Annotated in this window: 60 protein-coding genes (2 of these 60 only partly in view); 42 read left to right on the top strand and 18 right to left on the bottom strand. The window is 66.0% G+C overall.

Annotated features, from left to right (window positions below; translation table 11 throughout):
• A protein-coding gene (locus HAV18_RS07810) for a diguanylate cyclase (RefSeq protein WP_166954461.1) crosses the window boundary here: on the bottom strand, positions 1-1,387 show its 5' portion. 146 nt of this gene lie to the left of the window's left edge; only the first 1,387 of its 1,533 coding nucleotides appear in the window; the start codon lies at positions 1,385-1,387; the stop codon falls past the left edge of the window.
• 591 nt (positions 1,388-1,978) lie between these two features.
• On the opposite strand from HAV18_RS07810, the gene HAV18_RS07805 reads away from it, so the two are divergent.
• From HAV18_RS07805 to HAV18_RS07790, 4 genes are all read left to right on the top strand, one after another.
• Positions 1,979-3,514 (top strand): amino acid permease, encoded by a 1,536-nt coding sequence (locus HAV18_RS07805; RefSeq protein ID WP_166954459.1) that lies wholly within the window; start codon positions 1,979-1,981, stop codon positions 3,512-3,514.
• Between the two features lie 264 nt (positions 3,515-3,778).
• A complete protein-coding gene (locus tag HAV18_RS07800; RefSeq protein ID WP_043178075.1) occupies positions 3,779-4,024 on the top strand; it encodes a DUF3717 domain-containing protein in 246 nt (81 codons plus the stop codon).
• 185 nt (positions 4,025-4,209) lie between these two features.
• Entirely contained in the window at positions 4,210-5,127 is a 918-nt protein-coding gene (locus HAV18_RS07795) for a LysR family transcriptional regulator (protein ID WP_166954457.1), read from the top strand.
• Positions 5,128-5,236: 109 nt separating this feature from the next.
• On the top strand, positions 5,237-6,067 hold the full coding sequence (locus HAV18_RS07790; protein WP_166954455.1) for an alpha/beta fold hydrolase: 831 nt from the start codon (positions 5,237-5,239) through the stop codon (positions 6,065-6,067).
• Positions 6,068-6,104: 37 nt separating this feature from the next.
• Here HAV18_RS07790 and HAV18_RS07785 read toward each other — a convergent pair whose 3' ends face one another.
• From HAV18_RS07785 to HAV18_RS07775, 3 genes are all read right to left on the bottom strand, one after another.
• Positions 6,105-6,458 (bottom strand): hypothetical protein, encoded by a 354-nt coding sequence (locus HAV18_RS07785; RefSeq protein WP_059521580.1) that lies wholly within the window; start codon positions 6,456-6,458, stop codon positions 6,105-6,107.
• A gap of 181 nt (positions 6,459-6,639) precedes the next feature.
• Entirely contained in the window at positions 6,640-8,229 is a 1,590-nt protein-coding gene (locus HAV18_RS07780) for an MlaD family protein (RefSeq protein WP_347814739.1), read from the bottom strand.
• 38 nt (positions 8,230-8,267) lie between these two features.
• Positions 8,268-8,930 (bottom strand): DUF3313 domain-containing protein, encoded by a 663-nt coding sequence (locus tag HAV18_RS07775; protein WP_166954453.1) that lies wholly within the window; start codon positions 8,928-8,930, stop codon positions 8,268-8,270.
• Positions 8,931-9,317: 387 nt separating this feature from the next.
• Between HAV18_RS07775 and HAV18_RS07770 the strand changes: the two genes are divergently transcribed.
• Positions 9,318-9,920: a TetR/AcrR family transcriptional regulator gene (locus tag HAV18_RS07770; protein ID WP_166954451.1), complete on the top strand. Its 603-nt coding sequence runs from the start codon at positions 9,318-9,320 to the stop codon at positions 9,918-9,920.
• Between the two features lie 113 nt (positions 9,921-10,033).
• On the opposite strand, the gene HAV18_RS07765 is transcribed toward HAV18_RS07770, so the two are convergent.
• Positions 10,034-10,654 (bottom strand): TetR/AcrR family transcriptional regulator, encoded by a 621-nt coding sequence (locus HAV18_RS07765; protein WP_166954449.1) that lies wholly within the window; start codon positions 10,652-10,654, stop codon positions 10,034-10,036.
• A gap of 104 nt (positions 10,655-10,758) precedes the next feature.
• Between HAV18_RS07765 and HAV18_RS07760 the strand changes: the two genes are divergently transcribed.
• The gene (locus HAV18_RS07760) at positions 10,759-12,000 is read left to right on the top strand and encodes a glycosyltransferase (protein WP_166954447.1); all 1,242 of its coding nucleotides are present in this window, start codon (positions 10,759-10,761) and stop codon (positions 11,998-12,000) included.
• Positions 12,001-12,015: 15 nt separating this feature from the next.
• Here the strand turns inward: HAV18_RS07760 and hutC are convergent, their stop codons facing one another.
• From hutC to HAV18_RS07745, 3 genes are all read right to left on the bottom strand, one after another.
• Entirely contained in the window at positions 12,016-12,711 is a 696-nt protein-coding gene (gene hutC / locus HAV18_RS07755; protein ID WP_069750460.1) for a histidine utilization repressor, read from the bottom strand.
• 182 nt (positions 12,712-12,893) lie between these two features.
• Positions 12,894-14,021, bottom strand: coding sequence for a porin (locus HAV18_RS07750; protein ID WP_166954445.1), 1,128 nt, complete (start codon positions 14,019-14,021; stop codon positions 12,894-12,896).
• Between the two features lie 179 nt (positions 14,022-14,200).
• On the bottom strand, positions 14,201-14,515 hold the full coding sequence (locus HAV18_RS07745) for a hypothetical protein (RefSeq protein ID WP_166954443.1): 315 nt from the start codon (positions 14,513-14,515) through the stop codon (positions 14,201-14,203).
• A gap of 335 nt (positions 14,516-14,850) precedes the next feature.
• Between HAV18_RS07745 and kdpF the strand changes: the two genes are divergently transcribed.
• The 13 genes from kdpF (at position 14,851) to HAV18_RS07680 (ending at position 27,199) form a co-directional block, all read left to right on the top strand.
• Positions 14,851-14,931, top strand: coding sequence for a K(+)-transporting ATPase subunit F (gene kdpF / locus HAV18_RS40345; RefSeq protein ID WP_063623159.1), 81 nt, complete (start codon positions 14,851-14,853; stop codon positions 14,929-14,931).
• A gap of 138 nt (positions 14,932-15,069) precedes the next feature.
• Entirely contained in the window at positions 15,070-16,773 is a 1,704-nt protein-coding gene (kdpA, locus tag HAV18_RS07735) for a potassium-transporting ATPase subunit KdpA (RefSeq protein ID WP_166954441.1), read from the top strand.
• Positions 16,774-16,783: 10 nt separating this feature from the next.
• A complete protein-coding gene (gene kdpC / locus HAV18_RS07730; protein WP_208101863.1) occupies positions 16,784-17,482 on the top strand; it encodes a potassium-transporting ATPase subunit KdpC in 699 nt (232 codons plus the stop codon).
• Positions 17,483-17,565: 83 nt separating this feature from the next.
• Positions 17,566-19,590, top strand: coding sequence for a potassium-transporting ATPase subunit KdpB (gene kdpB / locus HAV18_RS07725; protein WP_166956647.1), 2,025 nt, complete (start codon positions 17,566-17,568; stop codon positions 19,588-19,590).
• Positions 19,591-19,670: 80 nt separating this feature from the next.
• Positions 19,671-21,377 (top strand): DUF4118 domain-containing protein, encoded by a 1,707-nt coding sequence (locus tag HAV18_RS07720; protein WP_166954439.1) that lies wholly within the window; start codon positions 19,671-19,673, stop codon positions 21,375-21,377.
• Positions 21,374-22,126 (top strand): response regulator, encoded by a 753-nt coding sequence (locus HAV18_RS07715; protein WP_166954437.1) that lies wholly within the window; start codon positions 21,374-21,376, stop codon positions 22,124-22,126. Before HAV18_RS07720 ends, HAV18_RS07715 begins: the two co-directional genes overlap by 4 nt.
• 284 nt (positions 22,127-22,410) lie before the next feature.
• Positions 22,411-23,184 carry an ABC transporter substrate-binding protein gene (locus tag HAV18_RS07710; RefSeq protein WP_166954435.1) on the top strand — a complete coding sequence of 258 codons (774 nt, stop codon included), beginning with the start codon at positions 22,411-22,413 and terminating at the stop codon, positions 23,182-23,184.
• A 174-nt stretch (positions 23,185-23,358) separates the two neighbouring features.
• Positions 23,359-24,048, top strand: coding sequence for an ABC transporter permease (locus tag HAV18_RS07705; protein ID WP_014900182.1), 690 nt, complete (start codon positions 23,359-23,361; stop codon positions 24,046-24,048).
• Positions 24,045-24,758 (top strand): ABC transporter permease, encoded by a 714-nt coding sequence (locus HAV18_RS07700; protein WP_166954433.1) that lies wholly within the window; start codon positions 24,045-24,047, stop codon positions 24,756-24,758. The genes HAV18_RS07705 and HAV18_RS07700 overlap by 4 nt, the downstream gene beginning before the upstream one ends.
• A gap of 33 nt (positions 24,759-24,791) precedes the next feature.
• A complete protein-coding gene (locus HAV18_RS07695) occupies positions 24,792-25,559 on the top strand; it encodes an ABC transporter ATP-binding protein (RefSeq protein ID WP_166954431.1) in 768 nt (255 codons plus the stop codon).
• A gap of 209 nt (positions 25,560-25,768) precedes the next feature.
• A complete protein-coding gene (locus HAV18_RS07690; protein ID WP_166954429.1) occupies positions 25,769-26,203 on the top strand; it encodes a cupin domain-containing protein in 435 nt (144 codons plus the stop codon).
• A 329-nt stretch (positions 26,204-26,532) separates the two neighbouring features.
• Positions 26,533-26,670 (top strand): HHHH-motif protein, encoded by a 138-nt coding sequence (locus HAV18_RS07685; protein ID WP_166954427.1) that lies wholly within the window; start codon positions 26,533-26,535, stop codon positions 26,668-26,670.
• Positions 26,671-26,731: 61 nt separating this feature from the next.
• Positions 26,732-27,199, top strand: coding sequence for a hypothetical protein (locus tag HAV18_RS07680; protein WP_166954425.1), 468 nt, complete (start codon positions 26,732-26,734; stop codon positions 27,197-27,199).
• 106 nt (positions 27,200-27,305) lie between these two features.
• Here HAV18_RS07680 and HAV18_RS07675 read toward each other — a convergent pair whose 3' ends face one another.
• The gene (locus tag HAV18_RS07675; protein WP_166954423.1) at positions 27,306-28,661 is read right to left on the bottom strand and encodes a polyhydroxyalkanoate depolymerase; all 1,356 of its coding nucleotides are present in this window, start codon (positions 28,659-28,661) and stop codon (positions 27,306-27,308) included.
• Positions 28,662-28,950: 289 nt separating this feature from the next.
• On the opposite strand from HAV18_RS07675, the gene HAV18_RS07670 reads away from it, so the two are divergent.
• From HAV18_RS07670 to HAV18_RS07595, 16 genes are all read left to right on the top strand, one after another.
• Positions 28,951-29,613, top strand: coding sequence for a glutathione S-transferase family protein (locus HAV18_RS07670; RefSeq protein ID WP_166954421.1), 663 nt, complete (start codon positions 28,951-28,953; stop codon positions 29,611-29,613).
• A 200-nt stretch (positions 29,614-29,813) separates the two neighbouring features.
• The gene (locus HAV18_RS07665; RefSeq protein ID WP_347814738.1) at positions 29,814-30,206 is read left to right on the top strand and encodes a hypothetical protein; all 393 of its coding nucleotides are present in this window, start codon (positions 29,814-29,816) and stop codon (positions 30,204-30,206) included.
• 14 nt (positions 30,207-30,220) lie between these two features.
• Positions 30,221-30,607 carry a hypothetical protein gene (locus HAV18_RS07660; RefSeq protein WP_166954419.1) on the top strand — a complete coding sequence of 129 codons (387 nt, stop codon included), beginning with the start codon at positions 30,221-30,223 and terminating at the stop codon, positions 30,605-30,607.
• Positions 30,608-30,696: 89 nt separating this feature from the next.
• Positions 30,697-31,125 (top strand): lytic transglycosylase domain-containing protein, encoded by a 429-nt coding sequence (locus tag HAV18_RS07655; RefSeq protein WP_407062419.1) that lies wholly within the window; start codon positions 30,697-30,699, stop codon positions 31,123-31,125.
• A gap of 273 nt (positions 31,126-31,398) precedes the next feature.
• On the top strand, positions 31,399-32,643 hold the full coding sequence (locus HAV18_RS07650) for a Crp/Fnr family transcriptional regulator (protein WP_166954416.1): 1,245 nt from the start codon (positions 31,399-31,401) through the stop codon (positions 32,641-32,643).
• A 14-nt stretch (positions 32,644-32,657) separates the two neighbouring features.
• The gene (locus HAV18_RS07645; RefSeq protein WP_166954414.1) at positions 32,658-33,422 is read left to right on the top strand and encodes a flagellar motor protein; all 765 of its coding nucleotides are present in this window, start codon (positions 32,658-32,660) and stop codon (positions 33,420-33,422) included.
• A 39-nt stretch (positions 33,423-33,461) separates the two neighbouring features.
• The gene (locus HAV18_RS07640) at positions 33,462-34,130 is read left to right on the top strand and encodes an OmpA family protein (RefSeq protein ID WP_166954413.1); all 669 of its coding nucleotides are present in this window, start codon (positions 33,462-33,464) and stop codon (positions 34,128-34,130) included.
• Positions 34,131-34,288: 158 nt separating this feature from the next.
• The gene (locus HAV18_RS07635; RefSeq protein ID WP_166954411.1) at positions 34,289-36,151 is read left to right on the top strand and encodes a methyl-accepting chemotaxis protein; all 1,863 of its coding nucleotides are present in this window, start codon (positions 34,289-34,291) and stop codon (positions 36,149-36,151) included.
• 104 nt (positions 36,152-36,255) lie between these two features.
• Complete coding sequence (locus HAV18_RS07630; RefSeq protein ID WP_166954410.1) at positions 36,256-37,044, top strand: hypothetical protein; 789 nt, start codon at positions 36,256-36,258, stop codon at positions 37,042-37,044.
• Positions 37,045-37,241: 197 nt separating this feature from the next.
• Complete coding sequence (locus HAV18_RS07625; protein WP_166954408.1) at positions 37,242-37,697, top strand: GNAT family N-acetyltransferase; 456 nt, start codon at positions 37,242-37,244, stop codon at positions 37,695-37,697.
• Positions 37,698-37,956: 259 nt separating this feature from the next.
• Positions 37,957-39,219 carry a serine hydrolase gene (locus HAV18_RS07620; RefSeq protein WP_166954407.1) on the top strand — a complete coding sequence of 421 codons (1,263 nt, stop codon included), beginning with the start codon at positions 37,957-37,959 and terminating at the stop codon, positions 39,217-39,219.
• Between the two features lie 320 nt (positions 39,220-39,539).
• Positions 39,540-39,743 carry a cold-shock protein gene (locus HAV18_RS07615; protein WP_166954405.1) on the top strand — a complete coding sequence of 68 codons (204 nt, stop codon included), beginning with the start codon at positions 39,540-39,542 and terminating at the stop codon, positions 39,741-39,743.
• 279 nt (positions 39,744-40,022) lie between these two features.
• Entirely contained in the window at positions 40,023-40,247 is a 225-nt protein-coding gene (locus HAV18_RS07610) for a hypothetical protein (protein WP_166954404.1), read from the top strand.
• A gap of 526 nt (positions 40,248-40,773) precedes the next feature.
• A complete protein-coding gene (locus HAV18_RS07605; RefSeq protein WP_155627214.1) occupies positions 40,774-41,034 on the top strand; it encodes a hypothetical protein in 261 nt (86 codons plus the stop codon).
• Between the two features lie 43 nt (positions 41,035-41,077).
• Entirely contained in the window at positions 41,078-41,305 is a 228-nt protein-coding gene (locus HAV18_RS07600; RefSeq protein ID WP_166954403.1) for a hypothetical protein, read from the top strand.
• Positions 41,306-41,495: 190 nt separating this feature from the next.
• A complete protein-coding gene (locus tag HAV18_RS07595; protein WP_166954401.1) occupies positions 41,496-42,398 on the top strand; it encodes a LysR family transcriptional regulator in 903 nt (300 codons plus the stop codon).
• Here the strand turns inward: HAV18_RS07595 and HAV18_RS07590 are convergent.
• A complete protein-coding gene (locus HAV18_RS07590; RefSeq protein ID WP_166954400.1) occupies positions 42,349-42,804 on the bottom strand; it encodes a carboxymuconolactone decarboxylase family protein in 456 nt (151 codons plus the stop codon). The genes HAV18_RS07595 and HAV18_RS07590 overlap by 50 nt on opposite strands.
• A gap of 270 nt (positions 42,805-43,074) precedes the next feature.
• On the opposite strand from HAV18_RS07590, the gene HAV18_RS07585 reads away from it, so the two are divergent.
• The 4 genes from HAV18_RS07585 to HAV18_RS07570 all read left to right on the top strand — a co-directional run bounded on the left by HAV18_RS07585 (position 43,075) and on the right by HAV18_RS07570 (position 45,645).
• Positions 43,075-43,485 carry a TIGR02594 family protein gene (locus HAV18_RS07585; RefSeq protein WP_166956643.1) on the top strand — a complete coding sequence of 137 codons (411 nt, stop codon included), beginning with the start codon at positions 43,075-43,077 and terminating at the stop codon, positions 43,483-43,485.
• A 145-nt stretch (positions 43,486-43,630) separates the two neighbouring features.
• Complete coding sequence (gene yfcF, locus HAV18_RS07580; protein ID WP_166954398.1) at positions 43,631-44,263, top strand: glutathione transferase; 633 nt, start codon at positions 43,631-43,633, stop codon at positions 44,261-44,263.
• Positions 44,264-44,408: 145 nt separating this feature from the next.
• Positions 44,409-45,032 (top strand): LysE family transporter, encoded by a 624-nt coding sequence (locus tag HAV18_RS07575; protein ID WP_166954397.1) that lies wholly within the window; start codon positions 44,409-44,411, stop codon positions 45,030-45,032.
• Positions 45,033-45,057: 25 nt separating this feature from the next.
• A complete protein-coding gene (locus HAV18_RS07570; RefSeq protein ID WP_166954396.1) occupies positions 45,058-45,645 on the top strand; it encodes a hypothetical protein in 588 nt (195 codons plus the stop codon).
• Positions 45,646-45,734: 89 nt separating this feature from the next.
• On the opposite strand, the gene HAV18_RS07565 is transcribed toward HAV18_RS07570, so the two are convergent.
• The 6 genes from HAV18_RS07565 to HAV18_RS07540 form a co-directional block, all read right to left on the bottom strand.
• Positions 45,735-46,208, bottom strand: coding sequence for an AAA family ATPase (locus tag HAV18_RS07565; RefSeq protein WP_166954394.1), 474 nt, complete (start codon positions 46,206-46,208; stop codon positions 45,735-45,737).
• Between the two features lie 105 nt (positions 46,209-46,313).
• Complete coding sequence (locus HAV18_RS07560) at positions 46,314-47,750, bottom strand: efflux transporter outer membrane subunit (RefSeq protein WP_166954393.1); 1,437 nt, start codon at positions 47,748-47,750, stop codon at positions 46,314-46,316.
• A gap of 19 nt (positions 47,751-47,769) precedes the next feature.
• The gene (locus HAV18_RS07555) at positions 47,770-49,344 is read right to left on the bottom strand and encodes a DHA2 family efflux MFS transporter permease subunit (protein ID WP_166954391.1); all 1,575 of its coding nucleotides are present in this window, start codon (positions 49,342-49,344) and stop codon (positions 47,770-47,772) included.
• Between the two features lie 13 nt (positions 49,345-49,357).
• Positions 49,358-50,452, bottom strand: a complete 1,095-nt coding sequence (locus tag HAV18_RS07550; RefSeq protein WP_166954390.1) for an HlyD family secretion protein — start codon at positions 50,450-50,452, stop codon at positions 49,358-49,360.
• Between the two features lie 64 nt (positions 50,453-50,516).
• Positions 50,517-50,948, bottom strand: a complete 432-nt coding sequence (locus HAV18_RS07545) for a MarR family winged helix-turn-helix transcriptional regulator (RefSeq protein WP_166954389.1) — start codon at positions 50,946-50,948, stop codon at positions 50,517-50,519.
• A gap of 81 nt (positions 50,949-51,029) precedes the next feature.
• Complete coding sequence (locus tag HAV18_RS07540; protein ID WP_166954387.1) at positions 51,030-51,950, bottom strand: LysR family transcriptional regulator; 921 nt, start codon at positions 51,948-51,950, stop codon at positions 51,030-51,032.
• Positions 51,951-52,041: 91 nt separating this feature from the next.
• Here HAV18_RS07540 and HAV18_RS07535 point away from each other — a divergent pair, with 91 nt between their 5' ends.
• From HAV18_RS07535 to HAV18_RS07525, 3 genes are all read left to right on the top strand, one after another.
• Positions 52,042-52,470: a MarR family winged helix-turn-helix transcriptional regulator gene (locus HAV18_RS07535; protein ID WP_166954385.1), complete on the top strand. Its 429-nt coding sequence runs from the start codon at positions 52,042-52,044 to the stop codon at positions 52,468-52,470.
• 185 nt (positions 52,471-52,655) lie between these two features.
• Complete coding sequence (locus HAV18_RS07530; RefSeq protein WP_166954384.1) at positions 52,656-53,903, top strand: aconitase X; 1,248 nt, start codon at positions 52,656-52,658, stop codon at positions 53,901-53,903.
• The gene (locus HAV18_RS07525; RefSeq protein WP_166954382.1) at positions 53,896-54,375 is read left to right on the top strand and encodes an aconitase X swivel domain-containing protein; all 480 of its coding nucleotides are present in this window, start codon (positions 53,896-53,898) and stop codon (positions 54,373-54,375) included. Before HAV18_RS07530 ends, HAV18_RS07525 begins: the two co-directional genes overlap by 8 nt.
• 97 nt (positions 54,376-54,472) lie before the next feature.
• Here HAV18_RS07525 and HAV18_RS07520 read toward each other — a convergent pair whose 3' ends face one another.
• Both HAV18_RS07520 and HAV18_RS07515 read right to left on the bottom strand, forming a co-directional pair.
• Positions 54,473-55,075: a hypothetical protein gene (locus tag HAV18_RS07520; RefSeq protein WP_166954380.1), complete on the bottom strand. Its 603-nt coding sequence runs from the start codon at positions 55,073-55,075 to the stop codon at positions 54,473-54,475.
• On the bottom strand, positions 55,072-55,539 hold the 3' portion of the coding sequence (locus tag HAV18_RS07515) for a hypothetical protein (RefSeq protein WP_347814737.1). It continues 60 nt past the right edge of the window; 468 of the gene's 528 nt are visible here — the last part of the coding sequence; its start codon lies off the right edge, out of view; its stop codon occupies positions 55,072-55,074. The genes HAV18_RS07520 and HAV18_RS07515 overlap by 4 nt, the downstream gene beginning before the upstream one ends.

Raw genomic sequence — 55,539 nt, 5'->3', positions numbered from 1 at the left:
TGACACGCCCGTACGGGCTTTTCGCGTGCTCGATGCCGAGTTCCGCGATCGCGCGCCGGATGCTCTCGGCGACGGTCACCGCGCCTTGCGCATCGGTGTCGGGCAGCGTCACGACGAATTCCTCGCCGCCGTAGCGCGCGACGTGATCGCCGTCGCGGCGCAGGCAGCTCGACGCGGTCTGCGCGACGCGCCGCAACACGTGGTCGCCGGCCGGGTGGCCGTAGTAGTCGTTGAACGCCTTGAAGTGATCGACGTCGACGAACAGCACCGACAGCGGGCGGCCGCTGCGTGACGCACGCTGCGCCTCTTTCGCGAGCACCGTGTCGAACCTGCCGCGGTTGTCGAGGCCCGTCAGCGCATCGGTGTGCGCGAGCCGGTACAGCTTCGATTCGGCGACCTGCCGGCGCTTCAGTTCGCGCGACAGCGCCAGCGACCCCCACGCGATGAACCCGGTGAACAGGCACATCAGCACGACGGTCCAGATCGCGCGGTGGTGCCATGACGCGTAGACGTCGACCTCGGCCGGCGCGACGTCGACGATCAGCGGCAGGCCGGGGAGATGCTTGTATACATAGATGCGCCGCACGCCGTCGATGCTGCCGATGCCCGACAGCACGCCTTCGCGGCTGCGCAGCGCCTCGATGAACAGCGGCGAATCGCGCAGGTCGATGCCGACCACGCGCGCGTCGTAAGGCAGGCGGCTCACGAGCATCCCGTTGAGCTCGGCGATTGCCGCGCTGCCGTGCTTGCCGACTGCGAGGCCGTCGAGCAGCGCGCGGAAGTAGTCGATGCTGAGCGTGCCGACGACGACACCGCCGAACGAGCCGTCGGGCAGCGTGATCCGGCGGCTGAGCGCGATCGTCAGCGCGCCGCCGCGCAGCCGGGACGCGTACGGCCGGCTGAGATAGAGGCCCTGAGCGATATTGTTGCGGTGCACGGTGAAATAGTCGCGATCCGCAAAGTTGCCTTGCCGCGCGGGCGACGCGCTCGAATCGATCACGATATTGCCGTGCGCATCCATCACGAACAGCGACCCGAGATATTCGCCGGTGGCGGCGCGGTCGAACAGCAGCCGGTGGCGCTGGCGCGGCGGCAAGGTCATCAGTTCCGGATCGGCCACGCCGTCGACGACGTTCTGCAGCGACAAATCGTAGAGTTCGATATTGCGCGCGATATCGCGTTCGATCAGCAGCATCAGGTTGCGTGCATTTTCGACCGCATGGTCATAGGCATCGCGCCGCGCCTCGATTAAAAGCGACGTGGAAAGCCCCCAGCTGAACATCAGCAGCACGATCCCCGCAACGAGTACGCCGCGGGGCGACAGAATGCGTGCCACGATCGACGCCGTATGGCGGCGCAGCGCGGCGGGCAGCGTGAATGACTTCATCCTCGAGGGGCTGGCGGGCGGCGGATTTCGCGTCGTTGGCGATTCCGCTCGCTGTTTATTTCGAATCGGGCCGCATTATCTCGCGAATTCCCGACATTCGCGTGCACATGCAAAACATGCATGCGGATACGGCGATTCGAAACGATTACGCATCATTACCGCTTTACGTACGGGTGATTTGATTTGAATCAATTGCCGATATCGGTTGTATTGTCTGAATAATCCCGTGATTACCCGGCGATTTTGTATGTCGGTGCGGTATCGGGAGGAGGGCGACAGGACGGCGGAGAAACACCGGGGGGATCGGAAAACCGGATAACCACCCGGCGCATGTGGTTTTACGCCGGCATGCGGCCACGGCCCGCTCAGGACGCGGCCAACTCCTTGATTCTGCGAAATCTCCGCGGCGGTGGCGGGCGGCGGCACCTGAGCTGCCCCCGTGACGAATCAGGTAGAATCCGCGCTTCGCCGCAGGCGCCCACCGCGCAACGCGTATCGGGGCCGCATCGAATGCATCGCAGGACGCGCACCGCGCTCCGATTCCGCATGCGCCGGCTACGGATGCCGGCCCGCTCAACGTTCGTCTCGTTTATGTCCGCAACTCCGAAATCCGACCAACCCGGTTCGTCTTCGAACCCACCCAAGCTTCATCGCGCGCTGAAAGCGCGCCACCTGACGATGATCGCCATCGGCGGCTCGATCGGCACGGGCCTGTTCGTCGCGTCCGGCGCGTCGATCTCGCAGGCCGGCCCCGGCGGCGCGATGGTCGCGTACATGCTGATCGGCCTGATGGTCTACTTCCTGATGACGAGCCTCGGTGAAATGGCCGCGTTCATGCCGGTGTCGGGCTCGTTCGCGACCTACGGCGCGAAATACGTGGACGAAGGTTTCGGCTTCGCGCTCGGCTGGAACTACTGGTACAACTGGGCCGTGACGATCGCGGTGGAGCTGGTTGCCGCGCAGCTCGTGATGCATTACTGGTTTCCGGACGTGCCGGGCGTGTGGTGGAGCGCGGCGTTCCTCGGCGTGATGTTCCTGCTCAACGCGCTGACCGTGCGCGGCTTCGGCGAAGCCGAATACTGGTTCGCGCTGATCAAGGTTGTCACCGTGGTCGCGTTCATCGGCGTCGGCCTGCTGATGATCTTCGGCATTCTGAAGGGCGCGCCGAGCAACGGCTGGGGCAACCTGACGATCGGCGACGCGCCGTTCGCGGGCGGCCTGCCGGCGCTGATGGGCGTCGCGATGATCGCCGGCTTCTCGTTCCAGGGCACCGAGCTGATCGGCGTCGCGGCCGGCGAATCGGAAAACCCGCGCACGACAATCCCGCGCGCGGTGCGCCAGGTGTTCTGGCGGATCCTGCTGTTCTACGTGTTCGCGATCTTCGTGATCGGCGTGCTGATTCCCTATACCGACCCGAACCTGCTGAAGACGGACGTGACCGACATCGGCGTGAGCCCGTTCACGCTCGTGTTCCGCCACGCGGGCCTCGCGTTCGCGGCCGGCGTGATGAACGCGGTGATCCTGACGGCCGTGCTGTCGGCCGGCAACTCGGGCATGTATGCGTCCACGCGGATGCTCTACACCCTCGCGACCGAAGGCCGTGCGCCGAAGATCTTCGCGAAGCTGTCGCGCGGCGGCGTGCCGCGCAACGCGCTGTACGCGACGACGGCCGTCGGCGCACTGTGCTTCTTCACGTCGCTGTACGGCGACAAGACCGTGTACCTGTGGCTGCTGAACACGTCGGGGATGACGGGCTTCATCGCGTGGCTCGGCATTGCCGTCAGCCATTACCGGTTCCGCAAGGGTTACGTGAAGCAGGGCTACGCGCTCGACCAGCTGCCGTACCAGTCGAAGTGGTTCCCGTTCGGCCCGCTGTTCGCGTTCGTGCTGTGCCTCGTGATCGCGCTCGGGCAGGACTATCAGGCGTTCCTCGCGAACAAGATCGACTGGGCCGGCGTGACCGCGACCTATGTCGGCATTCCGCTGTTCCTCGTCGTGTGGCTCGGCTTCCGGTTCCTGAAAAAGAGCCGTTTCGTGCGCTACGAAGACATGGAAATCGCGCCGTGGATTGCAGCGAACCGTGGCGCGCAGGCGCAGCCGGTGGCGAACCGCGAAACCGCGGGCTGACGCGGGCGCGGCACGCGGCCGCGCGACATGCGATGAAACGGGAAGCCAGGCGCTTCCCGTTTTTTTTGCCCGGCTTTTGCCTGCACGGGGTCAAAGCCGGTTATATTGCCCGACCCTACCGGGCCTCGGCCCGGCCGGCGCGAGGCGCGCAGCGCGGATCGGCATCCGGCGCGCGCGGTGTGCGGCGGCCGGCAAAATGCCCGGCGTTTTCATCGTTCCATCCGGGCCGATACGGCCCGCGGAGCGCGCAACCCAGAGGAATCCATGAGCGCATCACCCGCCGAGCGGAAGGCCGGACCCGTTTCCATCGTGCGACTCGAAGCCGCGATCAACGCGTGGCGCGAAGTGTACCCGCCGGCGCCGGACGGCGAGGACGGCTACGCGCTCGACGCCGGCAGCAATTGCCTCGCGGAACTGTACGGCACGATGATCTGCTACCAGTTGCCGGACGTGCCGCTCGACTCGCTGAGCGACGCGCAGCGCGACGCGCTCTACGCGACCGAGGTGTGACGGCCGGCGCGTGACGCCGCCATGCCGCGGCGTCGATGAAGCAACGGGAAGCTCGCGGGCTTCCCGTTTTGCTTTGGGCAGCACGCGGCCGGGGGTCGCGCGTGGCGGTTTGCGCCGCCTGCGGTATCGTGATGACATCATCCGGCCGGGTTGAACGCCGGATCGCTGTCCGGGAGGCATCGAACATGGAGTTGAGACACCTCCGCTACTTCGTCGCGGTTGCCGAAGAGCGGAATTTCACGCGGGCGGCCGAACGGCTGCATATCGCGCAGCCGCCGCTGAGCCGGCAGATCCAGCAGCTCGAGGAAGCGCTCGGCGTGCCGCTGTTCGAGCGCAACGCGCGGCCGCTGAAGCTGACCGACGCGGGGCGCTTCTTCTATTCGCACGCGGTACAGCTGCTCGCGCAGACGACCGAGCTCGAATCGATGACGAAGCGGGTCGGCAAGATCGAGCGCAGCATGTCGGTCGGTTTCGTCGGCTCGACGCTGTACGGGATGCTGCCGAAGATCATCCGGCGCTTTCGCAGCGAGTATCCGGCCGTCGAGCTGAGCCTGCACGAGATGTCGACGATGGACCAGATCAAGGCGCTGAAGGAAGGGCGCATCGACGTCGGGTTCGGGCGCATCCGCCACGAGGATCCGAGCGTGCGGCGCGTCGTGCTGCGCGAGGAGCGGATGATCGTCGCGCTGCCGGTCGGCCACGTGCTCGACAGCGCGAAGCCCGTGCTGTCGCTGCACGATCTCGTGAACGATACGCTGATCATCTTTCCGAAGGCGCCGCGCCCGAGCTATGCGGACCAGGTGCTCGCGGCCTTCCACGATCGCGCGTTGCAGCCGCGCAAGATCTACGAGACGCGCGAACTGCAGATCGCACTCGGCCTCGTCGCGATGGGCGAGGGCGTGTCGGTCGTGCCGCACAGCGTGTACGGGCTGAAGCGCGACGACATCAGCTACAAGCCGCTCGACGATCCGAACCTCGTGTCGCCGATCATCATGAGCATGCGGATGCTCGACGAATCGGAGGACATCCGCGCGATTCAGGCGCTGATCTACCGGCTGTACGACGAGGCGCAGATGGAGTACCTGCCGCCGCAGCCCGAATGAACGCGCGGGCGGTGGGGGCTTGCTTGACGCTGCGCGCACGCGCGGGCCAACATCGCAGGATCCGATGCGGCCGCCGAGGTGCGGCCGCTTTCATGCAGACGACACACACATGACCGACATCCCGATCGAGGAGACAACCGTCGAGACGCCGCAAGGGCGCCTCTTCGCGAAACGCTGGCGCGGTGGTCCGGCGCAACAGGCAGCGGGTGCGCCTGGGGCGGCCGCGCCTGAGCCGGCCGCACCGATCGTGTTGCTGCACGATTCGCTCGGCTGCGTCGACCTGTGGCGCGACTTCCCCGCGCAGCTCGCGAGCGCCACGCAGCGCGACGTGATCGCCTACGACCGCCTCGGTTTCGGGCGCTCGGATCGTCATCCGGGGGCGCTCGGCACGACGTTCGTGCGCGACGAGGCCGATCATGCGTTCGCGGCATTGCTCGAACGACTCGACGTCGATGCGTTCGTCGCGTTCGGGCACAGCGTCGGCGGCGGGATGGCGGTCGGGTGTGCCGCCGCGCATCCGGAGCGTTGCCGTGCGCTCGTGACGATCGCCGCGCAGGCGTTCGTCGAGGATCGCACGCTGGCCGGCATTCGCGACGCGGGGCAGCAGTTCGACGCACCGGGCCAGCTCGACCGGCTCGCGCGCTATCACGGCGACAAGGCGGAATGGGTGCTGCGCGCGTGGGTCGACACGTGGCTGTCGCCGGCCTTTCGCGACTGGAATCTCGACGACGAACTGCCGCGCGTGCAATGCGCGACGCTCGCGATTCACGGCGAAGACGACGAATACGGGTCCGACGTGCATCCGAAGCGGATCGCCGCGCGAGTCGCGGGGCCGTCGTCGTATCTGTTGCTCGGCCAATGCGGGCACATGCCGCACCGCGAGCGGACCGACGACGTGCTGGCTGCCGTCGCGACATTCCTGCGCGGCGCGCTCGCCTGAGCGCGGCTGCCACCGGCGGGCATGCGCCCGCCGGCCATCAGAACGCGAGCTGGATCGCGAGGTCGATCGCGAGCAGCGCGATCGAACAGCCGATACCGAGGATCACGTTCGGCAGCCGGTGCTCGAAGTCGCGATTGTCGCGGCGCATCGCGGCGCCGAGCAGGAAGATCGCCTCGACGACGATCTGCAACCCGACGAACAGCAGCATCAGCAGATACTCGTAACCCATCTGCTTGAACGCGGCGAATTGCATCCCGTGATCGCGGATCCATTGGCCGACGCGCAGCAGTTCGTACACGAACAGCAGGGCGGGGAACAGGTAGCTGATGAAATAGGTCGGCGCGGTGGCGTGCCGTAGTTCGAGGTGGAAGTGCTGATGCGTGGTTGCCATCACGAATCCCTCCTTGCAACGCATGATTGCGGTCGCGACGGCGGCGCGACAACGTGCAAATGCCGGGATTACCCGAGGCGTCGTGCGCGGCCGTACGACATCAGCATACTGCTGCGCGGGAAATTTGGCATGCGGTGTGTGCGATCGTCGTAAAAGGGCGCGTGTGCGCCGCGCGACGCGTCTATTGCGCCATGTTCGCCGGATGCGCGTCACTGGCCGGTTCTGCGGCGCTCGATGCATTCGGCAGCAACCACTCCGGATGCCGCTCCAGATCATCGCTCAATGCACGCAGCGCGCTTGCGGTTCGCGCGAATGGCATCAGCGTGCGGCGGACGTTCGATGTATCGGCACCTTGTTGCACGAGCATCGCCTGTGCGGCCGTGAACGATTGCCGCGCGGTGCCCAGCGCGGCGCGTGCCTGCGGTGCGAGTTCGGCATCGAGTTGCTCGAACAGCGCAGCGGTATTCCCGAGCGCTGCGGTCAGATCCGTACCCATGCGATCGAGCGGCAACCGCGAAAGCGTGCCGGCGATATCGGTCATCCGTACGCGCAGCACGTCGAGCGTGCCGGGCACGGTCGGCAACGCGATCGGCTCGCGATTTGTGTCGACCGATGCGGGCGGTGCATTCGGGAACATGTCGAGCGCGACATACGAGCGGTTCGCAATCGGATTGCCGATGCGCAACTGGCCGCGCAAACCGCGCGCGACGAGCGTGCGCAGCAGCGCCTTGCCGGCTTCGGTCGCGCCGTTGCCGAGCGCGTCGCGGTAGCGCTGCCCGAGGCGATCGGGGTAGAGCGCCATCGTCACGCGCATCGTGACGTCGCCGCGTGCCGCATCGTATTCGGTGCCGACGGCCGTCACGTTGCCGAGTTCGATACCGCGAAAATCCACCGGCGCGCCGACCTCGAGGCCGCGCAGCGAACGATCGAAACGCATCACGACGGGTGCGGCCGGCGCGTTCGGCGTGCGCATCGCGTCGATTTCGTCGTCGGCCACGCGAAAGCGCGCACCGTCGAGCGCCGCGCCGCCCGGTGCCCGCCCGGGCGGCGATGCGAACGCAAGTGCACCGCCGAGCAATGCGGCGATCGACGGCGTGTCGAGTTTCATGCCGCCTGCACCCAGCCGCAGGCCGAGGCCGCTTGCCTGCCACCAGCGCGCATCGACTTCGACGGCTCGATCGAACGGCGCGGCGACGAACACGTCGATCGACACGCCGTGCCCGTCGGCATCGAGCGCGTAGCCGGTCACCTCGCCGACGCGTGCGCGCCGGTGATAGACGGGCGACCCGACCGCGACCGAGCCGAGCGACGTCGCGTGCAGCGTGTAGTGACGGCCGCCTTCCTCGGTGACCGGTGGCGCGTCGAGCCCGGTGAACGTCGTGCGCAGTTCGCGCGCATGGCCAGGCGCGGCTGCGATGGTCGATCCGGACAGCACCGTATCGAGACCGGAGAGGCCACCGGGCCCGATACGCGGCCGCACGATCCAGAAGCGTGAGTCCGCCACCGCCAGTGCCTGCGCGTCGGCGTCCAGCCGCACATCGATCATCACGCCCGGTTGTCCGCGCAACGCTCGAATGCGCGTGACGCGGCCGATTTCGACATTGCGCAGCCGCAGCGTCGACTGGCCGGCCGTCAGCCCGTCGGCGGTCGCGAATGCGATCGTGATCGTCGGCCCGCGGCTGCCGAGCGACACGATGCCCCATGCGATGCAGAGCGCGGCGGCCGCGAGCGGAACGATCCAGACGAGCGCCGCGCGCGTCAGGGCCGGCACGCCTCTGCGCAACACGTGCCAACGTATGCCGGCGGGTTTCAGTCGAATTGCGCGACGAGTGCATCGGCGCCCTTGTCGAGGCCCGTCTTTGCGGCGCCGAGCGCGCCGAAACTCGCGCCGATGTTCATCGCATTCGGATACTGCTTCGTCACGTACGCGCTGATCAGCCGGTTCGTCGATGCATCGCGGATCTCCACCGCGTAGATGACCGAGCCCGTGAACGCGCCTTCGAGGCCCCGGATCGCCTGCACGCCGTTGTACACGTTGCCCGCGAGATCGAAGTGCGCGAATGCGCCGGCAAAGGTCGTCGTCGTCACGGCGCCCGTCAGCGTCAGCTTCACGCGCAGCGTGTCGGGCCCCGGTGTGTTCGTCAGTTCGAAGCGCTTGCCGAGCTTCTTCGCGAACGTGTCGCCCATGTAGGTGGCGAGCGTCGCCTTGTCTTGATCGGTCAGGTCACCGAACTGGTGGTCGGTGCCGCGATAGATGGCGACGGGATCGAGGATCAGCTTCCGGTATGTGTGCCAGTCAGCCGGCAACGCATAGCGATAGGGCACGCGGCCGGACTTGTCCTGCGGATCGCTGCGCAGGTACGGCGACGATTCGATGCCGCTGTAGCGGGCGGGCTGGACGCCGGCGCATCCGGTGAGCGCGACGCAGAGCGCGGCGTTGAGCAGGTGGCTGGATTTGATCGTTCGGTTCATTTGACTCTCCGGGTCGGGTTCGCGCCGGTGGAGCCGGTGCGAAGTGTGGTGCAACAGGGCGGCATCGCCACTCGGGGTTGATGAAAAAACCAACCAGACGGTTTGTTTTTGGGGTGCAAGAACCGCATGAATTTCGGCAGCGGCAAGCCGTCCGGCGGCGGTCATCGGCCGGACAGCCTTGCCACCGGCGGCGCTCGCGGCGCGCCATGCGGTGCGCGACGCATCCGTCATCCGGTCGGGGTCGATGCGGGAGCCGATCGTAGCACCACCATTTTCGGAAGTAAACCGACCAGGCGGTTTGTTTGTGATAGACTCCGCGCACTTTCTTCATACGACCGCGCCGGCTCGGCGCGGTCGCATTGCATGACTCCATAGCGGGGACAGTTCATGGACAACCCGACGCGTTCCGAGCGAACGCGCACTGCCGCGATCCAGGCGGCGCTCGCGATCCTCGAGCGCGACGGCCCGGGCAAGCTCACGTTCGATGCGATTGCGCGCGAAAGCGGCATCAGCAAGGGCGGGCTGATGCATCAGTTCCGCACGAAAGGCGATGTGCTGAACGCGCTGATGGAACATCAGCAGGACTACTACCAACGGTTTCAGCGCGAGTATCTGGCCGCGCGCGATCCGGGCGACGCGCAGCCGACGCTGTCCGCGCAGATCGCGACGATGCGCGAAGTGATCGACCAGCAGCCGTCGGCGGCGCTCGCGATCATGGCGGCGCTGGTCGAGGATCCCGCACCGTTGCAGAAGGTGCGAGAGATCGACGGCGAGAACGCGAAGCGCATCGCGGCCGAATCGGGCGACCCCGATCTCGCGCTGCTGCGCTGGAAGGCGGCCTGGGGCCTCGCGCTATCGGCGATGTTCGGGCTGTGCCCGCTGTCGGCCGACGAGCGGGCACGGCTGTTCGACCGGCTGCTCGACGAGACGCAATGGCCGTCGGGTGGCGACGTAGCCGCGCAGGCCGCGACATCGTCGCGGAAAAAATGAGGCGCGCGTTCGTCGCATGCTGGGTGGCGGTCGGCCGTTTCGCGCGCTCGCTGCTCGCGGTCGTGCTCGGACGCTTGTGATCCGGTGAGCGCCTGACCGGCCACCGGTGTCGCTCAACGTTTCGCTTCCGCACCTTCGACAAACAGCTTCGCGACCGCCTGGAACTCCCGTTTCAGTGACAGCCCCGGCACGGTCAGCCAGCGCAGCATCGCCGCGAGATACAGGTGATGGAACCACGTCGCGAGCTGGTCGGCCCGCAGTGTGCCGTTCAGTTCGCCGGATTGCTGCCCGGCGGCGATCAGTTGCTGCCACACGAGCGCGATATCGCTGCCGTTCTCCCTGCCGCTTTCCGCTTCAACCGCGCCGATGCTCAAGAAGCGATGGCGCAAGTACGCAAGCAGGTACGCGGGATGCTGCTCGCACCACGCGGCCGACGCATCGAGCACGCAGCCGATGCGCGACACGAAGGTCTTGCGCCGCGCGACGTCGCGCTGCAGATGCGCGAGATCGCGCGCGAGTTCGCCTTCGAGCCAGTGCGCGAGCACGGCTTCCTTCGTTGCAAAGTGGTTGTACAGCGTGCGCTTCGCGACATCGGCCTGCGCGGCGATCTGCTCCATCGTGACGGCGTGGTAACCGTGCGCGTCGAACAGGCGTGCGCCGGTGGCGGCGAGATGCGCGAGCATCTGGATGCGCTTGCGCGCGCGGCGGCCCGGATCGTCGGTCGAAGTCGGCATGGCGAGGGATTGACTGAAAGTGTACGAGTTGCATTAGTATACGACGTGCACTTTTACGAATCCACCCGTCTCGACCCGTTTCCATCGCGCACGAGGAGTCACGCATGAAGCTCGTCATCGCCACCTACGGCACGGAAGGCGACACGCGCCCGCTCGCGGCGCTCAGCCGTGCGCTGATCGATGCCGGCCATGATGTCCGGCTGCTGGCCGATGCGGCGACGCTCGGGGCGGCCGCCACGCTCGGCGTGCCGTCGGCGCCGTTGTCCGGCGATATCCGCCGTGCGATTGCGCCGGACGGCGCATTGGCCGATGCGGTGCGCGGGCGCGGCGGCTTCAACGATACGTCGAAGGCGCTCGCGGCGATCGCCAATGCGAACACGGCCGCGTGGATGCGGGAGATCGCGGATGCGTCGGCCGGGTGCGATGCGATCCTCGTATCGGGGCTCGTATCGTTCGTCGGCTTGTCGGTTGCCGAGTATCGCGGCGTGCCGGCGATCGGCGCCGGCATGATCCCGATTACACCCACCACGGCATTCGCGTCGCCGTTCCTGCCGCCGGGGAAGGTGCCGCGCTGGCTGAACCGCGCGAGCCACCGCTTCGTGAACGCGCTGTTGTGGCAGGCATTCAGGAAGGCGACGAACGCGGCGCGCGCCAGCGTGTGCGGGTTGCCGCCGCGCAGGTGGGTGTGGGCCGATCATCCGATGCTGTACGGCGTGTCGCCGGCACTGCTGTCGGGCCCGGCCGACTGGTCGTCGCAGGCGCTTGCCTGCGGCCAGTGGCGCATCGATGCGCGTGCATGGGAACCGCCGCCCGATCTTGCGGCTTTTCTCGAAGCGGGCGATCCGCCCGTGTACATCGGTTTCGGCAGCATGGCCGGCTTCGATCGCGCCGGAATGGTCGATGCGCTCGTGCATGCGCTCGCCGGCCGGCGGGCGCTGTTCTATCCGGGATGGAGCGGAATCGATGCGTCGATGCTGCCCGCGCACGTTCGCGTGATCGGCGATACGCCGCATGACCGGCTGTTCCCGCGTGTGTCGATGGCGATCCATCACGGCGGGTCGGGCACCACGCATTCGGCTGCGCGGGCCGGCATTGCGTCGGTCGTCGTGCCGTTCGCGGGCGATCAGTTCTTCTGGGCGAACCGGCTGCGCCGGCTCGGTGTGGCCGATGCGCCGGTGGCGGGGCGGCGCGTGGATGCTGCGGCGCTGGCGCGGGCCATCGCGTTTGCCGATCGCGGCGACACGAAGGCGCGTGCAACGGAACTCGGTACCCGCATCGCGCAAGAGGACGGCTTGACGCTGGCCGTCAGTGCGATCGAGCGATGGGGGCGTGCCGTAGCGCGGTGAGCCCGCACATCGACATCAGAAATGCCCGGTGAATCGATAGCGGCTGCCCGGGTGCCACAGATTGGCGACCGACGCGACCATCCCTTGCGACCACGTGCGCCGATGCAGCAGCAGGCACGGCTCGCGGTCGTCCATCGTCAGGTGGCGGCGCGTTTCGGTGTCGGGCATCGCGGCCTCGATCCGGTATTCGACGCGCTGCAGCGGCGCGACGCGCGTCAGGTACTGGTTCGGCGTCGTGGTCGTGAAGTCCTGCAGCGCATATTCGGGCGCGCAGGCCGGATTGACCCAGCGTTCCTCGAGCTGCACCGGCGTGTCGTTCTCGAAGTGCAGCACGCGCGAATGGAAGATCGGGCTGCCCGTGTCGAGCTGCAGTTCGTCGGCGAGCTTCGCGTCGGCGACGGCCGCGCCGACCTGCAGCACCTGCGCGCGATAACCGTGGCCGCGCGCGGCGACTTCGTCCGAGATGCTGCGGATCGCGACGAGCGTCGATTCGTACTTCGGCGACGCGACGTACGTGCCGGAGCCGCGCGTGCGCGTGAGTACCTGCTCGGCGGTCAGCTCGCGCAGCGCGCGGTTCACCGTCATCCGCGCGACGTTGAATTCGCGCGCGAGCTCGTTCTCTGACGGCACCTGGTCGCCCTCCGCCCATTCGCCGGCATGAATGCGGGCGAGGATGAAGTCCTTGATTTCCTGATAGATCGGTGTGGTCATGGGATCGCGATTCCAGAGTCGGCAGCGGCCCGCCGCCGAATGCCGATCCGGCGCGCGCCCGGCGCCGAGTGTACCGGTTTCGCGGACGCGCGGGCCCGGATTCCCCGAATGATCCCTGTTCGGCCGGCGCGCGTCCATGCGGGATTGCACAGAGCGGCCGGCCTTTGGCAGCTGGCGAGCGGTCAGAACCGATGCCGGATGCCGACCGTCCCGACCACCTGCGTGTTGTTCGACGAAGCCGCGAGCCCGGTGACGTTCGCGAAGCCGAGCGTCGCGCCCGCCGGCACGCCGAACTGGTGCTGGTAGACGGTTTCCGCGTATACGTCGGTGCGCTTGCTCAGTGCGTAGTCGGCCATCAGCGTCACCTGATGCCATTTCGGCCGGTGGCTGCCGGTGGCGTCGTCGTAGCGGCCGTTGGTGAACGTATAGGCGCCCGCGAACGAGACGGCCGGCGTGAGCGCATAGCGTGCGTTGACCTCGAAGTTGTCGAAGCGCAGCGCGTTCAGCGCGCCGGGCAGCGACGACGCGGCCGTTTCATCGAACATCGAATGCGTCCACAGCGCGCCGACCGTCAACCGGTCGAATGCGTAGCTGCCGCCCGCGCCCATCACGCGCTGGCGCACGGCCGGGAAGTTCGGGCCGTCGTTCGTCGACAGCGCGCCGCCGGCCGTCAGCCCACCGCGGTTGAGCTGCAGGTACGCGGCGCCGAGGCTGACCGGCCCGTTCGCATACGACACGCCCGCGCTGTACGCCCGGTTGTTCGCGAAGCCGCCGGCCGCGTTGCTGAACCCGTACAGGCCGCCGAACTGCCAGCCGGCGAGCGTCGGGCTCGTGTATTTCACCGCGTTGTCGATGTAGAACGAGTCGTCGATGTTGTCGTTGTCGAACGGGTGCGACGCGAGGTTGTTGCCGTCGCCGTTGTTCGCCATCGCGAGCGGGCCGAGATAGTCGACCACGGCGTCGTACTGGCGGCCGAGCGTCAGCGCGCCGTACCGGTCGCTCTGCAGGCCCACGTACGCGCGGCGGCCGAACATCGTGTTCTTGTAGGACTGCGTGCCGTTGTTCAGGTTGAAGCCGTTCTCGAGGCGGAACAGCGCATGCAGGCCGCCGCCGAGATCCTCGTTGCCGCTCAGGCCGAAGACCGTATTCGACAGCAGGCCGCTGCCTTGCTGCCACGCGCTTTTACCCGACTGGTTGTTCGTATAGACGATGCCCGCATCGAGCATCCCGTAGAGCGTGACGCTGCTTTGCGCATGCGCGGCGGCGCTGAGGAACGCGAGGGAGAGGGTACCGGCGACTGCTTTTTTCATTGTGAGTGCTTCCTGGAAAGGCCCGTAGCGACGGGAACGACGATCCGGCGCGCGTGCCGGCGGCGAACGGGTGCGGCTCGTGACGAACCGCACGCGTTCGCGTCGGAAACGCGCGTTCGAACCGATGAAAGGGGAGCGGGCGCGTGACGCGTGTCACGCGCGGCCGCAATGGATGCCGGCTAGTGCTGCAGCAGGCGGATCGTGCCGAATTCGGCGGCCGGGAACAGGCGGAGAATCGACAGGATCGTCGGCGACGCCTGCGACCGTGCGACTTCGAGCTCGATGCAGGCGCGCCCGGTGCGGTTGTCGATCGCGGCCGTGTAGAAATTCAGTGCGGTGCCGACCGCCTGATGCAGCAGGCGCCGCACGACGGCGAGGTTGTCCGATTCGACGCGGATCGACAGCAGCACGAGTTCGTCGGCCGGGTAACGGCGCCGCGAACGAACGGGCGGCAGAGTGCGTGAAGCAGCGGTTTCGGTTCTGGTCGGTTTCATGCTGGCACCCCGGTCGCATCGTGCTCCGCACCGCGGAGATCTCGTCTTGGACATGCCGCCCATTCTAGGAAACGCGGTGACGAGATGGTGTATAGACTCGTATTGGCCCTGAAAAGAACGTATAAAAACGCCATCGCCACCGGCTTTCGTCTTTACAGTTTTTTTATTCCGCGTAAAGAAATTGAACACCGCTTTGATACGCGGATTTCTACACTGTCGCATCCCATTCGCCAGATGAGCATGGGGGCGTCAAGCGGGCCTGCGCCGACACGGCAGGGCCTGGTACACCGACGAACGCGCGGAGCTTCCGCGCATACGAGAAAAAGGGGAAAGCCATGTTGTGGATCACCGGCGCGTTGTCGCTCGCGCTCTTTATCTATCTGTTTCATGCATTGATCAAACCCGAGCGCTATTGATCGGCGCGATTCAACAGGAATTCGAAAATATCGGTGAATGTCATGAGCGATCTGCTTTTCATTTTGTTCACGCTCGCGTTCTTTGCCTTGACGGCCGGTTTCATCACTGGCCTTGACCGGATCTGAGCGAGCGTCGACATGTTCAACAATCTCATTCAATTCGCGATCGTTCTCGCGATCATGCTGGCGCTGGTGCCCGTCGTCGGGAAATGGCTTGCGCACGCCTTTACGAGCCCGCGCCACGCGTGGGTCGAACGCCGTACCTATGCGCTGCTCGGCGTGAATCCCGACGAAGCGATGTCGTGGCAGCGCTACGGCATGGTGCTGCTGCTCAGCAATGCCGGGATGATGCTGCTCGGCTATCTGCTGCTGCGCATCCAGGACACCCTGCCGTTCGATGCGCTGCAGCGCGCCGCGCAAAGCCCCGACCTCGCCTTCAACACCGCCGCGTCGTTCATCACGAACACGAACTGGCAGGCGTATGCGGGCGAGAGCAGCCTGTCGAACTTCTCGCAGATGGCCGTCATCACGTTCCTGATGGTGGTCAGCGCGGCGACCGGCGTCGCGGCCGCGGGCGGCTTCATCCGCGGGCTGAGCCGCAAGAGCGCGGCGGACATCGGCAACTACTGGGTCGACTTCACGCGCGTGACCTATCGCGTGCTGCTGCCGCTCAGCTTCGTGATGGCGCTCGTATACGTATGGCAGGGCATGCCGCAGACGCTCGCCGCCGATGCGTGGGCGACCACGCTCGAAGGCGCGCGCCAGCAGATCGTGATGGGGCCGGTTGCCAGCCTCGAATCGATCAAGCATATCGGCACGAACGGCGGCGGCTTCTTCAGCATGAACGCCGCGCATCCGTTCGAAAACCCGACGCCGCTCACCAACACGTTGCACATGCTGTCGATGCTGCTGATCCCGTCCGCGCTGACCTACGCGCTCGGCACGATGATCAGCCGGCGCCGCCAGGGATGGGTGCTCCTCGGCGCATTTGTCGTGATGTTCGTCGGTTTCCTGGCCGTGATCTATTCGGCCGAGCAGCACGGCAATCCGCTGTTGACCGGGCTCGGCGTCGACCAGCAGATGAGCGCCACGCAGCCGGGCGGCAACATGGAAGGCAAGGAGATGCGCTTCGGCATCGCGCAGACGAGCCTGTTCGCCACCGTCACGACGGCCGCGACCACCGGGTCGGTCGACGCGATGCATGACTCGCTGACGCCGCTCGGCGGCCTCGTGCCGATCGCGCAGATGATGCTGAACAACGTGTTCGGCGGCGACGGCGTCGGGCTGATCAACCTGTTCACGTTCGCGATCCTCACGGTGTTCCTGGTCGGGATGATGATCGGGCGCACGCCGGAATTCCTCGGCAAGAAGATCGAGGCGCGCGAGATGAAGCTCGTGATGCTCGCGGTGCTCGCGCATCCGTTCAGCATTCTCGGCTTCACCGCGGTGGCGGCGATGCTGCACTCGACGATGGACAGCCTCGCGAACCTCGGCCCGCACGGCTTCAGCGAAGTGCTGTACGCGTACACGTCGGGTACGGCCAACAACGGCTCCGCGTTCGCGGGCCTGAACGCGAACACGCCGTTCTTCAACACGACGATCGGCTTCGCGATGCTGATCGGCCGCTACCTGACGCTGCTGCCGATGCTCGCGGTTGCGGGCAGCCTCGCCGCGAAGAAGAGCGTGCCGGAAAGCGCGGGCACGCTGTCGACGTCGACGGGCCTGTTCGCCGGCCTGCTGGTCTTCGTGATCCTGGTCGTCGGCGGTCTCACGTTCCTGCCCGCGCTCGCGCTCGGCCCGGTCGTCGAGCACCTGCTGATGTCGGGCGGCCAACTGTTCTGAGGAAAACATCATGATGCAAGGCAATCGCCAGGCAGCGGCGGCCGCCGCGCCGGCACCCGGTTCTTCGTTCGGCGCGGCGACGCGCGGCCTCGTGCGGCCCGTGATCGCATCGTCGGTGCTGTTCATGCTCGTCACGGGGATCGCGTATCCGCTGCTCACCACGGGCGTCGCGAACGTGCTGTTCCCGTCGCAGGCGCGCGGCAGTCTCGTGGCGCGCAACGGTACGACGATCGGCTCGGCGGTGATCGGGCAGAACTTCACGCGTGCCGGCTACTTCCACGGGCGGCCGAGCGCGACGACCGGCACCGATCCGGCCGATCCGTCGAAGACGATCGACCAGCCGTACAACGCGGCCGGCAGCGGCGCCAGCAACCAGGGCGCCACCAGCAAGAAGTTGCTCGCGGATATCGCGCAGCGGGTGCGCGTGTACCGGCAGGAAAACGCGCTCGCCGCCGGCACGCCGGTACCGGCGGATGCCGTGACCGCATCGGCCTCGGGGCTCGATCCCGAGATCTCGGTGGCGAACGCGCGGCTGCAGGCGGCACGCGTCGCGCAGGCACGCGGCGTCGATGCCGCCCAGGTCGCGTCGCTGGTCGAGCGCATCGCATCGCCCCGCCAGCTCGGCGTGCTCGGCGAACCGCGCGTGCGCGTGCTCGAGCTGAACCTCGCGCTGGACCGCGCATTCGGCCAGGCGGCCGGCGCGAAGTAATGGCAGGAACCACGGAGTCACTCATGTCCCATATCGAAACCCCGATCAATCCGGTGGCCATCCCGGTCGGCGCCGTGCCGCCGATGCGCTGGACGGCCGTGCTGCGCGAGGCGTTCCGCAAGCTCGCGCCGCGCGTGCAGTTGAAGAATCCCGTGATGTTCGTCGTCTATCTCGGCAGCATCGTCACGACCGTGCTGTGGCTGCAGGCGCTGACCGGCACGGGCGATGCGCCGGCCGGCTTCATCTTCGCGGTCGCATGCTGGCTGTGGTTCACCGTGCTGTTCGCGAACGCGGCCGAGGCGCTGGCCGAAGGGCGCGGCAAGGCGCAGGCCGACGCGCTGCGTGCGGCGCGCAAGCGCGTGTACGCGAAGGTGCTCGACGAGCCGAAGCAGTACGGCAGTACCAGCCACCGCGTGCCGAGCGACGAGCTCGCCGCCGGCAGCATCGTGCTCGTCGAGGCCGGCGACACGATTCCGGCCGACGGCGAAGTGATCGACGGCGTTGCGTCGGTCGACGAATCGGCGATTACCGGCGAATCCGCGCCGGTGATCCGCGAGTCGGGCGGCGATTTCTCGTCGGTGACGGGCGGCACACGCGTGCTGTCCGACTGGATCATCGTGAAGATCACCGCGCAACCGGGCGAGGCGTTTCTCGACCGAATGATCGCGATGGTCGAAGGCGCGAAGCGCGGCAAGACGCCGAACGAAGTCGCCCTGACGATCCTGCTCGTCGCGTTGACGATCATCTTCCTGCTCGTGTGCGTGACGCTGCTGCCGTTCTCGCAGTTCAGCGTGCTGCTGAATGCGTCGGGTTCGGCCGTGAGCCTGACCGTGCTGATCGCGCTGCTGGTTTGCCTGATTCCGACGACGATCGGTGCGCTGCTGTCGGCGATCGGCATCGCGGGGATGAGCCGCATGATGCGGGCGAACGTGCTCGCGACGTCGGGCCGCGCGATCGAGGCGGCGGGTGACGTCGACGTGCTGCTGCTCGACAAGACCGGTACGATCACGCTCGGCAACCGTGAAGCCGTGCAGTTCCGGCCGGCGCCGGGCGTGGACGAACGCGCGCTCGCCGAGGCCGCACAACTGTCGTCGCTTGCCGACGAAACGCCCGAGGGGCGCTCGATCGTCGCGCTCGCGAAGCAGCGTTTCTCGCTGGACGTGGCGGCGGCCGGCGGCAGCATCACGGTGCCGTTCAGCGCGCGCACGCGGATGAGCGGCCTCGATATCGGCGAACGCCAGGTACGCAAGGGTGCGGCGTCGGCGATCCGCGCGCACGTCGATGCGCTCGGCGGCGTGTTTCCTCAAGCAGTCGAGACGGCCGTCAACGACATCGCGCGGCGCGGTGGTACGCCGCTCGTCGTCGCCGATGGCTCGACGGTGCTCGGTGCGATCGAGCTGAAGGACATCGTCAAGCACGGGATCGCCGCGCGCTTCGCCGAGTTGCGCAAGGTCGGCGTGAAGACCGTGATGATCACCGGCGACAACCGGCTCACCGCGGCCGCGATCGCGGCGGAAGCCGGTGTCGACGACTACCTCGCCGAAGCGACGCCCGAGGACAAGCTGCGGCTGATCCGCGAGCACCAGGCGAAGGGCCATCTCGTCGCGATGACGGGCGACGGTACCAACGACGCGCCGGCACTCGCGCAGGCCGACGTGGCCGTCGCGATGCACAGCGGCACGCAGGCGGCGAAGGAGGCGGCCAACATGGTCGACCTCGACAGCAACCCGACGAAGCTGATGCAGGTGGTCGAGGTCGGCAAGCAGATGATCATGACGCGCGGCGCGCTGACCACGTTCAGCGTGGCCAACGATCTCGCGAAGTATTTCGCGATCATCCCGGCCGCGTTCGTCGCGACCTATCCGGCGCTCGGCGCGCTGAACGTGATGGGGCTGCACAGCCCGACGTCGGCGATCCTGTCGGCGGTGATCTTCAACGCGCTGATCATCGTCGCGCTGATCCCGCTCGCGCTGAAGGGCGTGAAGTATCGCGCGGAGCCGGCCGAGAAGTTGCTGGGGCGCAACCTGCTGATCTACGGTGTGGGCGGGATCATCGCACCGTTCATCGGCATCAAGCTGATTGACATGCTGTTGACGCCGTTTATCTGACCGAACGCGCCGTCGCGGCCCCGCTCACGCCTTCGCGGCGTGCGCGGGGCCGTTCGGCGTTTCAATTGCCGGAAGCGATCATGGATGTGAATGTGAACGTGAGCGAAGCGAATCGACGGACATCGGGGCGGCGGGACGCCGCCGCCCACGGCAGCGGGGCCGGCGCGCGCCGCGACCGCTGGCGAGCCGTGCTGCGCGCGAGCGCGGCGCTGGCCGACCGCATCGCGGGCGCGGGGCCCGATCCGCGGCCGGCGCTGGCCGTGCGCGAAGCGCGAGCGCGCACGCACGTGTGGGTGTCGCAGTACGCGGTGCCGCTGCTGCTCGCCACGCTCGTGTGTGCGCTGGCGACGCTGGCGGCGAGCGCGCTGCTGCGCGTGTTCGACCTGTCGAACGTCGTGATGCTGTTCCTGATGACGGTCGTGCTGATCGCGCTGCGGCTCGGCCGGCTGGCCGGCGCGTGGGCCGCGTTCGTCTGCGTCGGCTGCTTCGACTTCTTCTTCGTCGAGCCGAGGCTGTCGTTCGCGGTATCCGATACGCAGTACGTGTTCACGTTCGCGCTGATGCTGGCCGTCGCGCTCGCGATCGGCCAGCTTGCGGCGCGCCTGCGCGCGGAGGCGCGGGCCGCGCGTGCGAACGAGAAGCGCTCGGCCGCGCTCGCGCGCGTCGCGCATGACCTGTCGGCTGCGATCGAGACCGAGCAGATCGCATCGATCTGCACCGGCACGATCGCACCGCTGCTCGGCGTGCGCGTCGCGCTCGTGCTGCCCGATGCGGACGACCGGCTGATGCCGGCGCCACACGCTGCGTTCGTCGAAGCGCCGATCGCCCGCTGGGTCTACGAGAATGCGCGCGGCGCCGGGTGCGGGCTGCCGCCGTTCGAGCGCGCGGCCGCGCAATACCTGCCGCTGAAGGCGCCGATGCGCGTGCGTGGCGTGCTCGTGCTGTTCGGCGACGCGCAGCCGGTTCCGACCGATCCCGACGATCGCCGCCTGATCGATGCGCTGTGCTCGTCGATCGCGATGGCGCTCGAACGCGTGCACTACGTCGGCGTCGCGCAGCACACGCTCGTGCGGATCGAAGGCGAGCGGCTGCGCAATGCGCTGCTCGCCGCCGTGTCGCACGACCTGAAGACACCGCTGACCGCGATCCGCGGGCTCGCCGAGACGCTGGAGCGGCCCGAGCGGCTGGCCGACGGGCAGCCGGCCGCGCTCGCGCACGGCATCCGCAACCAGGCCGAGGCGCTGCACGGGCTCGTCGTGAACCTGCTGGATCTCGCGCGGATGCAGAGCGAGGGCGTGCGGCTGAATCGCGAGTGGCACATGCTCGACGAGATCGTCGGCAGCGCGCTCGCGCATTCGGCCGGCGTGCTGGCCGGCCGCGACGTGAGCGCCGACCTGCCGGCCGACCTGCCGCTGATCGACGTCGACGCGCTGCTGATCGAGCGCGTGCTGATGAACCTGCTCGACAACGCGGCGAAGTACGCGGGCACGGAGGCGGCCGTGGCGGTGCGCGCGCGCGTGTTCGGCGAAACGCTGTACGTGTTCGTCGAGGACGACGGGCCCGGCTTCGTCGCGCGCAACACCGAGCCGCTGTTCGAGCCGTTCGAGCGCGAACGCAAGGAATCGTCGATCAGCGGCGTGGGGCTCGGGCTCGCGCTGTGCCGCAGCATCGTCAACGCGCACGGCGGCTCGATCCGCGCTGTGCCGCTCGACCCGCATGGCGCGCGGTTCGAGATTCGCCTGCCACTGGGTGCGCCGCCCGACATCGAACACGAGAGCCGGACATGATCAGATCGCGCGTACTTATCGTCGAGGACGAATCGGACATCCGCCGCTTCGTGCGGATGGCACTGGAACAGGAAGGGCTCGACACCTGCGAGGCGTCGACGGCCCGCGAGGCGCGGATGTATGCGTCGAGCAGCAAGCCCGATCTCGTGATCGTCGATCTCGGGCTGCCGGACGACGACGGCAAGACCTTCATCCGCGAGTTGCGCGAGTGGTCGACGGTGCCGGTGATCGTGCTGTCGGCGCGGCAGCAGGAGGTGGAGAAGGTCGCGGCGCTCGACGCGGGCGCGGACGATTACCTGCCGAAGCCGTTCGGCGTGCCTGAACTGCTCGCGCGGGCACGCGCGCAGTTGCGGCGCGCGGCGTTCGTGTCGGCCGACGGGCAATCGTCGTCGATCGTGCGGTTCGGCGACGTGACCGTCGATCTCGGCCGGCACGAAGCGGTTCGCGGCGGCGAGCCGGTCCATCTGACGCGCCTCGAATTCCGGCTGCTCGCCGCGCTGATTCGCGCCCGCGGCGGCGTGATCGCCGCTCGGCAATTGCTGGCCGAGGTCTGGGGCATCCACGACGCCGACCGAGCGCACTACGTGCGCGTCTACATGACGAACCTGCGGCAGAAGCTCGAACCGGTGCCGGCACGCCCGCGGCACCTGCTGACGGAACTGCAGTTCGGCTACCGTCTGGTCGGTCTGGAAACGGTCGGCATGACGGACGGGCCGCGCGGTGCGGCGTCGTCAGGTCTAGACAAGTGAAAACCCGCTCCCGACCGTGCACCTGCATGCGGAGAAAGCTGTTGTTTAGCTCGATGTAATTCGTAATTAGTTGAAATTGAAGGGGATTTGAAACCCACGGCCATAATCCACCGACAATTAGAGATAAACACGGATTGCTGGCCATGTCCCTGCGCGGGCAAAGTTGTATGTACAACTTGGAGTGTCGCCGAAGGGGCGATTTCCGGGTTGGAAGGGGGCCCGCCGGGATGCCGTACCGGTCGCCCGACGGAACCCCTGCCCAGTTCGCCTATGACAGGAACGCCATGAAGAAACTCGCGCTCAGTATTGCCCTTGCCTGCATCGCGGTCGGTGCCCACGCCAAGGATTGGTCGACGATCCGGTTCGGCGTCGACGCCAGCTACCCGCCGTTCGAATCGAAGGACGCAAGCGGCAAGGTCGTCGGCTTCGACGTCGATCTCGGCAACGAGATCTGCGCCCGCCTGAAGGCGAAATGCGTGTGGATCGAGAACGACTTCGACGGGATGATCCCGGCGCTGAAGGCGAAGAAGTTCGACGGCGTGCTGTCGTCGATGTCGATGACGCCGGCGCGTGCCGAGCAGATCGCGTTCTCCGACAAGCTGTTCAACACGCCGACGCGCCTCGTCGTGAAGAAGGGCGCCAACCTGCAGCCGACGGCCGAATCGCTGAAGGGCAAGTCGGTCGGCGTCGAGCAGGGCACCATCCAGGAAACCTACGCGAAGGCGTACTGGGCGCCGAAGGGCGTGCAGGTCGTGCCGTACCAGAACCAGGACGGCGTGTACCAGGACCTGATGTCCGGCCGCCTCGACGCGGCGCTGCAGGACGCGGTGCAGGCCGACATCGGCTTCCTGAAGACGCCGCGCGGCGCGAACTTCGACTTCGCCGGCAAGGACATCGACGATCCGAAGACGCTCGGCAACGGCGCCGGCATCGGCCTGCGCAAGGACGACGCCGACCTGAAGGCGAAGATCGACCACGCGATCGCCGACATCATCAAGGACGGCACGTACAAGAAGCTCGAGAAGAAGTACTTCGCGTTCGACGTCTACGGCGGCTGACCATCCATGCGGCGCGCACCGGCTGTGGCGCGCGCCGCGTCTGTCGTGGGTGCAACCCGCTTCGCGTGATGCGTCCGACTTGATGAGCAGCTCGCATCAGGTAGTGCGCAGATATCGTTTGATGCGCGGCTAATGGCTATTGACAATCCAGCCACCTCGTTCTGGATCCCTCATATGATCTTCCAAGGATTTGGCCCGCTGCTGTGGGCCGGCACGGTCGAGACCGTGAAGCTCGCGGTACTGTCGCTCGCCGCGTCGCTCATTCTGGGCCTCGTCGGTGCGAGCGCGAAGCTGTCGACGAACCGCGTGCTCAAGTCGATCGGCACCTTCTACACGACACTGATCCGCGCGGTGCCGGACCTCGTGCTGATGCTGCTGCTGTTCTACGGGATCCAGATCCTGCTGAACAACTTCACCGACATGCTCGGTTGGGACCAGATCGACATCGACCCGTTCGTGGCCGGCGTCATCACGCTCGGCTTCATCTACGGCGCGTACTTCACCGAGACCTTCCGCGGCGCGTTCCTGTCGGTGCCGCGCGGCCAGCTCGAAGCCGGCTTCGCATACGGGATGAGCGGCTGGCGCGTGTTCCGCCGCATCCTGTTCCCGCAGATGATGCGCTTCGCGCTGCCCGGCATCGGCAACAACTGGCAGGTGCTCGTGAAGGCCACCGCACTCGTGTCGATCATCGGCCTGGCCGACGTCGTCAAGGCATCGCAGGACGCGGGCAAGAGCACGCTCGATTTCTTCTTCTTCACGCTGGCTGCAGGCGCGATCTACCTCGCGATCACGACGGTGTCCAACCTCGTGCTGCATCACCTCGAGAAGCGTTATTCCGTCGGCGTCCGGAGGCTCGCACTGTGATCGAACTCATCAGCCAGTACTGGCAAAGCTATCTCTACACCGACGGCTACCGCTTCAGCGGCCTCGCGATCACGCTGTGGTTGCTGGTCGTGTCGATCGCGCTGGGCTTTGCGCTCGCCGTGCCGCTCGCAATCGCGCGCGCGTCGTCGAACCGCTGGATCTCGGGCCCGGTGTGGCTCTATACGTACGTGTTCCGCGGCACGCCGCTCTACGTGCAGCTGCTGATGTGCTACACGGGCATCTACAGCCTGCAGGTCGTGCACAACCACGTGCTGCTCGACACGTTCTTCCGCAACGCGATGAACTGCACGCTGCTCGCGTTCGTGCTGAACGAATGCGCGTATGCGACGGAGATCTTCGCGGGCGCGATCAAGGCGACGTCGGCCGGCGAGATCGAGGCCGGCATGGCCTACGGGATGTCGCGCTTCAAGCTTTATACGCGGATCATCCTGCCGTCCGCGCTGCGCCGCTCGCTGCCGAGCTACAGCAACGAAGTGATCCTGATGCTGCACGCGACGACGCTCGCGTTCACCGCGACCGTGCCCGACATCCTGAAGGTCACGCGCGACGTCAATTCGGCGACGTACATGTCGTTCCAGGCCTACGGCATCGCTGCCGTGCTGTACGCCATCGTCGTGTTCACGCTCATCTGGGCGTTCCGCAAGCTCGAGACGCGCTGGCTCGCGTACCTCTCGCCGCGCGGCCATTAACGCATTCGCAAGATTCGCAAGGAAGGACCCAGCATGTACAAGCTTACCGTTGACAACCTGCACAAGAAGTTCGGCGACAACGAGGTGTTGAAGGGCGTGTCGATGAAGGCGAAGGCCGGCGACGTGATCAGCATCATCGGCTCGAGCGGCTCCGGCAAGAGCACGTTCCTGCGCTGCATCAACTTCCTCGAGCAGCCGTGCTCGGGGCAGATCACGATCGGCAGCGAGCCGATCCAGACCACGCGCGACCGCAACGGCTCGCTGCGCGTGGCCGACCAGAAGCAGTTGCAGCGGATGCGCACCAAGCTGTCGATGGTGTTCCAGCACTTCAACCTGTGGGCACACATGACGGTGCTCGAGAACGTGATCGAAGCGCCGATGGCCGTGCTGGGGATCGGCAAGGACGAAGCGATCGCTCGGGCGCGCAAGTACCTGGAGAAAGTGGGCCTCGCGCCGCGCGTGGAGGGCATGTATCCGGCGCATCTGTCGGGCGGCCAGCAGCAGCGCGTGGCGATTGCTCGCGCGCTCGCGATGGAGCCGGAAGTGATGCTGTTCGACGAGCCGACTTCGGCGCTCGATCCGGAACTGGTGGGCGAAGTGCTGAAGGTGATGCAGAAGCTCGCCGAGGAAGGCCGCACGATGGTCGTCGTCACGCACGAGATGGGCTTCGCGCGCAACGTGTCGAATCACGTGATCTTCCTGCATCAGGGGAAGATCGAGGAGGAAGGGAATCCGCAGGAGATTCTCGTGAACCCGAAGAGCGAACGGCTCGGGCAGTTCCTGTCGGGGCGGTTGAAGTAGGCAGGCGGGCAGCGCTGCGCATCGCCCGTGAAGCTGCAACGGCGTCGCGGGCGATGCGGAGATTGAAGTACGCTTACAGTTGCGCCAGCGCGTCCGTCAATGGCCGCTTCGCGACACCCACGAGCGGTATCCTGCACGGCTTCACGCCGTCGCAAACTGGAACGCTAAATGCTTGTCAGGCTTGATCCTTTCGATGAAGGAGCACCACGATGAGCACGCCGACAACGACCCATTTTTCCCATGTGAAGCCGCAGGACACCGCGTATCGCGGCGAAGGCCTGCGCGACTTCTTCCTGTATCGCGATCTCGGTATCGCGGCCGCGACGAACGGCAAGGTCGTCGCGCAGCTCGTCAGGGCGAATCATGCACCGGAGGCGGGCACCGGCTGGCACCGTCACGAGGCCGAGTTCCATATCGTGATCATGCTGAAGGGCTGGGCGCGCTTCATGTACGGCGAACGCGAGACGCTGGTGGCGGCCGGCGACTGCGTGCATCAGGCGCCGGGGATCGTCCACTATCTGTTCGACTACTCGCCTGATATGGAATATCTGGAGATCGTCGGGCCCGCCGATTTCAAGTCGATCGACGTCGACGGGCCGTGCGCGGTGCCGCCGCCGACACCGTGGGGCGAGGCGGGCGCGTAGCTGCCCGGTTGCCCGAGACGCGCATCATGCGCACGCTTGCATCGGACCGCCTTCGGGCGGTTTTTTCGTTGCGCGTTACACGGCAGCTCCCGTGTGCCCCCACCACACCTGCGATTCGCTTTCCCCTCCGTCACATTCTTTCGAATTCCGAACGGTCGCGAAGCTGAAGATCTGGAAAGAAAAGAAAGACATTCGTCAGCTTCGACGCGTCGGCGGCACTGCGATGTCAAAGATCGTCAATTGCGTGGGGATGCGGTGCACGGCCTGTCGACGACCGGCGTTAAGGAGGTACCAGCCGGATCACCGGTTGACCTACCCGGGAGAGTTTCATGAAGCGCATCGCGAAGATCCTGACGGCCACCGCAGTGGCCTGTGCCGTTCTCGTTCCGGCACTCGCCGAAGCCCATTCGCACCGTGAGTGTCACTTCGATCATCACCACCATCGCGTGTGCCGCTGGGTGCGGTAACCGCGACTTTCCCGGGGCTACCCGGAACGCATTCTTCAGTCAGGCAAATCAGGAGAGGACCATGAAAAAGACGATGTTGATCGCCGCGCTGGTCGCCGGCATGGGTATGTCGATCGGTGCGTTCGCGCAGGTTCCGGCCAGCGCGCCGGCCGGCACGACCGGTCTGTGCAAGGACGGCTCGTTCTACTCGGGCGCGTCGAAGAAGGGCGCATGTGCCGGCCACAAGGGCGTGAAGACCTGGTACGGCGCATCGTCGGCGGCAGCCGCGAGTGCACCGGCCGCCACGCCGGCAACGGCAGCTTCCGCTGCCGCGGCGTCCGGCACCGCGCCGGCGAAGAGCGCGGCCGCGACGACCGCGGCGGCAGCGCCGGGCGGCGGCCCGGGCAAGGTGTGGGCCAACGACAGCACGAAGGTCTATCACTGCTCGACCGACAAGTACTACGGCAAGACGAAGCACGGCAGCTACATGTCGGAAGCCGACGCGAAGGCGAAGGGCTACCACGCGTCGCACGGCAAGGCCTGTTCGTAACGCAGGCTGACGCGCGAGCCCGCTTCCTCGCGCGTCGCTTGCACACGGCAGCAATTCACGCCCCGCCAGCCCAGGCGGGGCGTTTTGTTTTCAGCAGCGTTCGGTTTCAGCGGGCGTGATGCGGCGCCGTGCCGGTCGCGGCATCGTGCGCCGTTGCGCGTGCGTCGAGCAGCGCGCGCAGCGTCACGTAGTGCGTGCCGTCCGCATTGCCGTCCGCGCCCGCGGTGCGATCGTACGGCTCGTTGTCGTGGATCGTCGCGCGCACGATCGGATAGATCTGCGTTTCCCAGCGGCTGCCGTTGAACACGCCGTAGTGGCCCGCCCCGGTCTGCACGTGGTGCGTCTTCAGGTACGGCGGCAACCCCGAACACAGCTCCTGCGCGGCCACCGTCTGGCCGACTGCGCAGATATCGTCCTTCTCGCCTTCGATCGTCAGCAGCGCGGTGCGATGGATCGCCGCCGGCTCGACGAGCCGGTCGCCGACCGTCAGCTCGCCGCGCGCGAGCGCATATTGCTGGAACACTTTCTCGACCGTCTCCAGATAGAACTCCGCGGTGAGATCAGCGGTGGCGAAGTATTCGTCGTAGAAGTGCCGCAGCGTGTCGGCTTTCGCCGGGTCGCCTTTCGCGCGCTCGTAGTACAGGTCGGCAAACGACGCCGCGTGGCGATCGGGATTCATCGACATGAACGCGCCGACCTGCACGAAGCCGGGATACACGCAGCGCTGCGCCCCGACGAAGCCCGCCGGCACGACGCTGATCAGGTTCCGCGCGAACCATTCGATCGGCTGGCTCGTCGCGAGCGCGTTGACCTTCGTCGGATTCACGCGGCAGTCGATCGGCCCCGCCATCAGCGTCAGGCTCGCGGGCTGCGCGGGATCGCCGCCGGCGGCCATCAGCGCGACCGCCGCGAGCGCGGCGACGGTCGGCTGGCAGATCGCGAGCACGTGCGCGTCCGGGCCGATCTGGCGGATGAAGTCGATCACGTGCACGACGTATTCGTCGAAGCCGAACCGTCCGGCCGTCAGCGGGATGTCGCGCGGGTTGTGCCAGTCGGTGATGTACACGTCATGGTCGGCCAGCATCGTATGCACGGTGCCGCGCAACAGCGTCGCGAAATGCCCGGACATCGGCGCGACGATCAGTACACGCGGCTGGCGCGCGACCGGCAGCGCCTTGCGGAAATGCAGCAGCGTGCCGAACGGTGTAGCCGCGGCGGCTTCCTCGACGATCGGCACCGTTTCGCCGTCGACGACGATCGACGCGATGCCGAACGGCGGACGCCGGTGCGAGAACGCGCAGCATTCGAGCAGTTCGCACAGCGCGTCGAGCATGCGGCCGGTCGGCGTCGTGGTGGCGGGTGGCCACAGCGACATCGTCGCGCGGGCGGCGGCGGCCCATGCGCGCGCCGGGCGCATGCATTCGGCAGACCATTGATAGAACGGATAGGCAAGCAGATTCATGACCGTCGCTCGTTGTGCCGCGTTGCATTGAACGAGGCAAGCCATGTGCCAGCCCGCGGCTGGCACGCGCGTTGCACGCGGTTCGGGGCGGCGGCGGCGCTGGCGGCACGCGACAAGCGGCAGCCGTATGCGATGCGTTGCCGCGCCGGCCTGACGTGCGGCACGTGCCGCGACAGCGTGCGTTGCCGCGCCAGTTCGGCGAATCCGCGGCACCGGCATGGTGCGGGTGACGCCACACGGCGTCCGTTTTCGGTGCAGGGGCACGAACGGTTTTGGACAGGGGAGCGACATGGAAGTCACCGGGCAGACAACACTGACCATCAGCAGCCGCAATTACTCGTCGTGGTCGATGCGCGGCTGGCTGCTCGCGAAGCTGAGCGGGCTCGTGTTCGAGACGGTCAGCGTGCCGATCGATGCCGCGTCGCGCGCGGAGTTGCTGCTGCTGTCGCCGTCGATACTCGTGCCGTGCCTGACGCACGACGGCAACACGGTGTGGGACACGCTCGCGATTGCCGAATACCTGAACGAAATCCGGCCGCAGGCGCGGCTGCTGCCCGAAGACCGGAAAGCGCGCGCGCATTGCCGGTCGATCTGCGGCGAGATGCATTCCGGTTTCAGCGCGTTGCGATCCGCGTTGCCGATGAACCTGCGCGCGCATTTCCCCGGCTTCCGGATCTGGTCGCGCGCACAGCACGACATCGAGCGGATCGTGACGATCTGGCGCGAGTGCCTGGCCGCGTACGGCGGCCCCTGGTTGTTCGGCGCAGAGATCGGCATCGCCGACGCGATGTATGCGCCGGTCGTCACGCGCTTCCTGACCTACGACGTGAAACTGGAGCCCGATATCGCCGAGTACGGCATGCAGGTGCTCGCGCATCCGTTCGTGGCGGAGTGGATCGAGGCGGCGAAGGCGGAGCACGAAGACATCGACGAACTCGACATGGAGTTCTGAGCGCCGATCACGTGCGGCGCACGCGCGCAAACGCGCGGCGCGTTCAACGATAGGATGAATGGCGTCTGATCATGGCGCGCTTAAATCGGACGAATCGGCGCGCGCCGTGAAGTCACGTGCGGCGGGCTTCGCGCGCGACCGGGGTAAACATCGCGGACACGTTGCCGATAACGCAGGTCCAGTGACCGCGAGAGAAACACGTGAAACCGTTTGTCATGCTTGTCTGTGCCGCTGCGTTGGTCATGTCGGCCGGCTGCGCTCAACTTCAATCCGGACGTCAGGACGCGAATGCGCGCGGCGACGCGCCCGCCGCGTCGTCGCCGCTCGTCGATTTCGTCATACCAGCCGATGCGCTCGGCGCACGCGATCCTCAATTGACCGCGTTGCTCGCGAAAGTCGGCGCGCTGGCATCGAGGCAGGCGCAGCCGATGACGATTCGCGTGGCTGCGCTGCCGCAGGATTTCGGTTACCTGAACCAGTCGCTTCGGCGCGGCGTTGCGACGCCGCGCGCCGCGTCGGTGCGGGTCGAGAACGTCGCGGCCGGGAGTTGCCGGCCGTACAGCGTTCAGGTCGTACCGACCCAGACCCAGTAACAGGAGATCCCGAGATGCTACGACTATCGATCTGTGCGGCCATGTTCGTGTGCGGCACCGCACTTGCGGCGTCACCCGGCGACGGTGCGCCGTTTGCTCCTGCCGCATCCAATCAGGTGTTTCCGCCGCTGCCGCCGTTCGCGTCGCTGCCGCCGGGGGCGGGTGGAGGCGACGACGAAGCGCAGGCACCCGCGCCGACGGGCGGGCGTCACGCGAGGAAGCTGCGCCACGCGCCGCCCGTGAAGAAGGCGCCGGAATTTCAGGTGCGTCTCGTCGTGACCGACGAGTCGCGTGCGGCACTCGCCGCCGAGGACAGGAAGCTTGACGACGCGCTCGCGAAAAGCACGCACGATCGGCGCACGACAGGAACCGGCGCGGCTGCGCTGGCGATGACGCAATGAAGCGGCATGATCGAAGCGGCGCGGACGTGACGACCCGGACCCGGATCACCTCGATGCGAGCAGGCTGCACGGCATGGCTGCGGTTCGCGATGTTGCTGAGTGTGCTTGTCGTCGCGCCGGTGCGTGCGGACGACGTCGTGCCCGGCAGCGCCTGTTTCGAGCGCGCAGCCGGCTATCAGGGCGTCAACCCGCAGATTCTGCGCGCGATCGCGTGGTACGAATCGAAAGGCAATCCCGCCGCCGTGCATCGCAACGCGGATGGCAGCATCGACGTCGGCCAGACCCAGATCAACTCGGTGCACTTCGGCGAACTGCGCCGCTACGGTGTGCCGCCGGGCGCATTGAAGGACGCGTGCGTGAACATCTACGTCGCGGCGTGGATGCTGAAGCGCAAGATGGTCCGCTACGGAAACACCTGGCAGGCGATCGGCGCGTATCACTCGGAAACGCCGCGCTTTCGGGACGAGTACGCACGCAACATCCACGCGGTGCTCGTATCGTGGGGCTTGCACGAGTGAGCCGCGGGTTCGTATGCGTTGAAGGCCGCGCGTAAGGGTTGCGGCGGGCCCGCGCGATCCGCGGGACGTGCGGCCGCTATCGTTTTCCCGGATGCATCGGGCCGTATCCTCAGCGCAAACGTTTTGCTGCCACTGTCGAGTCCGGAACCCCTGCGACGACGTTAAAGAACGACTCCGCTCGTGTCGTAAACGAGGGCACGGGGACGGCAGCGACGATCGCGCATGAAGCGCGGCGCGGCCGAACAAGAAAGTCAGTGCAGCAGGGGAATCGATTTGAATCGTCAGCAATCGTGGACGCGTACGGCGGCGCCCGGGGAAATCATTTACTCCGAGGGTTTTGCAGGCGAGCCCGTCATCTTTCTGATCACCGACGGCAAGGTCGAGCTGTCCACGCGATGCGACGACAAGCGTGTCGTCGTCGCGACGCTCGGTCGTGGCGAGTTCTTCGGTGAATCGGCGTTGCTCGCGGCCGAGCCGCGGGCCCATACCGCGAAGGCGCTTTCATTCTGTCAGCTGACGGTCGTGCCGGCCGGCATGCTCGACGAGGAAATCGAGCGCGTGTCGGCGCTGCTGCGTCATATCGTGCGGACGATGATCCGTCGCGTGAAGCGCAAGGACGACCAGCTCGCGACCTATACGCATGCCGACTTCATGCCGGGCGTGTTGTCGTATGCGCATGTGCTGGCGCTGATGGCGGGCGCCGATACGCGTGAAGCCGGCGACGCCTGGACGCGCCGGCCGATGCAGGCGCATGCGGCCGAAACATCGGTGCCGCTCGCCGAAGTCATCCGCAAATGCCGCGCGATTGCCGGCCACTCGCGGCCGCACGTGCTCGCGATGCTGCGACGCATGGAGAAGCTCAATCTCGTCACGATCGAAGCGGCGCAGGCGGACCACGCCGGCGGGGTAGCCGACTATGCGGCGTCGTCGGATGCGCGCCAGGTCGTCACGTTCGACGCCGCACGCGTGATCGATCGCGCACAGCAGGTGGCCGATCACGATCTCGATCTTTCGATCAACAGCGAACTCGAGCTCATCGAGCTCGCCGATCTGGAATCGCTGATCGGCGTCGAGAAGACGATGCTGCTCAACAAGCTGTCGAACGGCGAAATTGCCGAAGAAGTGTTCGCGTTCCGCAAATCGAAGGTACTCAGTTACGTCGAGCAGAAGGGTGTCGCGTACTTCTCGCGGCGCAATGCGCGTCGCGGCGGCGACGTGCGCGCGCTGGAGGATCTCGTGTGGATCGACGCGCGCACGCTGTTCGACGTCATCAGCGCGTTCGATACCTACGATCTCGCGAAGCTGATCGCGAATCTCGACGATCGCGCGGTGGCCGACAAGCTGTTCTCCGTGATGACCGAGGCGCGGCGCAACGAGGTGTCGTGGGTGATGCGCCGCGAGCTCAAGCTCGATCCGGTCGAGATCGAGGACATCGAGCGGCGCGTGCTGGATGCCGTTCGCGCGGCGAAGGCGCAGGCGGCGGGCACCGCACCCGTTGCATCTGCATCGGACGCATGACAAAGGAGGCGCGCATGGATCTGTTGACCCTGGCCGGCGTGGTGCTTGGCGGCGCGGCGATCGTGTTCGGTTTCGCGCTGGAAGGCGGGCATTTCACGATGCTGTTCCAGTTCGAGGCGCTCGTCATCGTACTCGGCGGCACGCTCGGCGCGGTGATGATTCAGAACACCTGGGCGCGCTTCTTCGACGCGGTGAAACAGTTGCGGCTCGCGTTCGTGCGGGCGCGCGAGGTCGATCGCAAGAACCTGTCCGACCTGCTCGAATGGGGCGACCGCGCGAAGCTCGACGGGCTGCTTGCGTTCGAATCGATGGACGTGAGCGGCATCCATCCGTTTGCGCGCCGCGGGCTCGAACTGCTGGCGAACGGCGTGTCGACCGCCGTGCTCGAGGACGCATTGCAGCGCGAGCTCGATGCATACGAACGCAGCCGCCTGGCCGCCGCGCGCGTGTGGCAGCAGGCGGGCGGGTATGCGCCGACGTTCGGCATTCTCGGCTCGGTGCTCGGGCTCGTGCAGGTGACGAGCCATATTCTCGAGCCGGCGCAGCTCGGGCCGGGTATCGCGGTCGCGTTCATCGCGACGCTGTACGGGCTGGCGCTTGCGAACCTCGTGTTCCTGCCGCTTTACGGCAAGCTGCGCGCGCAGATCGACAGCGAGCTGCGGTTTCGCAAGCTGTATCTCGACGGTTTGCTGGCGATTTCGCGCAAGGAATCGCCGCATACGATCGAAACGCGCCTGACCGGCGACGTGCGCGGGCGCGCGGCGGAGTCGCTCGCGTGATGGGCGTGTGTCGGACGAACAACCCGGATTTCCCACAGCATGACTGCTCGAACTGACGGTGCATCCGCGGCCGATCGCGACGATGACGAACTCGACGGCGCGCAGTCCGGCCGCTGGCTGATTTCGTACGCGGATCTCATCACGACGCTGATGGTGCTGTTTCTCGCGTTGTATGTGCTCCAGCTCGCGAAATACAACGCGCTCGACGCGCGGTACCAGACGCTCGCGCGGCATGCCGGGAGCGCCGCGAGCGCATCCGCTGCCGTGACGCCCGAGCGCTCACCGCCGTGGCTCGCCTTGCTCGATTCGTTGAAGGCGAACGGCCGGATCTCGCTCGTGAAAGCGCCGCACGGCGTCGAGATCGGCATCGACGCGAAGATCCTGTTCAATGTCGGCGATGCGCGCTTGCTGGCCGATTCGGCGCCCGTGCTGAACCAGATCGCGCAGGCGCTGAGCGATCACGCGACCGGCGACATTCTCGTCGAAGGGCATACCGACAGCGTGCCGATTGCGAACGCCAAATACGAATCGAACTGGGAGCTGTCGTCGGCGCGCGCGGGGAGCGTCGTACGCTACCTGACCGAGCGCGGCGTGGCACCGCACCGGCTCGCGGCGATCGGGCGGGCCGATACGCAGCCGCTCGTCGCGGGTGACGATGCGGCCGCGCGGGCACGAAACCGGCGCGTCACGATCTTCGTTGCATACTGATTGACGCCGATCGCGCGCCGATAGGCGGCCGCCTATGCCCGCCTGACAACAACATAACAAATCTCGCATGATGAACATCTGAAATCAGCGATGCGGTTCCGCGCCCGCATGCCGATAACCCAAACTGGCTCAGACCGAGCGGTTATCGAGGGTTCCCCATGCACTTCTGGCGCAAGCTTTCCATTCAGAACAAGCTGATTCTCAGCATGACGAGTTGCCTGCTCGTGTTCGTCGCGATCTCGAGCGGGCTCAGCATCCGTCTGATCGGTAACGCGGTACGCGATCGCGTCGTCCGCGAAGAGCTGCCGACGGCCGTGAACGGCATCCGCGCCGACGTGCAGCGGCAGATGGCCGGCCCGATCGCGGCATCGAGGATTCTCGCGCGCGACGCGTTTCTGCTGCAATGGGAAGCCGACGGCGAACCCGACGCCGGCACGCGCAACTGGATCCAGCTCGCGAAGAACGTGAAGGACGAGCAGAAGGCCGCGTCGGTGCAGTGGGTGTCCGTGAAGAGCGGCAACTACTACAACGAATCCGGCCTGCAGCGGAAGGTGACCGACAAGGATCAGTGGCTGACCGGCTTCCTGTCGTCCGGCAAGGCGTTCGACGTGAACATGGACCGCGAGGTGACGGTCGGCGGCTACATGATGTTCATCAACAGCCGCGTCGAGCTCGACGGCGTGCCGATCGGCGCGGCCTGCATGAGCCTGTCCGTCGATGCGCTCGCGAAGGGTATCGCCGCTTACCGGATCGGCGAGACCGGGTTCGCGTATCTCGTGCGTCCCGACGGCGCGATCATGATGCATCGCGATTCGTCGCTGATCGACGGCAAGCATTTCATGAAGGACCAGCAGGGGTTGCCCGGCGATGCGTCGTCGACGCTGCTGGCCGGCAAGCCGTATGCGTACCTGAGCTACGAGGGCGACGGCGGCGCGCGCTTCATCGCGACGTCGTTCATTCCGGAATTGAACGCGTATGTCGTCGTCGAGGTGCCGCAGGCCGAACTGCTCGGGCCCGTGACGAGCGCGATCCGCAGTGCGGCGCTGGTCGCGGCGGTGGTGGGCCTCGGGGTCGCGCTGTTCGTGATCTGGCTGGTGGGCCGCGCGATTGCCGCGCCGATCCGCCGCGCGGCGACGCTGCTGTCGGAGATCGCCAGCGGCCAGGGCGACCTCACGCGCCGGATGACGGTCGAGAGCCAGGACGAAATCGGGCAGTTGTCGGACGCGTTCAACCGGTTCGTGTCGTCGCTGTCGACGCTGGTGCACAGCATTCGCACGGCGTCCGCGTCGATTGCGACCGGGTCGGCGCAGATTGCATCGGGGAATGCGGATCTGAGCGAACGCACGGAGGGGCAGTCGAGCAATCTGGAGCGGACGGCGTCGTCGATGGAAGAAATCACGGCCGTGGTGCGCAACAACACCGAGACCGCGACGACCGCCGCGAAGATGATCAACGGTGCGTCGGATACGGCGGCGCGCGGCGGGCAGGTGGTGGGCGAGGTCGTGACGACGATGGAGCAGATCAGCGACGCGTCGCAGCGGATCTCCGAGATCATCGTGATGATCGACAGCATCTCGTTCCAGACGAACATTCTCGCGCTGAATGCAGCCGTCGAGGCGGCGCGGGCCGGGGAGCAGGGGCGCGGGTTCGCCGTGGTGGCATCGGAAGTGCGGAATCTGGCGCAGCGCAGCGCGCAGGCGGCCAAGGAGATCAAGGCGCTGATCGAGCATAGCGCAGGCACCGTGAATACCGGGTCGCGGCTGGTCAGCGAGGCAGGGAAGGTGATGCGCGATGTCGTGTCGCAGGTGCAGGGGGTGAGCGCGATGATGAGCGAGATTGCCGAGGCGAGCCTGGAGCAGAGTGCCGGGATCGACCAGATCGGCGATGCGGTGCAGTCGCTCGACCAGATGACGCAGCAGAATGCGGCGCTGGTGGAAGAAAGCGCGGCGGCCGCTGCGAGCTTGAAACAGCAGGCGGCGGAACTGACCAGGCTCGTGTCGGCTTTCAAGGTGGATGAATAAAGCCTGATTCACGATTTAGAATGGGGCGTTTCTGAGGGACGGCTGCCGTGGTTTCACGGCAGCCGTTTTGCATATCGGTGCGGGATTCGATGACGTCCATAAAAATGAAGCGCATTTCCAGGTGGAAGATCGGAGTGGGGGCGGCGGTTCTTGTCGCGGTGATCGCCGGGGTGGGGGCGAAGGTGATTGCGTCGCCGACCGATTCTTATCTTGCCTATCGGAAGCAGGCTGTCGACGCGATCGGGGCGGCGCAGCCGGACGACAAGACGGAACTGGACAAGAAGTACACGCCCGAGGTGAATGCGCGGCTGGCCAAGCTGGTCGGGAAGGTCAGGGCGAAAGGCTTTTCCGCGAAGGCGGGGAGTACCGTCGATGGTCTCTATATCGACAACGGGACGACGCCCGGGCCGGATGGACTGTTCTTGAAGTCGGACGACGGCAAGGTGAATCTCGTCGTGACGACGGTTCCGCTTTTGAAGGCCTGGGTGGCGACGGCGGATGCGGGGATCAAGTCGGCGGACGATGTCGCGGCGATTTTCGATAACGAGACGTTTTACACCGACGTGTTTGGTAACGACGCCATGGCATTCCGGTTCGCCGAATTGCCGGTGAAGCGGAAGCCGGCCGATGCGGTGGTGAAAGCATGGCTGCTGGGTGAAAGCCAGGACGGGATGCCGGATGGGCCGAACAAGTTGGCCGTGTCGATCAGGCAGGGCGCACGGGTTTATCTCCTGTGGCGGGATGCGACGTTGCCGACGATTGCCGCCTGCAGTGCGGAGCGCGTGGCCGAGGAGCAGCGGCCAGCCTGTTTCGCGCAGCAATTGCCCAAACAGCGGCGCTATGCGCGGTTTCTGTCCGAAGCGCAAGCGATGGTCGATGCCGTTGCTCAATAGGATGCAATCGTCTCGATTGTCGTTGAGTCGGGCGGTATCGCGACGCTAATGGATTCGCCCGCTTTTTGAGACATTCGACAGCACCGGAAACATCGCTGACAATCGGCGGCTGAAGACCGGACAGCCATCGATGTCGAATACGGCTGCGTCGCCGGGTACTTCAATTTCCTCTTTGCCCAGCTTCGTTTTCGTCTGCCATGACTATCGCCTTCGAGTCTCCCGATCAACCCGACGTGATCGCCCTCATCGCCGATCTCGATGCGTACCAGGACACCCTGTACCCGCCCGAGAGCCGGCACGCTCTGGATATCGCGTCGCTGAAGCAATCCAATGTGCTGTTCGCCGTCGCGCGGGACAGCGAGGGCAAGGCAATCGGGTGCGGGGCGATTGTCCTCAATCCCGAATTCGGCGAATTGAAGCGGATGTATGTCAGCCCGCAAGGTCGCGGGCAAGGTGTCGCGAGGAAACTCATGGCGCTGCTCGAGTCAGGGGCGATCGATCTCGGTTGCGCGTTGCTCAGGCTCGAGACCGGACCTTATCAACCTGAGGCGCTGGCCTTGTACGCGTCAGCGGGGTATGAGCGCCGTGGGCCGTTTGGCGATTACGTGAATGACCCGCTGAGCGTATTCATGCAGAAGCCCCTCGCGGCTTGAGCATCCGGCTCGCGCGGGCCGGTGATGACAGCCGGTGGTTTTCGCCCGTTCGTCGGATTTCGTCGCGGGCGGACGTTCGACGCTTTACGCAATCCGTCGTCACTCGATGGTTTCCAACGCATCACGGTGTCGGCATCGACGGGCACCGGGCGACACCGCGTAAAAATCCGAAACACTTCGTCGGTCAACGACATCGCACGCCGACCGTTGAGCAATGATCTGAAGATAGCTGCAGCCCTTACAGACAAGGAGTCTGGCCATGCTACGCAGTGTCAGGGCGGTCGCCGTGGGTAGTGTTCTGGTTTTGTCTTGTACCGTTGCGCAACCGAAACCCGTATTTTCCGACACCGGTTACGCGGCGGACGCCTATGGCGCCGCCGATCACTATCCGTTGCCGGTTCCCGGTCACGCGAGAACCCAGCGGCAGTTCGTCGGCTATTACACCCATTTCGACCAGGTTCGCATGGCCGATCCGATTGCCCGGGCCGGCGCCCCGTCGATACTGAAGTCGTCCGGGCGCGAACTGACGCTGAACTACCCGTATGGCGGGCAGAATCGCAATCTCGACGATTATCTCGAGCGCAATCCGGTGACGGGCCTGCTGATCGCGCACGACGATACGATCCTGTACGAACACTATCGGTACGCGCGAACGGACTCCGACCGCTTCATGTCGCAATCGATGGCGAAGACGATCGTCGGCATGCTGGTCGGCATTGCACTATCCGAAGGTGCGATTCACTCGATCGACGATCGCGCGGCCGTCTATGTGCCGGAGCTGGCGGACAGCCCATACGGACAGACTTCGATCCGGGATCTGCTGCACATGTCGTCGGGCGTCCATTTCTTCGAAGACGACAATGCCGGCGACGACCGGGACAAGTTCGGGCTCGAACTCTTCGATCCGCACGGGCCGGGCGCAGTCGCGGCCGTCAAGCGCTTCAACACGCGCGAGCGTGCGCCGGGCACGCGTTTCAACTATGCGAGCATCGAAACGGAAGTGCTCGGACTCGTGTTGAGTCATGCAACCCATATGACCGTCGCGCAATACGCCAGCGAGCGCATCTGGCAGAAAATGGGCATGGAGTCGGATGCATCGTGGGGGCGCGACGCGACCGGACAGAACATCACCTATTGCTGCGTGAGCGCCACGCTGCGCGACTGGGCACGGCTCGGCATGATGCTCGCGCACGACGGCCAGTGGAACGGCCGGCAAATCGTTCCGCGCGACTGGGTGTTGCAGGCAACGACCGTTGCGCCTCGCGATGGTTTTCTGGCGCCGGGCAAGGCCAACCCGATTTTCGGTTACGGATATCAGGTGTGGTTGTTGCCGGGCGAGCGGCGCATGTTTGCACTGCAGGGAATGGACGGCCAAAGAATCATCGTGGATCCGAGCTCGAAGCTCGTCCTCGTGCAGACGGCGGTATGGACCAACGACCACGATCCGGGCATGAAGGAGATTTATGCGCTGTGGTATGCGCTCGTCGCCCAATACGGAAACGTCGGCGTCGCAAGCAATTGACCGGTGGCGTTCGGGAAACGCCCGACCGGGCGTTTCCGCAGCCGGGCAGCGGCCGACCGCAGTCACGCCGGGCAGGGCGCGCAGCGAGATAGGGTCGCATCGCTTCGTCTGAAAAACAGGCTCCCAGGAGAAACAGTTACAAGTTAGCTGTTGACGCGAACCTGCCTGGCGGTTAGTGTATGCGTCGAAGTCCAAGAAGTCCGATTGCTGTTCATCAATTGCTCGCTCTCCGCAGCGGTATTCGTTGTCCTCTCCCTCCTTGACGCTTCAGGCGCTCTCCAACAGAGCAAATCTTCATATTTTTATCTCAAGGAATCTTCATGGATACCGGTATCGTCAAGTGGTTCAACGACAGCAAAGGCTTTGGCTTCATCACGCCGGATAACGGCGGCGACGATCTCTTCGCTCACTTCTCCGAAATTCGCAGCGACGGCTTCAAGACGCTGGCTGAAAATCAAAAAGTGAGCTTCGAAACGAAGCAGGGCCCGAAGGGTCTGCAAGCGGCCAACATCACGCCGCTGTAAAGTTTGAAGGGCCCGGCCTCCTGCGATGGAGGCCGGGTCGCAGCGACACCCTCACGGAGCGTTGTCTCCTAAAGTTGGCGCGATTGTTCTTAGCTGCATCTGTTGATTCAGCAGCTTGCCAAGCGCCACACGCCTCGTTGCACTTCATTCCCCCCTCCGGCAGCAACGCCTCATTCTTGCTTTCCGAAAGCTTTAGATTCAGCCCGTCATGGCTTTGAATCGGCGCGCCTGTGCACATTTCGCACGGCACGCGCGCACTCGAACATTATTAAAATTAAAATGCAAAACAAACAAATTCAACAATACAACGGCTATGCCGTCCAACCCTCGGCGCATCGTTTGCCCGACGGTAGTTTTTCCTCCAACCTGGTACTCGAACGTACCGACAGCGCACCCGCCGAAGGGCGCTACCAGTTCTATTCGCTCGATTACTTCTCGAGTGAAGCGCAGGCACTGCGGCACTCGGCACGCTGGGCACGTCGCTGGATCGACACGCGCGGTTAAAGGTAACGCCGCGGCACCCGACACCCAACGCAGATGAGTCACCCGGGCGCGCAACAAAGCGCGCCCAGACCTCGTGCGCAATCGATTCGCAGTCCTGCGATTATCTTCGTACGCCTTGCCCATCGGCAGGAGCAGTGACCGATTCGGTGGCCCGAGGCGTTCAGGTCATGCACGTCAGTGCGGCGCATCGCCGGCTTGGCCGGACGACAGTGCGAACGTCATGGCTGTTCGCGCATCCGCGGCTACCCTGTTCGGCCCGATCCGCGTGGCGGCTTCGAACGCGACGAGGCACTGAAGGGCGGAAGGCGCGTGATACGCATGGCGGGTGAGAAGGTCTTGTGGCTCGCGACATCATAAGTGCGGATCGAAAGGAAATCACAAGCCGACGCATGGGCGAAAGCCCGCCCGTTGGGGCGTAATACAGATTTACAAAGTCTGTGCGGCGCGGCGTCAACATGGGGCAGGGACGGGGCGTTCGCTACTGCGGGAACAACCCATTTCACGACAAGACGGAAAAACTGCACTCATGAAACTCAAATCCATTCCCGTGATTCTGTGCGCCGCTTTGATGGCGAATGCCGCGTTCGCCGACGAGCTTCACAACAAGGCGATGGCCGCCACGCACGATCTTCAGCGGTCCATCGAGGAAATGCACATCATCCAGCAGGAACATGGCGGCGAGTTTGGCGGCCACATGGCGCGTGCCGAGCAATTGGCCCGCCAGGCCGAGCAGGAGCGTGCCGCTGCGCTCGAGTACTACCGCGCGCGACATCCCGGCTGGCAGTAACGCCTGTCCGCCTCACATGGCCACGACGTTTGGATGATCAATGATGAAATCGAAATCCTGTTACACCCTGGTCGCGTCGCTGCTCCTGGGTGCCTCGCTGTCCGGCTGTGTGGTGGCGCCGGCTGAACCGCCGGTGGTCGCCCCGGCCGGCGTCGTCTACGTTGCGCCGGTCGGCGTGATGCCGGCTCCTGGTTACTCGTGGCGCTACCACCCGCACTACGGGTGGGGATGGTGGCACCCTCACTACGGCTGGCACCGAGGCTGGCGCTGACGCGTGGTCGCGCGGGAATGCCTGCGCGACGAAGGTGGATGCAGGAGCAAGGCACGGGGAGATTTCCCCGTGCTTTTTTTTACGCCACGCCACTGCGACAGCCGCGGATCGCATTCATGCGAAGATTGCCGCGGTGCGCGCGTGACAGCGTTCGCCGGCCTCCATTTCCCTTTCACCCCACCCAGGCACCATGGACCGCTTCGAAAGCATGTCGGTGTTCGTCGAGATCGTCAGTACCGGCAGCCTGACTACCGCGGCCGAGCGGCTCGGCCTGTCGCCGAGCATGGTCGGCAAGCACTTGAACGCGCTCGAAGCGCGTCTCGGCGTGAAGCTGCTTCACCGCACGACGCGGCGTCATCACCTGACCGAGGCCGGCGCGCTTTACCTGGAGCGTTGCCGCGACATCCTCGACCGGGTCGAGACAGCCGACGACGCCGCGTCGACACTCGGCAGTGATCCGTCGGGCCAGCTCCGCATCGCCGCACCGATTTCGTTCGGCGTCACGCAGCTCGCGCCGGCCGTCGCCGCCTTTCTCGCGCAATATCCACGCGTCGATATCGAACTCGTGCTGACCGATGCGGCAGTCGACCCGGTCGGCGACGGTATCGATCTCGCCTTTCGCGTCGGTCCATTGGCCGATTCGTCGCTCGTCGCACGGCCGTTGCCGTCGTATTACCGGACGGTCGTATGCGCGTCGCCGGATTATTTGGCCCGCCACGGCATACCGGCCACGCCGCAGGATCTGCTGAATCACGATTGCCTGGGCCATACGCGATGGGGGCCGCGTTACCGGTGGCGATTCGACGGGCCCGACGGGCCGATCGAAGTGCCCGTTGCGTATCGATTGCGCGTCGACAGCGGCCCCGCGCTGCGCGAGGCCGCGCTGGCCGGCGGCGGCGTGATCCTGCAGCCGTTCGGGCTGGTCAAGGCCGATCTCGAGGCCGGCCGCCTGCATCGGTTGCTGGCCGCGTATGAATCGCGCGGCCGCGACTTTTACCTGCTGTACGCGCGCGACACCGGCGCGCCGGCCAAACTTCGCGCGTTCATCGCGTTTGCGCTGGATCATTTTGCGGCTGCGGACCCGGCGCATTGAGCCCGTCGGCATCGGGCAGGGCGGCGAAGACTTCCGCCACGACGCCCAGCGCGTTGTTCACGGCCGCACCGCCGCCATAGAACATCGTTTGCAGGATCGTCTCGACGATCTGCTCGCGCGTCGCGCCGGCGACCAGCGCCGCTTCGACGTGCGCGCGCAACTGCGGCAACGCGTACCCGAGCGTCACGCAACTGGCGATCACGACCAGCTCGCGCGTCGCCAGGTCGAGCCCGGGCCGGTCGAGCACGCCGGCGAACGCCCATTGCATCGTCATCGTCAGGAAGTCGGGGCAGAGCGTTTCGCGCGATTGCGCGAGATCCTTGCCGCTATGCGCGCCGTGCAGGCGCTCGAACAACGCGAGACCACGTGCATAGGTGTCGTCGCGGGGAAGAAGGGGCTGCGTCATCGTTGACCTCGTCGGGAAGCGCCGAAATACCGGCGGACCAACGCAGTGTGGGGCGACGGGGCAAGTTGAAAAACGCGCGTCGGGTCGTTTCATTTCGCACCGGGAGTGGGGAATGCGCGAGCGCCGCACCTGCGTCCGGCGCCGCGATGCCGGCGGTACTCGTCGCCGCGCATCATCCATGCGAAGATTGACCGCACATCACACTCGCCCGAGAACGACGTGTCCCGATTCAACCCTGAGAGCAAGCCGGACGCCGCCCACCCACCGTGGATGCCCGTTGCGATAGCCGAACTCGGCATCCGCCGCCATCCGCCCGGCAGCATCAACCCGCGCATCGTCGAATACAACAACCAGACGAACCTGGTCGGCTACGACGACAAGATTTCCTGGTGCTCGTCGTTCGTCAACTGGTGCATGACGCACGCCGGCATCCGCGGGACGGGCTCCGCGCTCGCGCGTTCGTGGCTCGAATGGGGCCGGCCGCTGGAGCGCCCTGTCTACGGCTGCATCGCGATCCTGACGCGCGACGATCCCGCGAGCTGGAAAGGGCATGTCGGTTTCTACCTGCGTCATGACGGCGAACACGTGCATCTGTTCGGCGGCAATCAGCTGGAAGAAGTGCGCGAGCTTGCATACCCGTTGAACGAAGTGATCGGCTACCGCTGGCCCAACGCCGTCTGACCAAACCGCCGCAGCGCAAACAAAACTTCGAACATTGCCTTTCAAGCGGCTGCTAATCTGTCGCACACGCCGCATTGATCCACGCGGAGTTCGCCGACGCATCCGCCGCACAGTCGCCGGCCTCCGTCCTGACAAGGAGCCTGCAGTGCAAACCGGTAATCTCCGTCTCTACGCGGATACGCAATACGCGAGCCCTTACGCGATGTCGGTTTTCGTCGCCCTCGAGGAAAAGGGGCTGCCGTACGAACTGGTGACCGTCGATCTCGGCAACCGCGCGCATTTCGCCCCTGACTACGCGGCGACCTCGCTGACGCAACGCGTGCCGACGCTCGTGCATGACGATTTCGCGCTATCGGAATCGTCGGCGATTACCGAGTATCTCGACGAGACCTTCCCGGGCACGCGGCTTTATCCGGCCGAGCCGCGCCAGCGCGCGCGGGCCCGGCAGGTGCAGGCGTGGCTGCGCAGCGACCTGATGCCGGTTCGTACGGAGCGGTCGACCGAAGTGCTGTTCTACGGGCCGTCGAGCGAGCCGCTGTCGAGTCTGGCGCACGCTGCCGCGCAGAAGCTGTTCGCGGCTGCCGACAAGCTGCTCGCACCGGGTGCGGCAAACCTGTTCGGCGAGTGGAGTATCGCGGATGTCGACCTGGCGGTGATGCTGAACCGCCTGGTGCTGAATGACGATCCGGTGCCGCAGCGCCTCGCCGACTATGCGCGCGCGCAGTGGGAGCGGCCGACGGTGCAGCGGTGGGTGAAGTTGAAGCGGCCGCCGCTGTAATTCACGGGTGCAAGGAGCGCGTCGGCGGCGAGAGAGTGTGCGCCGGCTGCCGACGCGCCGCGTTTGAGACCGTCCCGCATGCAACCAAAATCGGCGTGCTAGAGTAAGCCGGCCTTCCTCCTCACCTGAATCCTCCCGAACCGCCATGAGCTATCTTCCCCAACTCGCCGCAGTCGGCGGCGTGATGTTGCTGGCGTGCGTCAGCCCCGGTCCCGACCTGATCGCCGTTTCGTCCCATGCGCTTGGCAATCGCCGCGCGGGCCTGCTGGCCGCGCTGGGCATCGCGTCGTCGCATGCGGTGTGGGCCGCGATGGCGATTTTCGGGCTCGGGCTGATCGTCGCGAAGCTCGCTTGGCTGTACGAGGCGATTCGTATCGCCGGTGCGGCTTACCTGATTTACTTGGGCATCAAGACGCTGTCGGGCCTGCGCCAGTCGGCGCAGGAGGCAGAAGCCGCAAGCCAACCGATCGTTCGCGGCGGCGTGCATGCATACCGGAAAGGGCTGCTGGTCGGCCTGACCAACCCGAAAGCCGCGGCGTTCTTCGGCAGCCTGTTCGTCACGCTGCTGCCCGCGCATGCGCCGGCATGGGTGCATGGCGCGACGCTGGCCGTGGTCGTCGCCGTATCGCTCACCTGGTTCTGCACAGTCGCCGTGCTGTTCTCGACGGACCGCGTGCAGACGGGTTACGCGAAACTGCGCAAGCCGATCGATGCAGTGATGGGGACGATCCTGTTGGGGCTCGGCGCAAAGCTGGCGCTGGACCGGTAAGCCGGGACGCGGATCGTATAGGGTCGTGATCTCCGGGATTGCCCTTCTGTTGCTCCTCGTTGCCGGCGTTGTCGCGGCAATCCGGTTCTGGCACAAACGCATCACGCGTGTCGTCGTGATGGTCGTCGCGATGGTGACGGCGATTTCCTGTCGTGCGTGGGCCGCTCCGCCGCACGAGCACCTGATCAAAAGTTGTCTCCTGGCGCAATCGGCTGCTCCGTCCGTCGCCATTCAGGACATCGACGCACATGAAGTATCGCAAGAGGACGACTACGCAGACGGCTTCAACGCAAGTTATCTCGTCGGATTTGAAGGCGCCGACGTTGGCTACGCTGAAGGGAAGTCGACGCAGGCGTTGGTCTATTCCGGAAAACTCTATCGATTGTCCGCGGCCTTACCCGTTGGAAACAACGGCGGGATCAAGCCGGTCGCGTTCAATCCTGCGCTCGCGCAGTGGAGCCTCGTAACCGAGGGGCGCCAGAGCTATCTATGCGTGAGCTTCAATTTCGACGGGCTGGGGCGAAGCGGGTCGTTTCAGAACGTTCACGGCGGATATCTGTTGAATCCGGAAACCGGCAACCTGTACTTCGTTGTGCGTGACGTCAGGAAGTGAACGCCCCTTGTTGCGCAAGCTTGCCGGCGGCCATCTCGTGTTTGCGGGGCTGCCATGCACCTGATGCCTTTTGTGAAGGCAGGAACGAGTCAGTCGCCTTTGATCCGCGTGATTGACGCGAACCCCTCGTCAACGGTTGGCGGTTCAAAGAGGGACGCCACGCTTTCGATACTGCCATCGGGGACGCGCTCATCCGCGGGTCTCCGCGCGTTCCGTGCCTTTGCGACGTCAAGCGGCGTGTCGATCCAGATCGCGTGCACGGCCGCATTGCGTTGACGTGCGATATCGATGATGGGCTTGCGGTGCCTTGCGCCAGGCAACGCGGCATCGAAGCAGATGCACGGCGCATACTCGTGCGCGTGCGTGCCGATCCAGTGCGATTTTCCCGCCCCCTGCACGCCACAGACGACAAGGATCGGCGGGGGATTTTCCGCGTGGCTGGCCAAGGCAGATTCAAGCGCCGCGAAGCTGCTCGACCATGCCGCTTTGCTTCTCTCCGGAGTCCAGACCCTTCCCGTGGCCGTTTCCAGAAACGTATCGGGATTGATCACCTGAATGTTCACGACGCCAATGTGTGCCGGAATTGAGCCGATCCGTACTATAGGCCCTTCCGCGCAACCGTGAACGGGTCCTGGTCGACGACCGGCCAACCCGGCACGACCCAGCGCTCAATTCTTCGCGACAGCCTCCACCGCCGGCCCACCCGCCGCCTCATTCCTGCTCCACCCGCCCCCGAGCGACCGATACAGCGCGACCGCCGCCAGCGCATGTTCGCGCTTGAGCTGATTGAGCGAATCCGAATCGCGCAGATACACCTCCTGCGCCGACAGCACATCCAGAAAATCCGTCGCGCCGCCTTTATAAAGCTGGTTCGCCAGCCCGAGCGCCTTGTCCGACGCTGTCAAGGCACTATCGAGCCTGCGCGTCGCCTCATCGGCGCTGACGAGATTCGCCCGCGCATCCTCGACTTCCCGCAACGCCTGCAGCATCGTCTGCCGTAGCCCGAGTTCCGATTCGCGCATCCGGCTTTCGCTCTGCGTGATATCGGCCGTGATGCGCCCCGCATTGAAGATCGGGCTGGTCGCGCTCAACGCGGCACTGAACAGGTTGTCGGTCAACGTCGGCAACCCGAGATAGGAAGCCGCGAGAATCCCGTCCGTCAGGTTCAACGAAAACTTCGGATACCGTTCGGCCTTCGCCACGCCGACTTGCGCCGCTCGCCGCTCGACCTGCGCATACGCGCTCAGCACATCAGGCCGCCGCAGCAACGCCTGCGAAGGCAACGTACCGGGTGCGCCAACCGGCGGCGCGGGGATATCCCCCGCCTGCGCGAGCACCAGCCGGTCGACCGATTCCGGCGTGCGCCCCGAATACACGGCAATGAGATTGAGCTGATGCGCAATCTGCGCCCGCGTCGGCGGAATCCGTGCTTCGAGCGCGTCGAGCTGGTTCTGCGCACGCGTGACGTCGAGCTCCGTCGACAACCCGAACGCCTGCCGCTTGCGCGTGAGTTCGAGCGCATGCTGCCGGATCTTCGCGTTGTCCTGCAGGATCTTCAGTTCCTGCTGTGCCCAGCGCAGATCGACATACGCGGAAGCCGCATCCGCTGCGAGCGCGAGCCGCATCGCATCTTCCGCATGTTTCTGACCGACGAGCTCCGCCTGCGCGGCGAGCAGGTCGAGCCGTTCGCCGCCGAACACGTCGGGCGACCAGCTCAGCGCGAGCCCCGCGCCGGCCTGCCGCACATAGCCGAGCGGCGGCGGCGTGTTCTGGCGTGCGTCGGCCGCATGCGCGGTCGCGTCGAGTTCGGGCAGTAGCACCGCGCGCTTCTGCACGGTCAGCGCCTGCGCCTGCTTCACGCGTTCGGCAGCGGCTTGCAGATCGAGGTTGCCGTCGAGCACGGCGGCGATCAGCCGGTCGAGCACCGGGTCGTGGAATTGCGCCCACCACGCGGCGGCGTCGATATCCGCGCGCGGCACGTCGGTGTCCCACGCGGTGGGCGCGAGCGTCCGAACCGATTCGGAGAGCGCCGGATGCTGCGCGGGCTGCACCGCACACCCGGCGGCGAGGGTGCTGACGGCGAGGGCGACGAGTAGTTTTTTCATGACGGTGATGACCTTAACCTCAGTGCGCGTCCGGCGGCGGCGCGTTCAGGGAAATGGGTTTGGAGAAGACGACCGCGATCAGCGCGACGATGAAGCACAGCGACAGCGCGTAGTACGCATCCGCATACGTGAGCGTCAGCGCTTCGCGATAGATCAGGTGGTGCAGGTTGGCCAGCCCGGCTTGCGCGGTGTCCAGCGTGTTGCCGGCCACGGACGACCAGTACGCGGCCTGGCGATCGAGCAGCGAGGCGACCTGCGGTTGGCCTGCGCTCACGTGCTCGTTCAGGCGCAGGTAGTGGAAGTTCAGCCGGTCGTTGAGCATCGTCGCGCTCACCGCGATGCCGATCGCACCGCCGAGATTGCGCATCAGGTTGAACAGGCCGCTCGCCGATTTCAGGCGTGACTGCGGCAGCGAACCGAGCGCCATCGTCACGATCGGCGGCACGCTGAATTGCTGGCCGATGCCGCGCAGCGCCTGCGGCAGCAGCAGTTCGCGCCAGCCCCAGTCGTGCGTGATCGGCGTGTACAGGTAGCAGCCGAGCCCGAAACAGATCAACCCGAACACGAGCAGCGCGCGCAGGCTGAAAAAGCGCGCGGCGAACGCATACGCGCAGAGGGCGACCAGCTGGAACGCGCCGACCGACAGCAGCGCCATGCCGATCTGCAGCGAGCTGAACGCACGTACCTGCGCGAGAAACAGCGGCGTCAGGAACACGGTCACGAAGATCCCGATGCCGGTCACGAACGACAGCAGGCTGCCGATCCCGAAGTTGCGCACGGCGAGCGCGCGCAGGTCGACGATCGGATCCTTCGCGGTCAGCGCGTGCACGATGAACAGGAATCCGCAGATGCCGGAGATCCATGCGCAGATCACGATCGCGTCGTCGCCGAACCAGTTCTTGCGCGGGCCTTCCTCCAGCACGTATTCGAGGCAGCCGAGGAAACCCGACATCAGCACGATGCCGAGATAGTCGCCGCGCTTGATGAGGCTGAGGTCGGGTTCGTCGATATGCACGTAGCGCGGCACCAGTGCGGCCACCGCGATGCCCGGCACGAGGTTCAGGTAGAACAGCCAGTGCCACGACCATTGATCGGTGATCCAGCCGCCGATCACGGGGCCGATCGCCGGCGCGAGCGACGCGAGCGCGCCAATGGTCGTCGACGCGATCAGCCGCTGCTTGCCCGGGAACAGCACGAACGCGGTGGTGAACACGGTCGGGATCATCGCGGCGCCGAGCGCGCCCTGCAGCCCGCGAAACAGGATCATCGAGTTGATGTCCCACGCGAGCCCGCACAGCATGCTCGTGATCGTGAAGCCGACGGCCGACGCGACGAACAGCCAGCGCGTCGACATCACCTTCGACAGCCAGCCCGACATCGGGATCACGATGATCTCGGCGATCAGGTAGGCCGTCTGCACCCACGACAGTTCGTCCTGGCTTGCGGACAGGCCGCCGCCGATGTCGCGCAGCGACGATGCGACGATCTGGATGTCGAGCGTCGCCATGAAGAAGCCGACGCACATCAGCGCGAATGCGAAGACGCGCTGCTTCGTCGGTTGCGACGCCGGGTCGCCGGAAAACGCGGTGGTCATGGTCTGCTCCCGCTCAGTTCGCGTGATCGGTATGCACGGTCACGACCGCGGACAGGCCGGGACGCAGCACGTGCTCGAGGCCCGGCTGCGGATCGAGGTGCACGCGCACGGGCACGCGCTGGACGATCTTCGTGAAGTTGCCGGTCGCGTTCTCGGCCGGCAGCACGCTGAAGGTCGCGCCGGTGGCGGGCGCGAGGCTGTCGACGCGGCCGTGCAGCCGTGTGCTCGACGCATCGAGCGACACGTCGACGCGATCGCCCGCGTGCATCTTGCGAAGCTGGTCTTCCTTGAAGTTCGCGTCGATCCACAGTCCGGAGGCCGGCACGACCGTCAACAGCGGCACGCCGACGTTCGCGAGCATCCCGACGCGGCCCGTGCGATTGCCGACGTAACCGTCGACCGGCGAGCGGATCGTCGTGTATTCGACGTTGAGCGCGGCGACGCGCTGCGCGGCAAGCGCGGTGTTCACGCGGGCCTGCGCGTCGGCGAGCTGCGCGCCGAGCACGTCGAGCTGCCGCTTCGACGCGAGCAGTGCGGCGTCGCTGCGTTCGACGGCGGCACCGGCCTTCGAGTAATCGGCGTCCGCGCGTTCGACGATCTGGTTCGACACGGCGTCGGATTTCACGAGTTCGCGGTAGCGCACGCGATCCGATGCGGCACGTGTCAGTTCGGCCGACGATGCGTTCTTGTCGGCTGCCTGCTGCCCGATCACCGCATATTGCAGTTGCTGCTTCGCCTCGAGTTCGGTCACGGCGGAGCGTGCGCTGTCGACTTCGGCGCCGGCCTGCGCGAGCTTCGCGTCGTAGTCGCGCGCATCGAGCTGCACGAGCACGTCGCCGGCCTTCACGCGCTGGTTGTCGGTCACGAGGATCTTGTCGACGAAACCGTTGACCTTCGGCGCGAGCACCGTCACGTCGCCGCCGACATACGCATCGTCGGTGCTTTCCTGGAAGCGCAGCACGAACAGCCAGTCGAGTGCTGCGGCGGTGACGACGACGACGACGGCACCCACCGCGATGCGCATCCACGGCACGCGGCGCTGTTGCTTCGCGGGCCGGTCGAGTGTGGCTGCTTCACGTGATGACGCAGCGGCTTGGGTCGTATCCATCGATTCACCTATGTATATGCACTTATCAAGTCGATCGACGAGATATCGTCGATCGGGAAAGGGGCTAGCGCTCCGGCAGGTTGTGCGTGATCCGGAACAATTCGTCTCGCAGGCGGGCCGCCTGCGCCGACCCGAACCGCTGCTCGAACGCTTCCTGCGCGGCGAGCCAGTGCACTTGCGCGTCGGCGATCTTCGTTTCGCCGTGCGCGGTCAGCGCGAACGTCTGGCGGCGGCATGGCGGCTCGATCCGGCCTGCCACCAGCGCCGCGGCGACGAGCGGCTTGAGCGCGCGCAGCAGCGCGGTGCGTTCGATTACCAGCACGGCCGACAGCCTCGCCATCGTCAGGCCCGGCCGGTCGCGCAGCAGCGCGAGAATGCTGTACTGCGACGGCGTGACGCCCGCCCGAGACAGGTAACGCTCGTAGAACTGCGAGATCCGGCGGGCGGCTTGCCGGACCGCGAAGCAATCGTCATCGGTGAGCGTAGTCTTGTGCATGTGCACATGTTAGGGGGCAATACGGCGCGAAGCGAGCGGCGGGGCGGGATCAGATTGTTGTCACGGCTGTACCAATCGACGTCAGGCCGCCGCCGGCACGATCCAGCCTTCGCGGTCGCAGTAGGCGGCCGTGTAGTCGATGAACGCCTTGACCTTCGCGGGCAGCAGCGCGCGGTTCGCGTACGCGAGCTTGATCTCGACGAAGGCGTCGACGAGATCGGCGTCCGGCAGCAGCTGCACGAGCGCGCCCGACGCGAGTTCGGCCCGAACGAGCGTTTTCGGCACGACGCCGATGCCGAAGTCGTGCATCACCATTTCGCGGTTGAAGACGGGGCTGTTCGACGAGATGTCGAAGCGGAACGGCACGGTCAGCATGTCGCCGTCGATGCGGAACGACAAGGCGGGCCGCCGCAGCGACGGCGACAGCGGCACGAACGGATGGTCGGCGAGATCGGCCGGCGTCTCGGGGCGCGAATGCGCGCGCAGGTACGCGGGTGTCGCGACGATCACGACCGGAATGCGTTCGACCAGCCGCACGACGGTCGATTCGCTCGTCAGCATGTACGGCACGACGATGCCGATGTCGTAGCCTTCGCCGACGAGATCGACCGGGCGTTCGGTCAGCGTCACGTCGAGACGCACCTTCGGGTGCGCGGCCTTGAAGCCGGCGATCAGCGGCACCAGCCGGTTCAGCGCGGCCGTCGTGTGCGCGACGAGCCGCAGCAGGCCTTCAGGCTCGCGCGTCGGCGCCTGCGCGGCCGCTTCGAGCGAGTCGAGTTCGTCCAGCACGGCCGCACAGCGCTCGTAGATGCGCTCGGCCGTTTCGGTCAGCGACACCTGGCGCGTGGTCCGGTGCAGCAGCCGGCTGCCGAAACGCGCTTCCAGATCCGCGACCGCACGCGACACGACAGGCCGTGCGAGGCCGTGCATGTCGGCGGCGCGCGTGAAGCTGCGCATCTCCACCACCGACCGGAAAATCCGCAGCTTGTCGATGTAGTCCATGTCCGTCTCCTTGACGCGAGTGCCGGCCGCCGGCCCGGTTACGGCGGAGTGTACATTGACTTTATGCATATGCACATATAAATTGCGGAGCATGAACGACACCTCGATTGCCCAGGCGTGCAACTGCCTCGCGCTGCGTCAGGCGGCGCGCTTCGTCACGCAACTGTACGAACGCCATCTGGCCCCGGTTGGCGTCACGCCCGCCCAGTTCTCGATCATGGCGAACCTGACGCGCAAGCCCGGCCTGCTGATGAGCGAACTCGCCGATACGCTCGTGATGGATCGCACGACGCTGCTGCGCGCGCTGAAGCCGCTGCAGCGCGACGGCTTCGTCGCGACGGCCGCGTCCGAGCACGATGCGCGTGCGCATGCGCTGAGCCTCACGAAGCCGGGCGAGCGCACGTTCGCGCGGGCGTTGGTCGCGTGGCAGGCCGCACAGGACGAATTCGAGACGCAGTTCGGCCGCGACCGCGCGAAGGCGCTGCGCGACGAGCTGTTCAGTGTGACCGCGGAACGCTAGACGGATCGGCGGCAAACTGGAGCGGAATTCGAGCCATTGCCAGCATCAATCACCCTCCAGACTGAGAATTGGTTTTTTAGACTGTCCGGATCAGCGATGATCTGGACAGTTTTTATTTCCAGTTGTAGAGTCCCCTGACGAATTTCACGGGCCGGCGCCGCCGGCACGCGTCAGAGGAGCAACCGATGCTGCAGTTGAGTGACCGCGACAGTGCCATGCTGCGCGGGGATTTCGGCGATGGCGTCGCGCGCGCGATGCGGATCGTCGCGCGCACGGCGCAAGTGATGTCCGCGCCGCACCTGATCGACATCACGTCCGCGCATATCGACGGCTGCCTTTACCACGGCCAGACCAGCCTCGACTTCGTCGAGTATTTCGTCGACACCGGTGCGAAGGTCGCGGTGCCGACCACGCTGAACGTCGGGTCGCTCGACTTGATCCACCCCGAGCTGTACCACGGCGACCGCACGATCCAGCGCGACGCGCAGCGCCTGATGGACGCGCACCTGCAGCTCGGGTGCGAATCGAGCTTCACGTGCGCGCCGTACCAGCTGAAGAACCGTCCCGCGAAAGGCGAGCAGATCGCGTGGGCCGAATCGAACGCGATCGTGTTTGCGAACTCGGTGCTCGGCGCGCGGACGAGCCGGTACGGCGATTTTCTCGACCTGGCGGCCGCGATCACCGGGCGTGCGCCGTACGCGGGGCTGCATGTCGAAGCGAACCGCGCCGCGCGGATCGTGTTCAACGCGCCGGACTTCAGCCGCCTGCCGTCGCGCGACATCCATTTCGCCGCGCTCGGGCTGCTGATCGGCCGGATCGCGGGCGCGGTCGTGCCGGCGATCGTCGGGTTGCCGGCGGACACCACCGAAGACGAACTCAAGGCGCTGGGGGCGGCCGCCGCGTCGAGCGGGGCCGTCGCGCTGTTTCATGCGGTCGGCGTGACGCCGGAAGCGCCCACGCTCGACGCCGCGTTGCACGGGCAAGCGGCGCAACGGACGGTCGATGTCGCGATGGCCGATCTCGACGAGATTCGCCGCACGCTGAACCACGGCGCGGCCGGCGACGCGCTCGTCGCCGTGGCGCTCGGCACGCCGCATTTCTCGCTGGCCGAATTCCGCACGCTCGACGCCTTGCTCGACGCGTTCGACGGCAAGCCGGCCTGCGATTTCTACGTGAACACGAGCCGGTTCATCCTGTGGGAGCTGGGCGAAGCCGGCCTCGCGGAGAAATTCGCTGCGCGCGGCATCCAGATCGTCGTCGACACCTGCACGTACATCACGCCGGTGATGAAGCAGCTGTCGGGGCTGGTGATGACCAATTCGGGGAAGTGGGCGTCGTATGCGCCCGCGAATATCGGCGTGACGGTCGCGTACGGCAGCATGCGCGAATGCGTGCGTTCGGCGATCGAAGGAAAGGTGCGATTCGATGACTGATGCGACGGGCAAGGGTTTGACGGGCGACACGCTCGTGCCGGGCAGCGCATGCGCGCAAGCGTTCGTGCTCGACAAGCCGCTCAGCTTCTGGGGCGGCTACGACTCGGGTGCGGGCAAGATCGTCGATCGCGGGCATCCGCAGGCCGGTGCGAGCCTCGCCGGCAAGATGATGGTGATGCCGCACGCGAAGGGCTCGAGCTCGAGCAGCAGCGTGCTCGCGGAAGCCGTGCGCAACGGCACGGGGCCGGTCGGGATCGTGCTGAAGGAGCGCGACCTGATCATCTCGATCGGCGCGATCGTGGCTGCCGAGCTGTATGCGATCGCGGTGCCGGTGGTGTGCGTGACCGATGACGTGTACGACGCGATCGTCGCCGCGACCGGCGATGTGCGGATCGAAGCGGGCGAGGGTGATGGCGGCGCGCGGATTTACCTCGGCGACGATGTGCAGTCGCGCGGATCCGCTTCGACCTGAACGAGCGGCGCGCGCTGACGGCGAGTCCGGCGGTGATCGCGGCGATGCGATCCTGGTTGTGTCTCGTTCGCTCGCGCAGTGGCCGCGCCCGGCACGATCAGATGATGCGCACGTGCCGGGTTTCTTCCTGCGTGATCGACAGCGCTGTCGTTGCCGCGGTCATTTCGCGTTTGCCGCCCGGCTGCGCTAGTCTCCTGATTTCGGGCCACAGGATCACGCCGAACAGGATCCGCAGGATCGCACTCAGCACGCCCAATCCGATTGCACACGCGCTGATCAGCGCAAACACGTCGAACGTCGATTCCGTGCTGAGTGTCACCACGGATACGATTGCGCTGACCACGGCGGCGGCGACCACGCAAAGAAGCATGACGGTGAGGTCGGTCCGGGCGCTGGCGACTTTGGCGGGACGCAGCAGATAAGCCGAACCGTCGGTCATGTTGCGGATGCCGTAGACGATCTGGCGATCCTGGACGTCGGCATAGGCGACATTCAACCGGTCGCCGTCGGCGATGAACAGGCGCGTCGTCCGGTTGGTCCTGAACACGAGGGGGGACGCGAGCGATTCGAGGTGGAGCGTGATTTCCTCGATGCTTTGCGTGGTCGAGCCCAGGTTGTTGCTCCAGATCTTCGTCTCGATCGATTGCTGGTCGATTGCCGTGACGCGGCCCGAGACGGTCTGCATCGCGTGGTTCGTCATGGGCGGCTCCGCTCCACGTCGAAACCGGACGGTGCGCCTGGCCAGCTCTGCTGGGCTTCGCGTCGCTGCGGCTGGAAGATCAGGTCGGACAAGCCGCCGATGGCGAGCAGGGTGCCCATCAGCGTAACGATGCCCGCGACAGTGGCCAGTGCCGAGACGAACGCCCAGCCCGAATGAAGTGCCGCGGCAGCGAGCCCAAAGCTCAGCACGAGCAGGCACGACGCCCAGGCTAGAAGCGACAGGTTCCGCCGCGTTTGCGCGACCACGTCGTAGGGGGCGATCGCCAGCTTGTCGCTCCTGATCCACGCGATCCGGCGACGGCCGCGATGCTCGAATGTGCACGCGCGCACCGGCATGCCGGGCTTCAGTTGTTCGATCTGCTTGAACGCGTCCTCGTCGACGTCGCTGGCCGTGACGAAGTAGCAGACGTTCTGCATCGTCACGCGGTATGACGGGGTGTTCCT

Origin of the sequence: Burkholderia sp. D-99 (assembly GCF_011605345.1) — a bacterium.
Taxonomy (GTDB): Bacteria; Pseudomonadota; Gammaproteobacteria; order Burkholderiales; family Burkholderiaceae; genus Burkholderia.
The sequence above is the reverse complement of the archived record's forward strand: the minus strand, read 5'-3'. Positions and strand labels throughout refer to the sequence as shown.

Coding starts and splice junctions, on each gene's coding strand:
- HAV18_RS07560 (WP_166954393.1), bottom strand. CDS start 47,750: ATGAAAAAACTACTCGTCGCCCTCGCCGTCAGCACCCTCGCCGCCGGG.
- HAV18_RS07795 (WP_166954457.1), top strand. CDS start 4,210: ATGGAGTTGAGACACCTCCGCTACTTCGTCGCGGTTGCCGAAGAGCGG.
- HAV18_RS07770 (WP_166954451.1), top strand. CDS start 9,318: ATGGACAACCCGACGCGTTCCGAGCGAACGCGCACTGCCGCGATCCAG.
- HAV18_RS07635 (WP_166954411.1), top strand. CDS start 34,289: ATGCACTTCTGGCGCAAGCTTTCCATTCAGAACAAGCTGATTCTCAGC.
- HAV18_RS07670 (WP_166954421.1), top strand. CDS start 28,951: ATGGAAGTCACCGGGCAGACAACACTGACCATCAGCAGCCGCAATTAC.
- HAV18_RS07655 (WP_407062419.1), top strand. CDS start 30,697: ATGTTGCTGAGTGTGCTTGTCGTCGCGCCGGTGCGTGCGGACGACGTC.
- HAV18_RS07685 (WP_166954427.1), top strand. CDS start 26,533: ATGAAGCGCATCGCGAAGATCCTGACGGCCACCGCAGTGGCCTGTGCC.
- HAV18_RS07555 (WP_166954391.1), bottom strand. CDS start 49,344: ATGACCACCGCGTTTTCCGGCGACCCGGCGTCGCAACCGACGAAGCAG.
- HAV18_RS07545 (WP_166954389.1), bottom strand. CDS start 50,948: ATGCACAAGACTACGCTCACCGATGACGATTGCTTCGCGGTCCGGCAA.
- HAV18_RS07715 (WP_166954437.1), top strand. CDS start 21,374: ATGATCAGATCGCGCGTACTTATCGTCGAGGACGAATCGGACATCCGC.
- HAV18_RS07615 (WP_166954405.1), top strand. CDS start 39,540: ATGGATACCGGTATCGTCAAGTGGTTCAACGACAGCAAAGGCTTTGGC.
- HAV18_RS07705 (WP_014900182.1), top strand. CDS start 23,359: ATGATCTTCCAAGGATTTGGCCCGCTGCTGTGGGCCGGCACGGTCGAG.
- HAV18_RS07575 (WP_166954397.1), top strand. CDS start 44,409: ATGAGCTATCTTCCCCAACTCGCCGCAGTCGGCGGCGTGATGTTGCTG.
- HAV18_RS07610 (WP_166954404.1), top strand. CDS start 40,023: ATGCAAAACAAACAAATTCAACAATACAACGGCTATGCCGTCCAACCC.
- HAV18_RS07535 (WP_166954385.1), top strand. CDS start 52,042: ATGAACGACACCTCGATTGCCCAGGCGTGCAACTGCCTCGCGCTGCGT.
- HAV18_RS07600 (WP_166954403.1), top strand. CDS start 41,078: ATGAAATCGAAATCCTGTTACACCCTGGTCGCGTCGCTGCTCCTGGGT.
- HAV18_RS07800 (WP_043178075.1), top strand. CDS start 3,779: ATGAGCGCATCACCCGCCGAGCGGAAGGCCGGACCCGTTTCCATCGTG.
- HAV18_RS07710 (WP_166954435.1), top strand. CDS start 22,411: ATGAAGAAACTCGCGCTCAGTATTGCCCTTGCCTGCATCGCGGTCGGT.
- HAV18_RS07680 (WP_166954425.1), top strand. CDS start 26,732: ATGAAAAAGACGATGTTGATCGCCGCGCTGGTCGCCGGCATGGGTATG.
- hutC (WP_069750460.1), bottom strand. CDS start 12,711: ATGACCACACCGATCTATCAGGAAATCAAGGACTTCATCCTCGCCCGC.
- kdpF (WP_063623159.1), top strand. CDS start 14,851: ATGTTGTGGATCACCGGCGCGTTGTCGCTCGCGCTCTTTATCTATCTG.
- HAV18_RS07520 (WP_166954380.1), bottom strand. CDS start 55,075: ATGACGAACCACGCGATGCAGACCGTCTCGGGCCGCGTCACGGCAATC.
- HAV18_RS07550 (WP_166954390.1), bottom strand. CDS start 50,452: ATGGATACGACCCAAGCCGCTGCGTCATCACGTGAAGCAGCCACACTC.
- HAV18_RS07775 (WP_166954453.1), bottom strand. CDS start 8,930: ATGAACCGAACGATCAAATCCAGCCACCTGCTCAACGCCGCGCTCTGC.
- HAV18_RS07805 (WP_166954459.1), top strand. CDS start 1,979: ATGTCCGCAACTCCGAAATCCGACCAACCCGGTTCGTCTTCGAACCCA.
- HAV18_RS07525 (WP_166954382.1), top strand. CDS start 53,896: ATGACTGATGCGACGGGCAAGGGTTTGACGGGCGACACGCTCGTGCCG.
- HAV18_RS07690 (WP_166954429.1), top strand. CDS start 25,769: ATGAGCACGCCGACAACGACCCATTTTTCCCATGTGAAGCCGCAGGAC.
- HAV18_RS07595 (WP_166954401.1), top strand. CDS start 41,496: ATGGACCGCTTCGAAAGCATGTCGGTGTTCGTCGAGATCGTCAGTACC.
- HAV18_RS07750 (WP_166954445.1), bottom strand. CDS start 14,021: ATGAAAAAAGCAGTCGCCGGTACCCTCTCCCTCGCGTTCCTCAGCGCC.
- HAV18_RS07630 (WP_166954410.1), top strand. CDS start 36,256: ATGAAGCGCATTTCCAGGTGGAAGATCGGAGTGGGGGCGGCGGTTCTT.
- HAV18_RS07745 (WP_166954443.1), bottom strand. CDS start 14,515: ATGAAACCGACCAGAACCGAAACCGCTGCTTCACGCACTCTGCCGCCC.
- HAV18_RS07675 (WP_166954423.1), bottom strand. CDS start 28,661: ATGAATCTGCTTGCCTATCCGTTCTATCAATGGTCTGCCGAATGCATG.
- HAV18_RS07585 (WP_166956643.1), top strand. CDS start 43,075: ATGCCCGTTGCGATAGCCGAACTCGGCATCCGCCGCCATCCGCCCGGC.
- HAV18_RS07645 (WP_166954414.1), top strand. CDS start 32,658: ATGGATCTGTTGACCCTGGCCGGCGTGGTGCTTGGCGGCGCGGCGATC.
- HAV18_RS07720 (WP_166954439.1), top strand. CDS start 19,671: ATGGATGTGAATGTGAACGTGAGCGAAGCGAATCGACGGACATCGGGG.
- HAV18_RS07660 (WP_166954419.1), top strand. CDS start 30,221: ATGCTACGACTATCGATCTGTGCGGCCATGTTCGTGTGCGGCACCGCA.
- HAV18_RS07765 (WP_166954449.1), bottom strand. CDS start 10,654: ATGCCGACTTCGACCGACGATCCGGGCCGCCGCGCGCGCAAGCGCATC.
- HAV18_RS07785 (WP_059521580.1), bottom strand. CDS start 6,458: ATGGCAACCACGCATCAGCACTTCCACCTCGAACTACGGCACGCCACC.
- kdpB (WP_166956647.1), top strand. CDS start 17,566: ATGCGCTGGACGGCCGTGCTGCGCGAGGCGTTCCGCAAGCTCGCGCCG.
- HAV18_RS07590 (WP_166954400.1), bottom strand. CDS start 42,804: ATGACGCAGCCCCTTCTTCCCCGCGACGACACCTATGCACGTGGTCTC.
- HAV18_RS07605 (WP_155627214.1), top strand. CDS start 40,774: ATGAAACTCAAATCCATTCCCGTGATTCTGTGCGCCGCTTTGATGGCG.
- HAV18_RS07695 (WP_166954431.1), top strand. CDS start 24,792: ATGTACAAGCTTACCGTTGACAACCTGCACAAGAAGTTCGGCGACAAC.
- HAV18_RS07790 (WP_166954455.1), top strand. CDS start 5,237: ATGACCGACATCCCGATCGAGGAGACAACCGTCGAGACGCCGCAAGGG.
- kdpC (WP_208101863.1), top strand. CDS start 16,784: ATGATGCAAGGCAATCGCCAGGCAGCGGCGGCCGCCGCGCCGGCACCC.
- HAV18_RS07640 (WP_166954413.1), top strand. CDS start 33,462: ATGACTGCTCGAACTGACGGTGCATCCGCGGCCGATCGCGACGATGAC.
- HAV18_RS07625 (WP_166954408.1), top strand. CDS start 37,242: ATGACTATCGCCTTCGAGTCTCCCGATCAACCCGACGTGATCGCCCTC.
- HAV18_RS07760 (WP_166954447.1), top strand. CDS start 10,759: ATGAAGCTCGTCATCGCCACCTACGGCACGGAAGGCGACACGCGCCCG.
- HAV18_RS07530 (WP_166954384.1), top strand. CDS start 52,656: ATGCTGCAGTTGAGTGACCGCGACAGTGCCATGCTGCGCGGGGATTTC.
- kdpA (WP_166954441.1), top strand. CDS start 15,070: ATGTTCAACAATCTCATTCAATTCGCGATCGTTCTCGCGATCATGCTG.
- HAV18_RS07620 (WP_166954407.1), top strand. CDS start 37,957: ATGCTACGCAGTGTCAGGGCGGTCGCCGTGGGTAGTGTTCTGGTTTTG.
- HAV18_RS07540 (WP_166954387.1), bottom strand. CDS start 51,950: ATGGACTACATCGACAAGCTGCGGATTTTCCGGTCGGTGGTGGAGATG.